Here is a 57671-nt window from a genome sequence, read left to right as displayed (position 1 = left end):
ATCATGCACTGAATCCCCTCACACTCGGTGTACATACAAATGAACATTATAATCGTGATAGTTTTCCGTTTAAGCCGTTTGATCCTGACTATGAACAAAACTGGGTATGGGGCTATTCTTTATCACAAAACAAGCCACTTTTAGTTCCAGAATCAATCGCTTATTATAGCCTCGGTCATCGGGATGCTTTCGTGTATGAAACATCCAATGGTTGTGCAATTGGTGGTAGTTTAGAAGAAGCAATTTTTCACGGCATTTTAGAAATTGTAGAGCGTGATGCCTTCTTGCTCACTTGGTATGCTGAATTACCTCTTCCCCGCCTTGATCTTAGCTCAGCAAACGATACGGAATTACAATTAATGATTCAGCGGTTACGCACGATTACCGGGTATGAATTACACGTTTTTAACGCGACGATGGAACATGGCATCCCGAGTTTATGGGTAATTGCGAAAAATACGCGTGCAAATGGAATGAACGTTGTTTGTGCAGGGGGCTCTCATTTAGATCCTATTCGAGCTATAAAAAGTGCAATTCACGAAATAGCAGGCATGTTACTAATAGCAGATGATGAGCTCGAGCAAAAAAGAGAGTACTACGAAAAATGCTTACAAGATCCTTATCTCGTTAATAAAATGGAAGACCATAGTATGCTGTACGGATTAAAAGAAACGGAAGAACGTCTTCATTTCCTTTTACGTGACGATGCTCCGGTGCAATCGTTCCAAGAAATGAATGCATTACAATCGTTTGATATGGATTTGACATCTGATCTTCATCAACTTTTAAATCGTTTGCATCAATCTGGGCTCGAAGTAATCGTTGTAGATCAAACCGTCCCCCTTATAGAGCAGAACGGATTACATTGTGTAAAAGTCATGATCCCAGGCATGCTACCGATGACGTTCGGTCACCATCTCACTCGTGTTACCGGACTGGATAGAGTGTACACCGTACCGATGACACTTGGATATAGGGCTGAGCCTTTAACAAACGAACAATTAAATCCACATCCTCATCCATTTCCATAGTAAAGGGGGGATTTCATGCAGCTAGATACTTTTTTACATCATCTCCATTTCACTATTGATGAAATTATGCCGAATCATGAGGTGGACTGGGAAGACGCACCGCTTCCTTATAAGTTATATCGAAATGTACCTGTCATCCCTCTCTCTTCAGAAATCCCAATATCTTTGCCGAACTCTTCTACTACACCTACTTTGGATGAGATTGGTGCTTACCTTTTGTATTCATTTGGTATAACCCAATTATGTCAGCTCAATAGCGAAAGAAATTTATTCCGGAGGTCTATCCCTTCAGGTGGTGCTTTATATCCGAATGAATTGTATATATATTTAAAATTGAATCATTATCCAGACGGCATTTACCATTATGACGCTGCGCATCACCGACTTATCTTACTTCGCGAAGGAAATTTTGATTCTTATCTTATAGACACACTCGGCAATCGCTGTAACATACATTCTTGCTTTGGTGCTGCATTTGTATCCACTATGTTTTGGAAAAACTTTTTTAAATACAATAACTTTTCGTATCGTCTGCAAGGATTAGATAGCGGCGTTCTCATCGGTCAATTACTCGAATGTGCGAAACAGTTCGGTTACAAAAATGGCATATACTTTCAATTTCTAGACCGTGCAATCAATCATTTACTCGGACTGACCGAAGGAGAAGAAAGTGTGTATGCTGTTATTCCTTTAAGTACAGAACCGAATATAGATTGGTTCCACGATGATTATCGTAAAAATAAAACCGTTACTTCTCATGACTTATTGCAGCAAATTCCACCTTTAGCACATGAGCATTTCATTCGTTCCAAACATGTGGAAGGATATCCAATGATAACAAAAATAAATGAAGCATCTATGATTGAATCGACAGAACACTTCCAAACACTAGCTCATGAAGAGTACTATCAACATCATGCGCACACTGTACAGCTACCGAAAGTAGAGCGTTTATCGTATAATTTCTTACAACTTTGTAAAGAACGGTACTCCCCTAACGATGACTTTACTTTAACGAAATGGGATGCAGCTGAGCTCGCTACTTTACTACAAGAAGCGAGTCTCTCCTTCCCCTATTACAACGACCTTGATGGCAAGTATATAAATGAAAATGCACGCGTCTCCTTATATGGATGTTTTTATAACGTAAAAACTATTGAAAACGGGGCTTATGCTTATAACAGTAAAACACATTCCATACACCCAATTCGGTATGGAGACCTTCGTTACCCCCTTCAGTCTAGTATGACGATGGATAACGTAAACCTTTTTCAAGTACCACTTTGCTTACATGTAGTTGGAAAGAAGGATTACTACACACGTGCATTAGGCTATAGAGGATATCGCATTCACCAAATGGAAGCTGGTATACTCGTTCATAAACTCGTTTTCGCTGCGACCGCTATGGGGATGGGTGGTCATCCGTTACTAAGTTTTGATACAAATTCTTGTGATCAATTGTACGGGATTGATGGTGGAAATGAAACATCACTTATTCAAATTCCTGTTGGGGCGTATCGAGTGCGGAATTGGTTAAAAGGTTCTTTGCATAATTAAAAGCACGCCGTCCACCGGCGTGCTTTTTTAAAGGACTTAATTTATAAAAAGCGAAATAAGTATATATTCTTACATAAAAGGAGAGTCTGATTTGAGCATTTTACAACAATTAATTCAGCAAGCAAAAAATCCTCGTGGAACAATTGGTTCTTCCATGCTTTGTATTATGAACGCTGCACATACGAAATTAACAAAGTGGGCGTTGCAAAAAGTGCATATAAAGACAGAGGCAGTTATATTAGATATCGGCTGTGGCGGAGGCAAAACAATACACACTCTTTCAAAAAGAACTACATTTGGGAAAATATACGGGATTGATTACTCCGATCAAGCTGTTGAAAACTCAAAAAAAGCAAATATGAAAGATGTAAAAACAGGGAAAGTAATCATTCATCAAGCTAACGTCTCCTCTATTCCTTACAATACGAACTTCTTCGATCTCATTACCGCCTTTCAAACTCATTATTTTTGGCCCGATGTTGAACACGATATAAAAGAAGTGCTTCGCGTCTTACAACCGAACGGATCCTTTTTATTAGTGGCTGAAACTTTCAAAATTCAATATCATATGAAGAAATTTAAAACGACGGAAGAATTAATAAACCTTTTTTATAAGACGGGATTTAAAAGTGTGAAATGTTATGAAGAAAGAGGTTGTATCTGTGTAATCGGAAATAAGTAAAAAAGCAGACCCTTAAGAGTCTGCTTTTTTACTAGATTACTTTAAAGATACTCTTAATTTGTCTTGCAAATAACCAATTTTTCGTACCATAGTTATCATTTAAACTATCTAAATTGATAGTTTGTCCGTTAGCAAACTTTAATTCTAACGTTGTATTTTTGTCATTTGTTTTTAAATTACTATTTGTAATGGCATCATACTTTAATTTTTCAATCTCAACATATTCGTCTTTTTCTTGTCCGATAACGACATGGTCTTGGAAGAAAAACAATACTTCTACTTTCTTACCGAAGCAAAATACATTTTTCGTATAAATTAATGTCGCATTATCAAGTCCGACACATACTTCTTTCATCTCTTCAACAACGTGTCCAAAATCTTCTTCCTGTCTTGCGTTTGATTCCGCAATCCATTCCTCGATTGTTTTCATGTTAATTGCCATACTGCGCCCCCTGGTTCGTTCATTGCTTTGTTAAAAAACAAATACTATATGACAATATAAGCGATACATACTTTGTTTTCAAGGGTGAACCTTATATTCAAAATAAAGTGAAACTTTAATCAGTAGGAGGGCTGTTCATCCCCCACTGATTATCAGCCCTCACCAATCGGGCGTTTACGAGCAACCCGACTCCCACAAATAGCGGGATAAAGCTAAATTTCAAAGTAATATACGAGGAACACTTATTTCATTATATTTTAAACGTTTGAACGAGGCATTCTTCATCATCAATCATTTGTTTTCGTTCATCAAATTCAATGTTTAACTCTCTATATACTTTCTTCCAAAACGAAACTGCCGGTACATTTTTTAGAAGTTCGATAACGAAATACTGTCCTCGTTTCTCTTCTAGTAAATTTTCAATAACTTGTTTACCGATTCCTTTTCCCCTATATTGATTCAATATGAAAATGTCATTCATACAAAAATCGTTTTCTTTCTTCAAAAATGGACGTTCTAATAATAATAAAAATCCTACAATACTATTATCAATTTTTATAAAATATGGAGTGATTCCGTCATTTTTCCAAAACAAGTGTAAATCTTTATATTCCAAAAAAACCATTTACTCCAATCGTTATATTAGTGGTGAATTTGGAAAGGTCATGAAGATATAATGCGTACAAATTACGTAATATTTCTTTTTCTGATTCTTGAACTCTTTGAAGTGCTACAACCATTTTTATAAATCGCCCTCTTTATTATTCAATAAAAAAGATTACTTCCCTTTACAAAAAAAGTAGCACTTTAAAAGTGCTACTCCGCTCTCCTTGCTGCTTGCTGAATTGGATCCCAAACGCTGTTATATGGTGGTGCGTAACTTAAGTCGACGTCTTCTAAATCGTGAATGCTCATTTTATTGAAAAGCGCCATTGCAATCACATCAATACGCTTATCTACACCTTCTTCCCCAATTACTTGTCCACCCAACAATTGCTTCGTATCGGAGCGATATAGCAATTTTAAGTAAAGTGGTTTCGCATTTGGATAATAGCCCGCCATATTTGTTGAATCTACTTTAACTGTTTTATACGGGATATTGAGCCCTTTCGCTTCTTTTTCATTTAAGCCTGTTCTCGCGAGTGTCAAATCCATAAATTTAATAATGCCTGTACCTAACGTACCTTTAAATGATCTTCGTTTATCAACCATATTGAGTCCAGCAAGTCGTCCTTGTTTATTGGCAGTCGTTCCAATTGGAATATGATCATGAATTTCTTTTATAACGTGATAATGTGTCGCGCAATCACCAGCAGCATATACGTCTTGCACATTCGTTTGCATATATGCATTTACTTCAATTGCCCCTTTATAATTTGTACGTATATTGGTTCCTTCAAGAAAATCAGTATTTGGCTTTACTCCGACAGATACTAAAACAAGATCTGCTTTATACGTACCTTTATCCGTTTCAATCTCCTCTACTCGCTCTTTTCCTCTAAACGCTTTTACATTTTCATTCGTTACAATTTCAATATGATGTTTATCCGCTTCTTTATGTATATATTCCGCCATATCTGCATCATAAATCGTACCGATATGATCATTTCGCTCAATCATCCTCACTTTTTTACCGAGTTCAACGAATGTTTCTGCCATCTCCAGTCCAATCGCACCGCCGCCAATAATTGTTACGTCTTCAACTTTGTTCGTTTCTAGCGTTTTTAATATACGCTCAGTATCTGGAATTGTTTTTAAAAGATGAATGCCTTGTAACTCTCGTCCTTCCCATTCTGGCATAACAGGACGCACTCCCGTCGCAATTAATAAACGGTCATACGTAAATTCAAAAACATCTTTCGTCTCCGTATGCTTTGCGTACACAATTTTCTTTTCCGTATCTACTTTCGTTACTTCATGTCGCACTTTCGCATCAATTCCGTACTTATCACGAAACGTCTTCACGTTACGCGCAATTAATTTTTCCGTCGAAGCAATAGCACCACTAATGACATACGGTAATCCGCACTGAGCGTATGAATAGATTTCACCTTTTTCTAACGTCACAACGTTTGCAGTTTCATCGTTTCTTACAATTTGCATAGCTGCACTCATCCCAGCAGCATCTCCGCCAATAATGACATAGTTCACTTTACCACTCCTTCTTTTTTACCTACTCTTTACAATTTCCATATTTTACAGAAATAACACCTATTCCCATTGTAAAGAAATAATATTTCATCTACAAATTTAGTGCACAAACCTATGCCTGAATAGGTAACTGTCGTGTCTTATAACCAACATGGTTAATATGCTATAACAGTAACTATTGAAAGTAGGTGAAACATACATGTGCCCTGGCCTTCTCGCTCAAACTCCAGATGAACCGCAAGAACCGAAAGCCGCCACGCCACTTGACCAAGAATTTTCCATTAACGCAACCATATACAGCGCTCGTGCTTGGTTATCTGACAACGATACCTACGCACAAGATATTTGGAAAGGCACTCGCTTCGCTTCAGCATCACATGCTGGTAAATCTATATTTCCAAGTGGTACTATTAAAGTTATTAACTTATCTGCAGATACAATAACGGTTACTACATCAGGAGATTCAGATCATAATCTCAAAACAGTCGTAGCACCCTATTCTGAAGTAGCTTTATCACCTAGTTCTTTATCCGCCGTACAGGCTAGTACATCAGGAAAAGCAAGTAAAGTCACATTTCTCTTTCACATCTTTTTCTCAAGAGATCCTGGTCCAGCTAAATAATCATAGAAAAGGTACAGTAATACACACTGTACCTTTTTCACGAACGCTATTCTCTTGATTTAATCAATTCAACATTATAAGCTTCAATATCCGTTAGCTTTCCTGTAAAATACGGATTTTCTCTGTACCAAGACTGTTTTGAAAAATACGCTTGCATATCTTTCGTTTGAAATATATTTCCATGTCTTGCGTATATTTCGTTTCTAGCAATTTTCAACTGTTCTTTCGTTACATACGTTAAATCTGCATTCGTTAATTTTCGAATATCACTATCAGGGAAGATAAAACCATTGTATACATACCCAGTCGTAGGTGGCGGAGTAACATTGTAAACGACTGTTTTTTCTACGCTTTTCTTTTCGAATGGAAGGTTATAAGCCGAAAGTGCTGTTACCGTTTCTACTTTTGTTGTTTCCCTTCCGCTTTCTCCATTGCGTTCTAAATAAATCGTCGCACTTCCATCAGTTGCTACGGGACCCCACGTAATTTCTTCTCCGGTCAATGCGGTAACTGGCTTTTGATTCACATATAATGTCGCACCAGGCGCGTTCGTTTGAACTGTAATATATTGCCCTTGCAACGTTAAATCTATCGTTACATTATTTTGACTTTGTTTCATAAGTACAACTTTTTCCTCGCGTGATAGTTTTACATAGTCATTTTTATATTCCACTTGAAACACTTGAGCTCCTGGAAGAAATGGTCCATATTGCTTCTGAAAATTTTTGTCTTCTGTCTTATCGATTTCTTTTCCGTTCATTTTTAAAGATGCACCTTTTTCATTTGAAAGCAAAGTCGTATAATACGTCCTTGCCTTCAATTTATATCGATCAAATATAAAGTAATGTTTCCCGTCTTTCGTTAAAGAAAAATCCGCTCTTTCAATTCCGTCCCCTTGCTTTTCACCTTGCTTTAAATATTGTTTCAATTCATTCACGTAAGACGGATTTTCTTTTATATATGAAAATAGAGGCTTGAAACTCTCTCTCGTTACAATAACCGATGGGTCATCTGTTGTAATAATCTCAGCTAATTTTTCTCCATCTCTCTCTTGTAAAATCGTAATCATCCGGTCTACTTGTGCCACCTGCGTATAATACGATGATCCATACAAATACAATCCAACAATCGCTATAACAAGTAGTGCTAAAAATGTAATGCCAATTTTTGTACCGCTCCCCATTTTCTTCTTCACTACTGGAATTTCTCTCTTGGTACCGCAGTTTTGACAAAATTGCACACCATCTACAAACTGCGTTCCACACTTTGTACATACATTCATCCATTCAACCACCTTTGCATTAGAAGCCAGTTAATCCCTGTGTAAAGGCTTGAATTACAGTGCTAATGTAAGACCAAAGTACAATAAATGTTACGATTCCAATGAAAACATTTGCGATAAGAAGTGTGTAAACAAGATCTAATCCGCCATTATCTAATTTTAATATGGCTACAATTATACTAATCCCTATATAAGTTGTAGCTAACGATAATAATATCGGTAAGAAAAAGATTAATAAGAAACTAAAAAGAAAAGTAAGAACTAATATAGCAATAACCGGCGTTGCTATCGTTCCCCATATGCCGAATACTTCAAGAAACGAAAAAGAGGATTTCATCATCTTACCACTTATAAAAATAATGAATCCAACAAACAAAGTTAAAATTAATAAAAAGAAAAATACCGTTACAGATTCTCCAAAAAATGTAGGAGTATATACTTCTGGCACTAGCGTTCTCGTAACAGCTGCACCAGCACTCATCATTCTATAAAAAATACATGCTCCTAAAAAACAAATAAGAACAAGACTGACAATTCCATTTCGCACTTCGACATTGCCACTTTGCATAATCGCTGTCGGTGCTTGAAATGCCTGTTTAAAAAACCGAAAATAGCCACTCGTAAACCGCTTTGCTTGCTCTACCGTTTCATTTGGACGAGTTTCCTTCGCTTGCTCTGCATGCGATGATTGCTGATTTTCTTCTTGGACACCACTTGCTACTACTTCTTCGGTTAACGAATGTCCACAATTCCCGCAAAACTTTGCTTCTACTGCATTTTCTGTATGACATGCTGGACATTTCACGCTCTCATCCCTCCTTAAGCATATATCTTATAGGATGTTACAAGTTCAATATATGACTTTGGACATAAAACATGACTACAAGAAACAGATTATGAAATCCTGCTTTTGAAAGAAAATATATAGACTAGTAATCTAGAAAAATAATGCTATTATGAAACAGAGCAACTAAAGTGAAACTTTAAACAGATTGGATGAAAGGCAATGGAATTTGTAAACTCAATTTTTCAAATACTCCTTACAAGCGTGATCCAGTTATTTTCTTTAATTGGAGTCATCATTGTAATCGGATTTCTATTAGGTTATTTAGAATCTCTCACACGAATGTATTGGTCGAGGGCTTTCGGAAGAAAAGGATTTCTTTTGACTGCGTGGATTGGTGTTCCTATTCATGAACTTGGACATGCCATTATGTGCGTACTATTTCGTCATAAAATTGTAGCAACGCAGTTCTTCCCAACAGATACGAGCCAAGGTGCGTTAGGTTACGTACAACATCAATACAATCAAAAAAGTGTATATCAACGAATTGGGAATTTCTTCATTGGAATTGGCCCTATTATTTCTGGTATTACTGCATTAATCCTTTTCATGCGCTATTTCGTACCAGAGTCATATTTTTTATTTAATACAACTCTCGAAAAGACGATTGCATCTACTTCTATTACTTTAGAAATGGTTCAAAACATGCTCTTGTCGACGTTCGTATTATTGAAAAGCTTATTTACAATAAACAATTTATTGAACCCTTCCTTTTGGTTATTTTTATTTATCGCTATTTGTATTTCTGCACATATCGCTTTAAGTAAACCAGACATTAAAGGATCCATTGACGGTGTCATCGTCATGTTTATCGTATTGTTTTTATTTAATATAATAGCAGAACTTTTTCAGTACGACAGTAACCAACTCATTGGGAAAGTAATGAAATATAATATGTATCTCATTGCATTTTCTAGTGTGGCACTGCTGTTCTCTTGTATTTCTACACTTGTTAGTTTTGGGTTTTATAAAATAAGAGGAGGGCGTTCATTGTGAAATGCCCCCGTATTAAAAAAGCGCAACTAAGCAACCTGAGTTCTATATTTATATGGACTCAGGTTATTTAATTTCTTTTGAAATCTTTGATAGTTATACAGGTGCATATATTTGCGCACAGCAACTTTAACCTCATCAAACCTATTAATAATTTAAAACATATAAAATACCCCTTTTAGCTTTTTCTAAAAGGGGTATTTTATTTACATATTTAATCCAGCTTTTAATACCCAATATTTATTTCCATTCATTGTGAGTGAGAATTCAATCCATCCGTTTGGATCTTCACGATAAATAAATACAGGTGTACCCGTTGCTAATGTACCTTGATCATTTTTCGTAACTGACTGACTTTTAATTGTACCATCAAATGGATATGGTACAACGTAATAGGAAGTAGCTAGTTTAACAGTTTTTGTCGTTCCTTGTGAATATGTTTTATATGGAATATCACTTGATAGGGCGTCGACATTTAAAGAGTTTGGATTTTTAGGTAATTTTTTCGCATATACATAATCTTTTTTCTGGAAAGGTTTAATACGTTCCATTATTTTTACGATTTTAGCAGACCACTCTTGATCTGTTGAATACATGACATTCATGCCTTTTAATGTTGGTCCGTTAAAGTATGATCCGTTTGCTTCTAAGTACTTTTCTCTTACGTAGTTTGCGTTATAAGAAATACTATCACCGAAAGTTGGTAAATATTTCGCATACTTAAATGGATCAGCATCGTAAGCACGTAACCCAAATAGGTTATGTTTACGATATGCAATTTCAGATTTACCATATCCCGATTCTAAAATAGCGTGTGCAGCTAAATAAAGAGCATTGACACCATGTTTAGCTTGAGCTTCAACAAAGTCATTCCCATGTCCAATTAATGGGCTGTCTGGATGATATTTTTTAATATTAGCATCAATTTCTGCACCAGTCACATTTGAAGCGTACGTTAAATCAAGATCTAAATATGTGGTAGCAGTGATGTTATTTTCAGGAGTCCAAGCACCGCTCTTGTCGAAATGGTACGTCGTTCCATTGATTGAAGCAGTTCCAGTTTGCATCATACCGTTGGATTGCAAATAATACCATGTATCGCCATCTTGTAGCCAGTCCGTCTTCATTGCACCATTATTTTGTAAATAGTACCAACTTCCATCTATAAATGACCAACTCGTTTGCATTGCTCCACTAGCGTTTAAATAATACCACGTATTATTCACTTGCAGCCATCCGATTTTCATTGATCCATCATTTTGGAGGTAATAACGGTTGTTTCCATCTTGTAGCCAACCAATTTTCATTCCGCCACTTGAATTTAAGTAATACCACTTATTATTATCAAGAAGCCAGCCAGTTTTCATAGAACCATTAGAATTTAAATAATACCAAACTCCTTGATTTAATAGCCAACCCGTTTGCATTGCTCCGCTAGCGTTTAAATAATACCAAACTCCTTGATCTAATAACCAACCCGTTTTCATAGAACCATTAGAATTTAAATAATACCAAACTCCTTGATCTAATAGCCAGCCAGTTTGCATTGCTCCACTAGCGTTTAAATAATACCAAACCCCTTGATCAAACAGCCAGCCAGTTTGCATAATGCCGCTTGAATTTAAGTAATACCATTTATTATTATCAAGAAGCCATCCTTTTTTTATAGTGCCATCTGGATTGAAGTAATACCATTTCCCATTTTGTTGAACCCATCCAGATTGTTTTACAGCATTTACATTTACAGTTGCTGTATTAGAAGTTGTTACAGTTTCAGCTAAACCTGTTATAGGAATAGAAATTATACTAGATGTTAAGACAATTGCTGCAGCTTTTTTAAACATTTCTTCCTAGTACTCCTTTTATTAATTTTTTAGTTTAATAGTTATCTAACTACTATTGTAACAAGGAAGACGAAAAAAACAACTATAACATTGTAGATATTTAATAGTATAATATTCGAATTATTAATATTGAGTTTTTAGGGGGAATTTATAAAGGAACATGTTCATAGAAGGATTGGAAAAAGTTGACTTGTAAAGTCAGCTCGTTAGTTTTTATTGTACATCTTCTTCTTTTTTAATAAGAGGGTGCTGCAAAACCCTCTTATTATTAATAAATTTGATGCTTACTCTCCATTATAAATTTATATACTACACTCTAATTACTCAAAGAAAATGTTAAATCACATTGTTTTTAATTCTAGTTTTGTTCCAGCTTTTTGCATTCCCTGTTTTAAGTGCTTTTTATTGGACGGAGGTGTGTTGGCAAGCTTGTAATTTTTTGCCCCTAAACGATACCCAGCTCCGAACGAAATAACTATACTAAAAAACAACTACATTTTAAGATTAATCACTTTACCATTAAGAGAAAATTGTTTTGCTTCAACTAACAAAATAGAATCCCAAATCTCTATTATAATATTTACTCCTGTGGAATATTTGCTACTCCATTCTTTCTCATTTTGTAAACTCAATTTAACTTCACTCAGATTTGGATCTTCATAATAAATCGTTGTTAATTCTAAATAATCTACTTTTTCTCTATCATAAAATGCAAATCTACGCTTTTCATCATCTTTAACATAATAAAACGATGACACTTCTATCAATACTAATTTATAATCTTTTATCACTCCGTTATCAATTACCTGCAATGTAAATTTAATATTATCATTTAACAAATCTATATGTGTCTCTAAAATGGTAGCGCCCCATAAATCATCTAATATAGACTGTATATTAATACTATTCATGTAGCTTTTCATCCTTTTCTAACGTTTTTTATTTAATGTATGACGTATTTGCTTATAAGACTTTCTTAATCAATTAACACGTGATTTGCCTTTGTATCCTTTATAAGCACTATAGCCACTTATCGCTACAGGAATAAGCCAAGGTGCCTGTCCATCTGGATTTGTCAGCATCACTGGATTATTATCACCATACGTATACCCATTCTGCGTTACAGAGGCATCCTCTTCACCCAGATCATGCCCCATACAAAATCCCTTCTTTACTTTATTATATATTTTTCCCATTCCTGTTAGTTCTCATAAAAAATACAAACCTTTTTAATGAGGTTTGTATTTTTTATCTACTATTCAGTTATCTTGTCTTTGTCCATACACCGTTTGCATCTACCCAGTATTTGCTATCAACCCACGTATTTTTGCTCATTTTTCCAGTAGGTGGGAAGAAAGAATACCACTTACCATCTATCTCTTTCCAACCTGCTGCCCTTACTCCATTTTCATCAAAATAATACTTTTCACCCTCAAGAGAAATCCACCCTATTGCCATCGAAGCATCATTTTGCAAATAATAGCCCTTACCATTATTGAACACCGAACCTATTACCGCTTCACCTTTTGTATTAAAGTAGTACCATTTTCCACTATCTTGTAGCCACCCAGTTACTTTTACACCTTTCTGGTTTAAATAATACAGTTTACCGTTTTCTATTCTCCATCCTGTTTTTCCATTCTTCCAGTCAGACATCATTTCACCGTTTTCTTTAAAACCATACCATTTACCATCAATGAAATGTTTTCCTACTGCCATTGCACCATTAGAGTGTAAGTAATACCAATTTCGATCTTTTTGTAACCAACCGGTCACCATAGAACCACTAGCGTTTAGATAGTACCATGTATTATTTACTAATATCCAATCTGTCGCCATGGAGCCTTCTGCATTTAAGTAATACCAATGACCGTTTACTAACGCCCATCCTTTCATCATGGAGCCACTTTCTTTCAGGTAATACCACTTGCCATCTACTAGCGTCCAACCTGTTTTCATTGCTCCATCTGCACTTAAGTAATACCACTCACCATTTACTAACGTCCAACCTGTCACCATAGATCCGTTTTCTTTCAAGTAATACCACTTGCCATCTACTAGTACCCAACCTGTTACCATCATTCCGTTGTCATTCAAGTAGTATTGTTTTCCATTTCCCTTAAACCAACCTGTCACAAATTCCAATTTTTTCTCATCAAAATAATACCAGTGTCCTTGTGTTTCTCCATATTCCTTGAAATAATTCCAACCAACTACTGGCTCCAATAACGTAATGTTACCACTGCTCAGTTCTTCCATGCTTTCTCTCTCTGAGCTATCTCGTGGCTCATGAACGTTAGAGTTATATGCTATTAAGCCCAAAACTCCTGAATGGATCATATCAATTTCCCAAGTTCCAACCTGCTCAAAATCAAAATAAGTATTTAATACACCTTCATACAAATCTGTTTCCGAATTATATTTTAAATTGACATACTCATAAACTTCTTCTTCCTCTTCATCTAAATAAGGAAGGATATACTTGATGCTTATATCAGAACCTATGCCATTTGGATTATTAACCTTGACGGTAACTTTCACTTTCATTTCATTACCAAAAGAAACCTCACTTGGCGTTACATGAACACTATCGATCCAATCACTCTTGTTTTCTGATTCTGCACCAACTTCTTTACTAAACACCACACTCATCATAACCATGACTACAAGCATCATCGCTTGCATCAAAATTTTCTGCCTCGTACCCATATATATGTAGCCTCCTGCATCCATAAAATTGTGACTTTCAGGGTGGAAAACAGACAAGTCTAGAATAATATAGTAAACTCCCAAACTATCTTACCATTCTTTTTTATTATCCATTAAAAACAGAACATCCGTTCAATCCCCTTACATAAATTAAAGGATAAGAATAAAAAAAACAAGATAGATTTTACATGTAGAAACACTTTCATTTGTAATTACGAAAATATTCCTACAATTCCTCGTAAATCATTTACAGACTACCCCTATATCCCTTATATTAAAAGTAACCATATGCAAATACTACACAATGTGTAAAAATCACTTAATAAATCATACATGTGACAAAGGATTAGAAAGGACTTATAAAGAGTAAAAAGTAGTGACCATGAATTCTGATCCTATCAAAAACCTTTTATAAGTTATCATTTTCAATCATTATGAAAAATACCACTATTAATAATTCATGAACAGTTTCTATGCCTTCAATAGCGATCACCATACATAACAATTTCTTTATCATACATGTATCCCGCGTATCCAAATGGATCCTCTGCTGCGATACCTTTTGCGTCACTCTTTAATACGTTCCCCCATGCATCATATTCATAGTTTACGACAACTTGTCCATTTGGGTCTGTCATCGCTACTACGTCACCACTTGGGTTGTAGTGATAGAATAACGTTTGTCCTTGTGCTTTCATTGCTAGACGAACGCCGGCCATTGAGTATACATATTGACGAAGTACGTTTCCACTACCATCTGTCTCGTATAACGGATTAATACTGTCACCATCGTAGAAGTAACGTGTGATTTTTCCATTTACTTCTTTTTCGAAACGAAAAGAGCTCGTTCATGTCGAACGAGCTCTTTTCATCAATTATTTTTCTTATAATTACAATTCTCAACCGGAACACGAGCATGCCCTTCTTCATCCGTACACCATGACTGCGACTGGAATGCAAGAAAGATACCGATCCATTCTTCTTCCTTTTCAAAATGAATGAGTATTCCTCCGTCTTGCCATATACCATCATCACCTTGCCATTTTTCTACATTTCCTTGATTCATATGAATATCATGTATACCGTTTCCTGGTTCAAAATGAAAGTAAGAATCGGGTGTATTTTCTTCTGGCCCCCATCTTTCACCGAACGCGTAAATAATCGTACTTTCTTCTATCGCTCGCTTTATATACCGCTCAATTTTTTCATTTAAATCATTATCAGCTCCTGCTTTTTCAGGTGGTAAAGGGATCATTTGATTTGAGTCAAATAGATTTCCTCTTACATAATCTAAAGCTACTTTCGGTTCATTGTTTTTTATTTCTGTAAAACCGAATGGTAATGTCGGTAAAATATGAATCGCCTCTGACCTAATATTGTTACTCGCAAAATATAAAACTTCCGACGGATAACTTTGCGATTTCACGTTAATTGCAATACGATAATCTACTCCTGCTTCGCCTTGTAAATGAACTTGATAATGAGGTGTTTTCCCTTTTCCAATCTTTGATTGTATAACTGTACCTTTTAACACACCGTAGTTTTTTAGGGGCATACATTTCATCTCCTATTCATTTAGTAGAAGCTTTTCATACTTAAGGCATTATCCATATAAAAAGAAAATCCTCCTTTTTCAGGAGGATTTCTTATTTTCTCAACATATACCAAAAAATAACCTCCACCACTACAAGTAACACCGCACCAAAGATCATTAACGTCGTCTTCTTTAATAGTTCATTTTCACGATACGGGATATTACATAAATAAGCACCTAGTGTAATGCGTGATGGACAAGCGATTGTCGCCACTGACGATGCGGTGTTTTGAAGTGTTGTGACGTATTGCCACGGGAGTGCTACGTTTTGTGCTGTTTGCATTTGTAGTTTTATAAACATCGCATTTGATCCTGCGTTACTACCTGTTAAAAAACCACCGATACCACCGATGAACGGAGCAACGAAAACGAAAAAGGTACCAAATGTTTCACCAGCTGTTTTTGCGAGTAATGAATGCATACCAGATGCACCCATTAGTTCTGAAATGGCGATAAACATCGTCGTCGTAATCGCAAAAGGAATCCATTGTTTTATCGTTTGCAAGAGTGATTGTTTCATAATATGCGATGGAATGCGGAAGAAAATAATTGTAAATAAACAAGTCATGCCGAGCCAAAAACCTGGTGAATATAGCATTTCTAATTTGTAAGAATATGATTTTAAATCAAGGACTGCATATGATCTGAACAAATCATGTAATGGTGGAACGAGGCGAGAAAGTAAAATACAAACTGTTAAGAAGATATAAGGGCTAATAATTTTTATAATGGATACTTCTCTCTCCGTTGCCGCAGCATGTTCTGTTATAAAGGTTTGCTCATTTTTCCCTTTTAGTTTAATGATAAGAAAGCCAAATGCAATGGTAACGATAGAACTTAATATACCTGCTAGTTCAACACTTACGTATGCGTTAGAAAGATAGATTCCGAGAGAAAATAATAGAAAGAATCCTATCCCTTCCTTCCACTTTTCTATAACTGCCTGAAAGCCACCGACAACGTATAAAGAAAGGATGATAAAATATGCGAAAATCGGTATGCTTAATAATGCTGTATTTGTACCAAGAGTTGTGAGCGGCATATTTATAAGCTGCGAACCGATAATCGTACCAGTTGCCATTGCGCCCCATGAACTTGCAAGTAGACCGATAAACGAAAGTAGCACAGCTTGAAACGGTTTATAACCGAGAGAAAGAAAAATAGGAGCTGCAACCATAAAACCAATACCGAATCCACTTACTGATTCAATTAGTGGACAAATACCAAAGCACATAAGAAGCATTTGTAATAAGCGATCATGAGTAACTTCTTCCAGAAAACGCGCTACTTGATCGATGTACCCCATTTTGTTCATGAGGTGAAATAAAAAAATACCGAAAAATAAAACGTACCCGACAATAAAACAAATTAACCAACCTTTAATCGTTGCATGCACAGTTTCACTTATCCTTAATTGAAACGTTGGAGAGAATAAAACGATTCCAACAGACACCGCATAAGAAATTAATGAGGACCTTAATGACGTTTGTTTAAATAAAAATAAACAAATGAAAATCATCATAATGGGGATAAGTGCCAACAATATGGCCATGTTATCATCTCATTTCGTTAAAAATACAATTTTTAACTATTATATAACAGATGTAATATTTTTCAATTGTTTTTACAACAGAATCAAAAAGAAGCCGTTTGGCTCCTTTTTGATTCACTCCCATTTTCTATTATCCTCAAAAACCGTCTGCTGTCCGATTATTTTTCCTAACACAACAAACACAATGTAGGCACATATCGCTTGCAGTACAATATTCCCAAGTTTCATTAATGAAAATGAATAAATCCATTGAAATAATTCATTTAATAATACAATCGAAACGATACTAAATAGTTCTATACTAATTGAAAATATACATACTTCTAAAATAGATTGCTCTTGAATCCGATTTAAGTTGGAAAAGATGAATACATACCCTACAAATAGAGCCATCAACTCTATTTTCGTCATGCTAATAAGCCAAGCGTACAGTGGTACAGTTAAAAGAAGATATAGTAGTTTACGTCTTAGCATGCTTTCTCACCCTCTGAATTATATGTATTTTCTGTATATTTTAACATTTATTACGCAAAACAAAAAGAAGAGACTTACGCCTCTTCTTTTTGTTTTGTCGCCTGTATTAATTCACATATTTCTTCTCGTTTTTCATTTTCTAACAGCTCAATAACTTTACTTCCAACGACAACTCCGTCACATATTGTAATCATTTCTTCTACATGTTCCTTTGTTGAAATACCGAACCCTGCCACTACCGGTAAATGTGTATGTGATTTTACTTTTTCTAAGTAACTATGAATCTCACCTTTAAAGTTTTGACGTACTCCTGTTACGCCCGCTACTGTAACGGCGTAGACGAATCCTTCTGATTCACTCGTAATTTTTTCGATTCGCTCAATTGGGCTCGTTACTGTAACGAGTGGAATTAGCGCAATGTTTGCCTCTCGAAGTAACGGGGCAATAATATTTTGTTCTTCATACGGTAAGTCTGGAACGATAATACCGTCCACACCTGCCTCTAAGCATCTCTCAATGAATTGTTCTTTTCCGAATGCGAGTACTGGATTTACATATGTCATGAGTACAAATGGAATTTGCACTTCTTCCCTTACTTCTGCTAACGCTTGAAAAATGCCTTTTACTGTTACGCCGCTATCTAGCGCTCGTTTCCCTGCTCTTTGAATCGTTGGACCATCTGCGACTGGATCTGAAAATGGAATACCAATTTCAACGATGCTTGCTCCTGCTTCGTCTAGAAAACGAATTCTTTCTTTTAACTTTTCAAGTCCACCATCTCCGCCCATTACGTACGGAATAAATGCTTTTTTACCATTTTCAAATACTGCTTTAATTTTTTCTACTCCCATTTTTTACACCTCTTCCATATAACGTTTTATACTCTCTACATCCTTATCACCGCGGCCAGATAAACAAATGACAAGCCCTTCGTCCTTCTTCATTTGCGGCGCTAATTTTAATGCATATGCGACAGCATGCGAGCTTTCTAAAGCCGGAATAATCCCTTCTTTTTTCGTTAATAATTGAAATGCTTCTAACGCTTCATCATCAGTAATGGAATGATAAGAAACGCGGCCAATATCTTTTAGCAAGCTATGTTCTGGCCCAACACCTGGGTAATCAAGTCCTGCTGAAATAGAGTGTGCTTCTTGAATTTGTCCTTCTTCATTTTGCAGAAGGTACATCATCGATCCGTGTAAAACACCAACGCTTCCTTTCGTTAAAGTCGCTGCGTGCTGTTCTGTATGAACGCCTTTCCCTGCTGCTTCTACGCCGTAAAGAGCGACTTCTTCATCGTGTACGAACGGATAAAACATGCCCATCGCATTACTACCACCGCCAATACAAGCAACGACTGCTTCTGGTAACTTTCCTTCTAACGCCTCATATTGTTTTTTCGTTTCTTTCCCAATTACACTTTGGAAATCACGGACAATTTGTGGGAATGGATGTGGCCCGAGAACAGATCCCATAATGTAGTGCGTATCATGCACATGTGAAACCCAGTAACGAAGCGCCTCGTTTACCGCATCTTTTAATGTTCCGCTACCTGCCGCTACACTTTCTACTTTCGCTCCGAGTAATTCCATTCGAAACACATTTAATTTTTGACGTCTCACATCTTCTTCCCCCATAAAGATGACGCATTCTAATCCAAGTAGGGCACATACAGTAGCGGTTGCCACTCCGTGTTGTCCAGCCCCTGTTTCAGCGACAACTTTTTTCTTGCCCATTCGTACTGCAAGAAGTGCCTGACCAATTGTATTGTTAATTTTATGAGCTCCTGTATGGTTCAAATCTTCACGTTTTAAATAAATCTTTGCACCGCCGCAATACTTCGTCATATTTTCAGCGAAATAAAGCGGTGTTTCTCTTCCGACGTACGTTGTTAAATAATGATTTAATTCCTTTTGAAACGCTTCATCTTGCATCGATTCTTTATATGCTTCTTCTAGTTCTAATACAGATTGCATTAACGTTTCTGGAACGTATCGTCCTCCGTATATACCGTAGTGGCCTTTTTCATCTGGATATGCGTAGTTCATTTGGAACACTCCTTCGCTTTTTTAATAAATTGTTTTATTTTCTTTAAATCTTTCTTTCCTTCTGTCTCCACTCCGCTACTTACATCGACCATATACGGCTGAATAGTTCGAATCGCTTCTTCTATATTAAGAGCGTTTAATCCACCAGCTAATATCGTTTTCTCTCGCAACTCTTTTGGCATATGCTCAAGTAGTGCCCATGAAAATTTCTTTCCATTTCCTCCGCGAAACTTTTCTTTCGGGCTATCAAACAATATATAATCCGTTTCATATGTTTGAGCGTTTTTCATATCAGCCTCTGAAGTTACTCCTAGCGCTTTTATAGACGGAATATTCAATCTTTTAATTTGATGATTATCTTCATCCCCATGTAGTTGCACATGCGTTAACCCGCATTCATCTGCAATTTTCTGGATCTCTTCTACTGATTCATTTACGAAAACACCGATTTTTAATACGTTTGCTGGAATCTCCAGAATGATTTCTTTCGCTAGCCTTGGAGTGATTTTCCGCTTACTTTCTGCAAAAACAAATCCGAGTGCATCAACTCCGTATTCACAAGCACGGTTTGCCGTTTCAACATCAGTGATGCCGCAAATTTTCACTTTCATATGTTCACCTTACAATCTTCAAAAAAGGTACGAATAGAAGATGATGTCATGAGTGCTTCTCCAACTAATACACCTTTCGCTCCAGCTCGTTTGACACGAATAATATCTTCTTTTGAATGAATCCCGCTTTCACTAATCCAAAGTAATTTCTCCTCGTTTAATCGTTTTCCAAGTTTTTCTGTTTGGCTTAAATCGACTTCGAATGTTTTTAAATTACGGTTGTTAATACCGATAACGTGCGGATTTAATTGGATTGCAATTTCTAATTCCTGTTCATCATGAACTTCAACGATCGCTTCTAATCCTTTTTCTAGTACGTAGCTATAAAGCTCTTTTAACTTTTCTTTCGTTAACGCCGCTACGATTAATAAAATAAGATCTGCACCAGCTTCATACGCCCTATCAATTTGGATTTTATCGATTATAAAATCTTTGCATAAAAGCGGAATGTTACTTTCTGCTCTTGCAGTTTGTAAATCGTGAAACGATCCTTTAAAAAATTGACCGTCTGTTAAAACCGAAACTGCTCCTGCACCGCATTCTTCATAAGTTTTCACTTGTTTTCGTACATCAACGTGTACATTAATATCTCCTTTTGATGGTGATGCTCGCTTTACTTCTGCAATGACAGTAAATTGCTCTAAAGCTTTTACGAGTGAGTATGTTTTTCTTTTTTCATTCCCTGGTGTATATGTTTCATATAACTCCGCAACTTCTTTTTTCTTCTGCTCTACAATTTTGTCTAAAATCGTCCCCACCTTAATTCACCCTTTCTAATTTTTCGTTGCTTGCTGTAATTAATAAGTTTAGTTTGGCTAATGCTTTTCCAGAGTCAATGCTATGTGTCGCTAGTTTAATTCCCTCTTCAATCGTTTCCGCTTTTCCGTTTGCGAAAAGAGCGAGCCCTGCATTTAATAAAACGGTATCGCGGTAAACACTCTTTTCTCCATTTAATACGCCGAGCGTAATCTTTGCATTTTCTATTGAATTCCCGCCTCTAATTTCTTCATTTTTCACTTTTGAGAAACCATACTTTTCCGGATCGATACTCATTTCTACTATTTCATTATCTTTTAAAAGGGCTACGTGATTTTCTCCCTGTAATGATGCTTCATCTAAAAAACCACTTCCATTTACGACAAGCGCTTGTGTCCGCCCTAACTTCTGTAATACTTGCGCAACTGGTAATAACATATCTCGTTTATAAATACCGACAAATTGTGTTTCTAAGTTAACAGGATTCGTTAAAGGCCCAATTAAGTTAAAGATTGTCGGCACATTTAATTCTTTTCTTATTTTCATAATGCGCCTTAATGCTGGGTGCATCGCTGGTGCGAATAAGAAAGCGATACCGACATGCTCTAGTAAATAATCAATTTCGCTTGGCGTACTGCTAATATTTACACCGAGTTCTTCTAATAAATCCGCACTTCCTGTTTTACTAGAAACAGCACGATTACCATGCTTTGCCACCTTTACACCTGCTCCTGCTAGTACGAATGCCGATGTTGTACTTACATTGAACGTTTGGGCACCGTCACCACCTGTTCCGCAATTGTCCATCGCGCCTTCTATATGGTTTGAAAACGGCAATGCTTTTTCACGAAGAGCACGAACGAGGCCATATATTTCTTCTGCTGTTTCACCTTTCGCTTTCAGTAATACTAAGAAAGCTGCTACTTCACTTTCCAATATGTTGTCACTTAATAAAAGAAGTCCCGCTTCATACATTTCTTCTTCTGTTAAATGTTGTCCCTCCACTAATTTACGAAGATAGGTATTCATACTCTCTCCTCCTCTTTTACTTCTCCTAAAAAAGCACGTATTAACTTTCCGCCTTCTTCTGTTGCGATTGATTCTGGATGAAACTGTAACCCGAAAAGCGGATAATAATTATGACGAACCGCCATTATTTCTCCATCATCCATAGCATTTGCTAACACATCAAAACATTGTGGTAAACTCGCTTGCTCTGCAACAAGTGAATGGTAGCGCATCGCTGTTAGTGGCTGCGTCACGTACGAAAAGATTGACGTTCCGTTATGTTTCACACACGATGTTTTTCCGTGTTTAATGTGCTCCGCTCTTACAATTTCTCCTCCAAATGCCGATATAATTGCCTGATGGCCGAGACAAATCCCTAATATGGGAACGTTCTTATAGAAATGACGAATAACTTCGATACAAATACCAGCATCTTCTGGTTTTCCTGGTCCTGGTGAAAGCACAATTCCTTTTGGATTCATCTCTTCTAACTGTTCTATCGTTATTTGATCATTTCTTACGACTACAATTTCTTCTTCGTATTCGCCTAACAGTTGGTACAAGTTATATGTGAACGAATCGTAATTATCGATGAGTACAATCATTTCATTACCTCCAAAAGCGCCCTCGCTTTATTTAACGTTTCTTCATATTCAGCTACCGGATCTGAATCGTAGACGATACCTGCTCCTGCCTGAACATATGCTTTTTCATCTTTTACAGCCATCGTTCGAATGGCGAGCGCCATATCAAGATTTCCTGAGAATGAAATATATCCAACAGCTCCGGCATATACATTTCTTTTTTCATGCTCTAACGTATTGATAATTTCCATCGCTCTAATTTTCGGAGCTCCCGAAACCGTCCCCGCTGGTAAACAATACGCTAATGCGTCAAATCCGCTCATTCGTTTTCGCAATGTTCCGTAAACTTCAGATACAATGTGCATGACGTGAGAATATTTTTCTACTTTCATATATTTATCTATCGTCACAGATCCAATTTCACTCACTCTGCCAATATCGTTTCGTCCAAGATCCACAAGCATCATATGCTCTGCTCGTTCTTTCTCGTTTTCTAACAGTTCTTTTTCAATTTCCGCATCTTCCTGCTTTGTTTTCCCTCTCGGTCTCGTACCCGCAATTGGATTTGTCATCACTTTATCGTCTCTAACTGATAACAAGCTTTCTGGTGAAGAACCGAGTACAACATAATCTTGAAAATCGATATAAAACATATATGGTGATGGATTCGCAATGCGAAGCTTGCGGTATAAAGCGAAAGGATCACCTTTACACTCGCTTTGCAAACGCTGAGATAGTACGACTTGGAATATGTCCCCTGCTCGTATATGCTCTTTCGCCGTTTCTACCATCATGCAAAACTCTTTTTCCGTTATAGAAGAAGTGAATGATAATGTTGATTGTATTTCCTTTACTTCCGCTTCTTCTCCTTTTAGCACTTCTTCTTTGTATACTTGCAACCTTTCGTATACTTCTTCATAATCTGCTGAATTATCTTGCCCGCATACATATACAAACGACAACTTTTGGCGTAAATGATCGTAAACGATAAACTCACGATATAGTAAAAGGTGTACTTCTGGAATATTTAATGGATCGTGTAAATCTGCTCCAATGTTTTCATACTGCCGAATGACGTCATACCCTATATAACCAACTGCTCCTCCGCAAAATGGGAATGGGCTCTCTACTTGCGATGATGCAATTACCCCTTCTAACACTTGCAGTACGTTACCTTGCAACTTTTCTGTTTGCCCATGTGTCGTTCGTTCGACTTCCATACCAATGCTTTTCACTTCTCCATACGGATTACAACCTAAGTAAGAATAGCGCCCTTTATCTTGATGAAGCTGTGAGCTCTCTAATAAAAACTTCTTCTTCCCTGTCATACGTCTATATAAAGAAATTGGCGTAATGCTATCTCCTTCTTCTTCAGCGATTACTAAAAATGTTTTTCCTTGTTCTTTTTGCTTCATAAATTCCTCTTTTGTCATCATGCCTTTCACCTCACTCTGAAAAATAAAAAAGTCCCCTACATATCGAAATATGTAGAGGACGATAAATTTACCGTGGTACCACCTCATGTTGGACGCAAAAGCATCCCGCTTTATTCAGGTACAAAATATATACCTTATCCTTGTAACGGCGGAACCCGGGTTGCCTACTGAATAAAATTGTTCAGCATACCTCTCGTAAGCCCATTCCGTATATGGCACCGTACCGGGCTCCCACCAGTCCCCGACTCTCTAAAACGTCTCCAATATACGTACTCTTCTTACTTAAACGATTTAACATATTTAATTTTTTGTACACAAAAAGGGAGTACTCATCCTATAGAAAGGACGGGTACTCCCGTGGTGCCACCTTAATTCGTTACGAATGTAACGCACTTTACCGTATCAAAAACAATACGTGTCTCTTGTATCGATGAGATCATGTCGCCAAAGCCTACTTCTTTCGTTTCGGTTTGGAAGCTCCGAAGCCCATTCCACATCAATCCCATACTGATTCGCACCAACCATCAGCTCTCTGACATGTTCATCATGTGTACTCTTCTTCATCAACGCTTGCATTTTTTTAAGTTGCACTCATTATAGACTTAACTTTTTTCACAAGTCAATACTTTTTTCGAAAAAAATATTTTTCCCTTCTTTCAATATTATATTGACAAAACAACGTGTTTTTATGTAAATATAATAAATACTCTATTAAAATTAAGGTTTTTTGCTAGAAAGTCATATATCCCAAAAGTAAAGAACTGTCAAAAAACGCTTAAATTTCAGAAAATTCGTATTTGCGCATGGATTTTTCTGAATAATCATGATAGATTATAAAGTGAAACTTTAATCAGTGGGGGTTTTGTTCATCCCCGATTGATTATTAGCCTTCACCAATCGGGCATTTACGGGCAGTTGATCTCCCACCTAACTTCCTTGCCCAGTCAATTTTAACTTGTGGGAGTTTTACTGCCCGTTAATGCGGGATAAATATGCAAAATGCATCAAAAGACATGACAAAAGGAAGGGGAACTACATGAGTACGCAGATGTTAACTTTAACTTCTATCTCTATTTACATGCTCGGGATGTTAGTAATCGGCTATTTCGCCTACAAACGAACATCCAACTTAACAGATTATATGCTTGGCGGTCGTACACTAGGCCCCGCAGTAACAGCATTAAGTGCTGGAGCATCCGATATGAGTGGTTGGCTTTTAATGGGCTTACCCGGTGCAATGTTTAGCGTTGGATTAAGTAGTAGTTGGATTGCAATTGGCCTAACACTAGGCGCATACGCAAACTGGCTATATGTCGCTCCTCGCTTACGTACCTACTCTGAAATTGCAAACAACTCTATTACTATCCCAGAATTTTTGGAACACCGTTTCCACGACAAATCTCACATGCTACGCTTAGTATCTGGACTTGTTATTATGATTTTCTTTACTTTCTATGTAGCTTCAGGGTTAGTTTCAGGCGCTGTATTATTTGAAAATTCATTTGGTATGAACTATCATATTGGATTATTCATTGTAGCAAGCGTCGTTGTAGCTTACACATTATTTGGTGGTTTCTTAGCAGTAAGTTGGACAGACTTCGTGCAAGGAATCATTATGGTAGTTGCTCTTATTCTTGTTCCTATCGTAACAATTATGAATGCAAACGGACTTGGACCTGCATTTGATACAATTCGCTCTGTAGATCCAACACGTTTAGATATTTTTAAAGGTGCCTCCACTTTAGGAATGATTTCTTTATTCGCATGGGGCCTTGGTTATGTTGGACAACCTCATATTATCGTACGCTTTATGGCAATTTCTTCTGTAAAAGAACTGAAAAGCGCACGAAGAATTGGTATGAGCTGGATGATTTTCTCTGTTGTCGGAGCTATGTTTACTGGTCTTATCGGTATTGCCTACTATTCACAACAAGAGTTGACATTATCTAACCCAGAGACAATTTTCCTTGAGCTTGGAAAAATTTTATTCCATCCACTTATTACTGGATTTTTATTAGCTGCGATTTTAGCTGCAATTATGAGTACAATTTCATCTCAACTTCTCGTTACTTCAAGTGCTGTAACAGAAGACTTATATCGTACCTTCTTTAAACGCTCTGCTTCTGATAAAGAGCTTGTATTTGTCGGTCGTATGGCTGTTCTTGGTATCGCATTAGTTGGGTGCGCATTAGCGTTTAAACAAAATGATACGATTTTAGCTCTTGTTGGATACGCTTGGGCTGGATTTGGTTCTTCATTTGGACCAGCTATTTTATTAAGTCTATATTGGAAACGCATGACGAAATGGGGCGCACTTGCTGGTATGATTTCTGGTGCCGCTACTGTTATAATATGGACTCAATTTAAATTCTTAACAAACTTCTTATATGAAATGATTCCTGGTTTCACAATTAGTTTACTAGCAATCGTAATCGTTAGTTTACTAACACAACCTTCAAAAGAAGTTGAAGAGCAATTTGAGAATTTCGAAAAACAACATAGTGATAGTCTATAAAAAGAAATCTCTGCTGTTATCGTAACAGCAGAGATTTTTTTACAGTTCGACAATCTTCTTCTCAAATTTAACAAATTCTTTATGTTTCGTTAAATTTAACATAACACTACTCCTTTATAGTATTAGTATTAGCACTTATACAGAAAGGGGACTCCAACATGTTAGCAGCTTTCCAGCAACAACATATAAGAAAATTTTCACCTATTACAAATACTTCTGCTTCTCGTTTAAACATTCAACCTAATCCACCCAAAATTTCAATTGCTCCTTCTGTTATTTCCGTTATCGGTATTCATATGCAAAAAAATAAGTTGAAAATAAAAACTGGACAAAGTGCGGATTTATCAGCTTCCGTTTTGCCAATGCAAGCAGCAAATAAAGAACTTATTTGGACAAATATGAATTCTGACATCATTACCATATATCCAAAAGGAGATACGGTAACGATTACTGGAAAAAGTGCAGGAAGAGCAGTCGTAATTGTTACAACTGCTGAAGGAAAATTTCGTGACCTATGCGTCATTCATGTACAACCTTATATGACAAACCCAAAGTAAAAGAGTGGCTACGAAGCCACTCTTTTACTTTATTTCAATGTGGGGATTTTTACTTTTTACGAGATTGATGAATTGTTCTTTATCTTTAGGAGAAATAATCTCTGTTTTATGTACGCCGTAAACAATTTCAAGTCGATCGCATGATAATGCGTGAGCTGCTATTGGGTTTTTCGTATTTGAAATTTGTTTTATATCTCGTATAAATATACATTTTTTACGGGACCTGATCTAATAGTAATTGTTTCTTCCCCGACAATATATTTTGTTGAAAACCAACTCCAAATAAATACTATTGCCAATGGAATTGTAAAAAACAAAAGAAAATATTCTCTCCCTGCAAATATTGGAGTAAAACAGGCGCCTAAAATAATGAAAAAGATTGAATATAACCATGCGTCTTTTTTTGATGGAAATTCCACTACACTCCCCCCTTCTTCACCTAAATTTCTACAAAACAAAAAGAGAAGTATCTTAACTTCTCTTTTCTCCGCTAACATTATAAATCCTGTGTATACACTGGCTCGTTCACCACATTTTTTGCTGTTCTTTTTTGTTGCTGCAGTAAGAAAACAGATACACCAAACAATACGAGCGTGCTGCCGATAATTTGCATTGCGTTTAATTTTTCTCCCAGTAAGAAAAATGCTAGTATAGACGCCCCAACTGGTTCTCCTAAAATACTCATCGAAATTGTTGTTGCATTTACGTAGTTTAATAACCAATTATTAATGACATGTGACACTGTCGGTACAATCGCAAGTAAAAGAAAAACGGTCCAGTCCCACTTCGTATAACCTGTAAAAGGCACTTGCAGCACGATATTATAAATCCCCATAAAAATACCTGCGAATGCAAAAACTGTAAAGCTATAAATCCAGTGTGAGACTTTCTTTACTGTCGTTTGCCCGATAAATAAATAACCGACAACCGCTATTACACTTAAAAAGGATAATATATCTCCATAAATTGCTTGTTTACTTAAACCTAAATCTCCCCAACCAATACACATTACACCTAATATAGCGATACCCATCGTTGCAATGGCTGAGTAGGTTGTTCTTTCTTTAAATAGAAAAAAACCTCCAACTAAAGACACGATCGGTTGAAGTGCTAAAATAATTGTCGAGCTAGCAACTGTTGTATGCTTTAAAGACTCAAACCATAAAAGAAAATGTAGCGCTAAAAAGAATCCAGATCCAATTAAAAATCCCCAATCTTTTATTTGAATCTTCTGGAACTCTTCCCGCTTCTTCCAAACGATAGGCAGCATAATAAGTACAATAATCCATAAACGATACATACTTAAGATGGAAGATGGTGCTGAGGACATCTTTACAAAAACTGCTGCGAATGAAATAGCTATAATGGAAATGGCTAACGGTAGTGCAATTGATCTTTCCTGTTTCAAATTCTGTCTCCCCTCTCACCTGTCAAAAATCCCACTTCATTATATCCGTTTTCTTTCCTAACTTAAATACTAATTTTTTAGATTCTTCGTACCATTATGGTAAAATAGAAATTAAGGCACCTATTAGTGAATCGTTCTTTCATTTTCACTATAAGCGTCGCCCTTACAATCATTACAGTAAATTTTTATTTAGGGGGATCTACATGAATCAAACAATAGGGAGAATTGAGGAAATTTCATTTTATAGCGCATCACTTCAAGAAGATGTTACGCTTTTAGTTTACTTACCAGTAAATTACACGCCACTGCACAAACATACAGTTGTAATTGCACAAGATGGTAGAGATTATTTTCAGCTCGGTAAAGCACACCGTGTAATTGAAAGCCTTCGTGAAACTGAAGAAATTGACCGCACAATTATTGTCGGTATTCCATATAAAAACGTACACGATCGTAAGGAAAAATATTTCCCAAGCGATGTAAAGAATGCTGCTTACATTCGTTTCCTTGCTCACGAGCTTGCTCCATATATCGATGAAAATTATCCAACGTATCAAATGGGTAAAGGTCGCGTTTTAATTGGAGATTCTCTTGGCGGTACAGTTTCCTTTATGACTGCACTTATGTATCCGCATACATTCGGTAAAGTTGTTATGCAATCACCATTTGTTGACGAAACAGTAATGAACTTAGCAAAAGAATTCAAAGATCCACAGGCTTTAGAACTTTATCACGTCATTGGTACAGAAGAAACAGCTGTAAAGCGCACTGATGGGCAAGTATCTGATTTCGTAGAACCGAACCGTGAGCTTAATACTCTTCTTACAGATAGAAATTTCATCACGCATTACGAAGAGTTTGAAGGTAATCATACTTGGAAGTATTGGCAGGCTGACTTACCGAAAGCCTTCTCTCATATTCTATCAATGAAATAATAGAGAGCAGTGTTCAGAATAATTTGATATAATAGATAAAGAGATTTATTTTTCTCAAAATCTAACTAGACTTACAAAGGGAGGAATTGGAACATGAAATTAGGCATTGTAATTTTTCCATCTAAAATGATTCAAGATAAAGCGAACGGATTGCGTAAGCGTTATGATCCGCACTACGCATTAGTTCCGCCACATATTACATTGAAAACACCCTTTGAGACGCAAGATGAACAATTAGAATCGATTGTAAACGAGCTACATACAATCGCAAATAAAACGAACCCTTTCACCCTTCATGTCGGAAAAGTTGGTTCATTCGCACCTGTTAATAATGTTCTTTATTTTAAAGTAGAAAAAACACCTGAACTTACTTTCTTAAATGAAGAAATGCATAGCGGATTATTCACGCAAGAACGCGAATACGCTTTCGTACCTCATTTAACAATCGGACAAGGTTTATCAGATGCAGAGCATGCTGATGTATTAGGTCGATTACGTATGAAAGATTTCTATTATGAACAACCAATTGATCGCTTCCATCTTCTATATCAATTAGAAAACGGAACATGGACTGTACACGAAACATTCCACCTTGGAAAGGGGAACAACTAATTTGCACGCACAGATCGTACAAACAGACGAACAACTAAGAGATGCATTCTCTGTACGTAAGCAAGTATTCGTGAATGAACAACGCGTTTCTGCTGAAGAAGAGTATGATGAGTTTGAAGAAACATCAACACACGTTGTTATATATGATAATGATGTTCCAGTTGGTGCTGGTCGTTTTCGCACCATTGATGGAATAGGAAAAATGGAACGCATTTGCGTACTAGCTTCCCATCGTAAAAAAGGCATTGGAAAAATTGTAATGGATGCACTTGAAGCATATGCAAAAAAAAACTCGCTACCAAAATTGAAACTTCATGCCCAAACACATGCTGAAGATTTCTATAAAAAACTTGGATACGTAACGAGTTCTGATGTATTTATGGAAGCAAATATTCCTCACATCGTTATGATAAAAGAATTGTAATTTGAAAACAGGAGGTAGCCCCTCCTGTTTTTTACATTGCTATTTTCTTTTTCTTCCGCTAAAGTTAAATGTTGATGCTATAGTTTTGAAGGTGAATATATGACACAAGAAAAATTTTCACAAAAATCGTTAACACACGCTGATATTCCGCGTGCGACATATCATATTCCGAAAACATCTACCCATTTAATTATGGAAGAAGATGCAGATGCGGCGTATTTCCGCGCTCTCGAACAGCAAAATGTTTTTCTAAACGAAAAACAATTAGAAGCTGTGCGAACGACAGAAGGTCCTGTTCTTACATTGGCTGGTGCCGGAAGCGGAAAAACATCTGTTTTAACAACCCGCGTTGGTTATTTAGTAAATGTAAAACAAGTTCATCCACGGAATATTTTATTGCTTACATTTACACAAAAAGCGGCTGAAGAAATCCGAAGTCGTGTAGCAAATTTACCAGGTATGAATCGTGCCACAAGTAGCTATGTTGTTGCTGGTACATTCCACTCTGTCTTTTTAAAATTGCTTCGTAGCCAAGGATATAATCAGCAAATTTTAGCAAATGAAAAACATAAACAAATTATGATAAAGAAAATTTTAAAAGAATTACGTTTAAAAGACGGTTATGATGCGGAAACGATGCTCGCTATGATTTCCCTTGAAAAAAACAACTTAAATCGTCCGAAAGATGTAAAAGCGAAAACACCAGTTGAACAAGAATTTAAAGAAGTATACGAACGTTTTGAAGAGGTAAAACAACGATATAATTATATCGATTTCGACGACATCTTATTAGAAACATATTATATGTTAGAAAATAACGCTCCCTTACTTACTCAATTACAACAACGTTTCCACTATATTGAAGTAGATGAGTTCCAAGATACATCGTATGCACAATATGAAATTGTAAAATTGTTAGCCACGCCAAGAAATAATTTATTTATCGCAGGTGATGATGATCAAGCGATCTATGGCTGGCGAGGAGCAAGTCATCAAATTATTTTATCTTTCCCAAAGGAATTTGATAATACAACGATTATCGCGCTTAATACGAATTATCGATCCAATCCATTTATCGTTGGACTTGGAAATGAAGTTATCAAACTAAATCAAGAGCGTTTTGATAAAGAGCTATATTCTGTTCGTGAAGAAGGTGTACAACCATTTTACGCACGACCAGCTACAACTCTTGATGAAGCAAATCAAATTTTACAGCTCATTCAAGAGAAAGTAGATAGTGGCGAACGAAACTATAAAGATTTTTGTTTACTGTATCGCACACATTCTGTAAGCCGTTCGTTACTTGATCAGCTTACAATTCATAAAATCCCGTTTATTAAACACGGTGCGAGTCAATCCTTTTACGAGCACTCTTTAATTAGACCTGTATTAGATCATTTACGACTCGTGATTGAACCGTTTCGCCTAGAATCTCTTTCTAACATATTACCAACTATGTATATCGGCCGAGATGAGTGCATTTCCTTTATTGAACGTGAGCAATGGAAATATGGTGAAGGTCGTTTCCCTTCTCTTCTTCATTTCTTATTATTAAATCCGAGCTTGAAACCTTTTCAAGTAAAAAAGGTAAATGAGCGCATTGATTTTATTAAATTTATAAAAGAATTAGAACCGAAAAAAGCATTAAAAGAAATTATTCATGGTAAAGGAAAATATTTAGAGTACTTACAAAGTAACGATCGTTCTTCCTTTACGATGCATAAAGACATCCAAGAAGAAATGTTAGAAGAATTAATGGAGTCTGCAACTCGTTTCACCGATATTCCAGCTTACTTACAATTTATCGACGAGGCGATTCAAGGTCAAAAAGAAATGGAAGCATTAAAAACTATGCCGCAAAAAGATGCCGTTTCGCTTATGTCCATTCATAACGCAAAAGGCCTTGAGTTTCCATGCGTCTTTTTACTTGGAGCGAGCGATGGTATTTTGCCGCATACTTCTTCTTTAAAAGACGCAAATGACCGTGTAACGGAAACTTCTGAAGCACTAGAGGAAGAACGACGATTACTCTATGTCGCAATTACACGTGCGAAAGAAGAACTTTACATTTCTTCTCCGCAATTTTTCAGAGGAAAGAAATTAGACATATCTCGTTTTTTATATACTACAAGAAAAGACTTACCTGAAAAGACATCCACTAAATAAGGATGTCTTTTCTCGTACTCCCCCCTCCTATTCAAATTACCTGCTTTTATCATAAGAATTAACGTAATATCAACCATATCCCGTTCATATTGTAATAGTGTATGTCAGAACTCACGATAAGGAGTGAACATAATGAGCTGCAATTGCAACGAAGATAATCATCACCATGATTTTGATTTCAACTGTGTATCTAATGTCGTTCGTTTTATACATGAATTACAAGAATGCGCAACCACTACATGTGGATCTGGTTGCGAAGTTCCATTTTTAGGAGCACATAACACTGCATCAGTAGCGAATACACGTCCTTTTATTTTATACACAAAGGCTGGAGAACCTTTTGAAGCATTTGCACCATCAGGAAGCCTTGTTAGCTGTAGAACTCCAATTTTCCGCGTTGAAAGCATCGATGATGATGATTGTGCTGTGTTACGTGCATTAGCTGTAGTATTAGGTGATGGCTCCTCTGTACCACCTGGTGACGATCCAATTTGTACGTTTTTAAATGTACCAAATGCAAGGTTAGTATCAACCCCTGCTTGTCTTACGGTTGATTTAAGTTGCTTCTGTGCTATTCAATGCTTACGTGATGTTACGATTTAAAACTAAATAACGATTTAAGCATGGATTGGGTGGCAGAGAATTCTGCCACCCAATCCATGCTTAAAAGGTATTATTATGTATTTTTTATAAAATTGGGAACTTGTCTAGAACATAGAACCTGTCCTTTTCATTAACTGAAAGTAGAAACAGATAAAGGAGTGAAAAACATGTTCTCTTCTGATTGCGAATTTACTAAGATTGATTGCGAAGCGAAACCAGCTAGTACACTACCTGCCTTCGGTTTTGCTTTCAACGCTTCTGCACCTCAGTTCGCTTCACTATTTACACCATTACTATTACCTAGCGTAAGTCCAAACCCAAATATTACTGTTCCTGTAATAAATGATACAGTAAGTGTCGGAGATGGTATTCGAATTCTACGAGCTGGTATTTATCAAATTAGTTATACATTAACAATTAGTCTTGATAACGTTCCTACGGCACCAGAAGCTGGTCGTTTCTTCTTATCATTAGGTACGCCGGCTAACATTATTCCTGGATCAGGTACAGCGGTTCGTTCTAACGTTATTGGTACTGGTGAAGTAGACGTATCCAGTGGTGTTATTCTTATTAACTTAAACCCTGGTGACTTAATTCAAATTGTACCAGTTGAATTGATTGGAACTGTAGACGTCCGTGCGGCAGCATTAACGGTTGCACAAATTAGCTAGTAAAAAGCGGTATTTCTAAAACAGGAATACCGCTTTTTTATATGTATAATAAAAAACACTCACAGTAACATGAGTGTTTCATTCTTCATATTGTTTTATTTTGTTCTTCTTTTTCCCGCAATTACATCCCTTTTTCTTCACAAATCCTTGTTGTTGCAATTGTTCTTGATATGCCTGTTGTTGTGCTTGGTGTTGTTGCTGTATGTGATACCACTGCTGCAGGTCATATGAATTTTGCCTTTGATTACTGCTCACAGCAAACATCTCCTCTACTGTCAATTCTGTCTATTCACTATATGAACAACTTCTTATATCCGTTCCCTCATTCTTTTAAACTCCGCTTTTTCTCACATTTTGAAACTATATTATTCTCCTATAAAATATCCTGTAATTGTTTCAATAATTGCAGCTGCACCTGCGATAGCTAATAATGCAAGTAATGGCTCCGCAACGATCGGGATCCAATTATATAAAACTAATAAAAAAGCACTGACCCATACACCTGTACACCAATAACAACTTAATAATTCGCCAATCCATTTTCTTAATCCTTTACCTTTTACTTTTGTAAAAGTTGATAAGCTTCCATCCGGCTCCGTAATCTCTAATTCATCAATAAACGGTCTTCGCAAAAAGGCTGTAATTTTATCATAAACAATTAAACGAGTGAGCCTAAAAGCAGCTAACGCGAATATAAAAAATAAAAGCCAGCTTGTAAATAGCATGAATCCACCTTCCCTTATCTTCTTTCGCCTATTTAAAAAAAAAGGTCTTGAGATTGTGACCAAATCTCTCCGACTCCAATATCTTATTAATGTAAATACAAACAAGAAGATAAGGAGTGACATTAATGAGTTGTAACGAAAATAAACACCATAGCTCTTCTCATTGTGTAGTTGACGTTGTAAAATTCATCAATGAATTACAAGATTGCTCTACTACTACGTGTGGATCTGGTTGTGAAATCCCATTTTTAGGAGCACACAATACTGCATCAGTAGCAAATACACGCCCTTTTATTTTATACACAAAAACTGGTGAACCTTTTGAAGCATTTGCACCATCTTCAAGCCTTACTAGCTGCCGTTCTCCAATTTTCCGTGTGGAAAGCGTAGATGATGATAGCTGTGCTGTACTGCGTGTGTTAACTGTAGTATTAGGTGACGGTTCTCCTGTACCGCCTGGTGACGATCCAATTTGTACGTTTTTAGCTGTACCAAATGCAAGATTAATCTCGACATCTACTTGCATTACTGTTGATTTAAGCTGCTTCTGTGCGATTCAATGCCTACGCGACGTTACTATCTAATAAGTTAAGTAAACTAAAAAACTATTGGGGTGGTAGAAGCTTTCTACCACCTTTACATATTTAAAAGCCGGCCATATCAATCGATTTGATGTCTTCTATAGATAACCGAACATCTCTCATACTATTTGGTGGCATAATGGATACAATGCCATTACGATACGATATAATCGATCCTATATATGAGACGGTAGTCGTTCTTATCCTACATCTTACTTTCGGAATGTAATGAGGACGATTTAATAAAAAATGAATTTTTTCTTCATTATTCATATCTTTAAATGATTTATTGTACGGGACGGCTCTCACTTGCTGTTGTTCTTCTTGCTCTTCTTGTTCCTCTTCTTCTATTTTTTCTTCTATTTGCTGCTCTTCTTGTTCTATCACCTCTTCCACAGCACTACTTACAACATTTTCGTTTCTATTACTTTTCTCTTCTCGGTCCTCATCTTCAAAATTCGTTAATATAATTCGTTTTATTTTCGGTGCAGCAAGTTCTAAATTTACTTGCGCAATATATAACAACGGTTTTCCAACTGTTGAACTTTTATTTTTATTCTTCACACTCGTCCCTCCCACTTCCATACGTCGCTGAATAAATCGTGTACTATTATAGTTATATTCATAACGTGGCAAGAACTTTCGTTAAAAATCGTTCTTTCTGAGAACAATAAAAAAGGACAGCCTCAACTTTTAGAGACTGTCCTTTAAAAACTATAATCAATATTTATCCTAAAATATGATATCCTGAATCAACGTGAATATTTTCTCCTGTTACACCACGTGCTAAATCACTGAATAGGAATACTGCTGTATCTCCAACCTCTTCTGGCGTTGTAGTACGACGAAGTGGTGCACGCTCCTCGATTTCTCTTAAGATTGAGTTAAAATCGCCTACACCTTTCGCAGATAACGTACGAATTGGTCCTGCAGAAATAGCGTTCACACGAATGCCATGTTGGCCTAAATCGTTTGCTAAATATTTTACGCTCGCTTCTAATGAAGCTTTCGCAACACCCATAACGTTATAATTCTTCACAACGCGCTCACCACCAAGGTATGTTAACGTTAAAATATTTCCGCCTTCTGTCATTACTTTCTTCGCTTCTCTTGCTACAGCTGTTAAAGAGAATGCACTAATATTTTGTGCAAGTAAAAATCCATCGCGAGAAGTATCTACAAATTCACCTTTTAAATCATCACGATTTGCAAAAGCAATACAATGTGCTACACCGTGAATTGTACCAACTTCTTGCTTAATCGTTTCAAAGCAAGCTGTAAGTTCTTCATCATTCGTTACATCACAAGGTAATACAAGTGATTCTTGTCCTTCTAATGTGTCCGCTAATTCACGAACATTTCTTTCTAAACGTTCTCCTGCATATGTGAATATTAATTTTGCACCTGCATTATGCAAAGAGCGAGCAATTCCCCATGCAATACTTCTTTGGTTCGCAACGCCCATAACAACAAATGTTTTCCCTTGTAATAGTTCCATGATATATCCTCCCAGAAATACTTATACTTGTTATTAGTACCTGATACTATAATTATAGTACCATAAAACCGCTTAAAGGCAAACAAAAAAGTCATTAACATAAATTTGTTAATGACTTTTTGTTTCTATAAAAAAACGTTCTAATCCTTCTTCCCAAGAAGGCATTTGTAAAAAACCATTTAATCGTAGCATATTATGTTGAAAAATAGAATATTTCGGCCTCGCAGCCTCCGATCCGAATTCTTCCGTTGAAACAGGTAATACATTCACATTCATATTTGCATAAGAAAATATTTTTTGTGCAAATTCAAACCAAGAACATGATCCTCTATTGGATACGTGATATGTACCGTATAAAGAAGTGTGAATGAGCTTATTAACCATCATATTTAAATCTGCCACGTACGTAGGAGAGCCAATTTGATCCGCTACAACGGTTATTTCATCTTTTTCTTTACCTAATCGCATCATCGTTTTCACAAAATTACTTCCATATTTACCATACAGCCACGATGTACGAACGATAAAATATTTATTATGTAACTCTTTGACGAACTGCTCCCCCGCATACTTAGAGGCCCCGTATATATTTATCGGCGCTGGATTATGAAATTCCCCATACCCATCCGGTCTTGCGCCCTGAAATACATAATCGGTACTAATGTAAACTAACTTAGCCCCTACTAATTGTGAAGCAACCGCTACATTTCGAGCTCCTATTGCATTTATTAAATAAGCAAGATCTTGTTCTTTCTCAGCACGGTCCACCTTCGTATAAGCTGCACAATGAATGATTATATGTGGTCTTATCTCTTGTACCACTTGTTGAACTCGGGATATGTTTGTTACATCTAGTAACTTTTTATCAAAAGGATATATGTCATATTCTTCAGGACTTAACTCTTCTTGCAGTTGCTTTCCTAACTGACCATTTGCTCCTGTTATAATAACCCGCTCTTTCATTTTCATGCCCCTTACTTTTCTTTTAGTGGTTTCCACCATTCTATATGATTTTCATACCATTCCACTGTTTCTTTTAGCCCTTGTTCAAACGTATACTGCGGTTCCCAATCAAACTCATTCTTCATTTTGTGTGCATCAATTGCATAACGACGATCATGACCTAAACGATCTGTAACAAATTCAATATCTTTTTCTGTTTTACCTAAGAGAGTAATAATTTGCTCCACAACATCTACATTTGTTTTTTCATTATTTCCGCCTATATTATATACTTCTCCTAAACGCCCCTTATGCAAAACGATGTCAATTGCACTGCAATGATCCTTTACATGTAACCAATCTCTTACATTTAATCCATCACCATATAACGGTAGTTTTTTTCCTTCCAGCGCATTCGTAACCATTAATGGAATTAATTTTTCGGGATATTGATACGGCCCATAGTTATTGGAACAACGCGTCACTATAACTGGTAATTTATATGTTTTATAATAAGATAAAGCTATCATGTCCGCGCTCGCCTTACTTGAAGAATACGGACTATTTGGAGCTAATGGGGTTTCCTCAGTAAACTTTCCTGTTTTCCCTAAAGAACCATATACTTCATCTGTTGATACTTGTACGAGCTTAATATGCGGATACTTTTTCACTAATTCTAATAAAGTGACTGTCCCGATTACGTTTGTATCATAAAAAGGGATCGGATCTTCAATGCTACGATCTACATGTGATTCAGCTGCGAAATTTACAACTACTTGCACGTCACGTTCCTTAATAACATGTTCCAGCAGCTCTCCATTTTGAATTTCCCCTTTTACAAAAAAGTAATTCGGATGATCTTGAAGAGACTTTACGTTATTTAAATTCCCGCTATATGTTAATGCATCGAAATTTATTATTTTATATGTTTCATAGCTTTGTAACATGTAATGGACAAAGTTACTTCCAATAAATCCGGCCCCACCTGTTACTAATATATTCATAAACAACTCTCCTACTCAAAAGCTATCTTCACATTCCTGAAGTAACGGTAATATTCGATCTTTATCAGACAAAATAGGACTTGTTACTGGCCATGGAATCGCTAATTCTTTATCGTTCCAAAGCACACCAGAGTCATGATCAGCACTATAATATTCATCTACTTTATACATAACAATAGTATGCGGGACAAGTGTACAAAAACCATGTGCAAATCCTTTTGGCACTAATAATTGCCTGTGGTTATCTGCGCTTAAAATATATCCTCTCCACTGTTTAAAGGTTGGTGAATCTCTTCGCAAATCAACGATAACATCATAGATTGCTCCTTGCATAACTTGAATAAGTTTCGTTTGTGCTTTCGGATTTTTTTGAAAGTGTAATCCGCGAATTGTTCCCGCTTCTGCTGAATAAGAAACATTATCCTGTACAAATGAATACGTAACCCCTAATGTTTCTAGCACCTTCTTATTATAACTTTCAGTAAAAAAGCCACGCTCATCTCCAAATAACCTCGGTTCTAACAATTTTGCATCGGTAAAGTTTGTTTCTACAACTTTCATATTCTCACCTATTCTCCGTTAAACTGTTTCCCAAAGTTCATATCCCGTGCTAACGTATTCGCCCTTTGAAGAGAAGCATGAGTTCCCGCATCCGTCCACCAACCGCTCATTTCACTATAAGTAAGTACTCCTCGTTTTAAATACCAATTATTTATATCTGTAATTTCAAGTTCTCCCCTTGCGGAAGGTTTTAATTCTTTTATATAAGAAAAGACTTTCGAATCATACAAATAAATTCCCGTAACAGCATAAGAGCTTTTCGGCTCTTTCGGCTTTTCTTCAATTTCAATTATTTTTCGGTTTTGAATATGCGCTACACCAAACCTTTCAGGATCTTCTACAGATTGCAATAGCACTTTCGCACCTTCTTTTTGCTTTGTAAACTCTTCAACATACGGATGAATATCATCTGAAAAAATATTATCTCCTAATATAACTACCATACGATCATTTCCGACGAAATCTTCACAAAGACCTAAAGCTTGTGCAATCCCGCCCGCTTTATCTTGCACCCGATACGTAAAAGACACGCCAAATTCGTGGCCACTTCCTAAAAAGCTAACAACATCTCCCATATGCTCTTTACCTGTAATTATCATAACATCTGTAATCCCGCATTGTTTTAGCTTATATACTGCATGATAAATCATTGGATACCGTCCAACAGGAAGCAAATGTTTATTCGTGACTTTCGTAATTGGATATAGTCTCGATCCAGTTCCGCCCGCTAAAATAATCCCTTTCATCCTACATCTCTCCCTTATGATGGAGATAGTATATCTTTATACTGTTCTACAAACACTTTCCGATACTTCTCGTATGTATCGGCATCAAACTCATCTCCGTTATAATGAATACACCATAAATTTGCTTGATTAGGGATGCCAATTAGATAGCCAGCCTTTTGAAACTCTAAAGACTGTGAAACGTCATAAAAGTGGAATCCTTGAAATAAATCTTCTCGCCACGGAATATCATACTGTGTTGCCATGAGTAAACCATCGATTGCCTGCACTGACATAAAAGATTGATTTCCATAAAACCCTTGATCTAAATTTAATAATTGATAATTCCGTCTTCTATACTCAATCACTTTCCCCACTAAATTTTTCCCTTCCCACCATATCCCGTTACTCGGTAAAAACTGAGCACCAGCGACTCCAATTAAACCAAGTTTTTCATTTTCTTTAAAAAGAGAAATAAGATTATAAAACATATCACGATTAATAAGATACGTGTCTTGATGTATATATACTTTATACTTTGCTGGAAATGAAAGAGCACGGTTATATGCACTTGCCATACTTTTTGCATCTCGTATCGGGAAAATTTGCACAGCATAGCCAGGGGGAACAAAAATGTTTCTTATTTGCCTCTCGCATTGCTCGAAAAGCTTTTCATTATTTACACAAACAACGACTAATATTGTGTGATCTTTCATTTTGTAGCCCCTCTATTCTTCCTTATTCACATCTGACATATAGTTTTCTACAAATACTTTTCTATATTTTTCATAGTTTGTCATATTCACATCGAAATGATAATGAATACACCAAGCATCGCGCTGTACAGGTACACCGACTGTATATCCTGCTTTTTTAAATTCAAATGATTGAGATACATCATAAAAGTCAAATCCGTCAAATAAGTCTTCTCGCCACGGGATATCATATTGTGTTGCCATTAACAAACCGTCAATACATTCAACAGGAATAAACGTCTTTGATTCATGAAATGGTTGCTCTAAACTTGCCATATAAAACAAATCGTTCATATAACCAATGACTTTCCCGACAATCCCACGCCCTTCGTTCCATACACCAGTTGGAGGAACATATTGCGATCCAACCATCCCAATCATTCCAAGATGTTCATGTTCCTCAAATAATTGAATTAATCCGTATAAAAAGGCTGCGTTTATAATAAATACATCTTGGTGTAAATACACTTTATACTTTGCTGGATGTGAAATGGCTTGATTGTATCCGCTCGTCATGCTTTTTGCATTTCGAATCGGCATGAATTGTATAGTATATCCAGGAGGTACTGCCAATTTCAATATATGTCGCGCACATTGTGCATACAATTTCCGATCATTTATACATGTAACAAATAATATTGTTTTGTCTGCCGCACTCATAATTGTGATTTTTCTGCTTCAATAATATATTGAAATACAACCGTCTCAGCCATGAAGCCACTTCCAAGACGATACTTTTTACAAATTCCATATAACTCTTCAATAAGTGGCTCATATATTTTATGATCAACATATACACGATCTACTTTACTAATTGAATATCCAGCTTTTAAAAACAGTCTTAACATTTCATTAAAAGTAAAGAAACGAATATGCGTTTTATCTAACAGACCATACTCTGTATACGTCCAGTTTCCAGCGAGTAAGGGGGCTAACACCGAGATGTGAGCAACGTTCGGTATACTAGCTAAAATCACACCATTTTGTTTGATATATGGTTTCACTTTTTCTACCACAGCCCATGGATCAAACAAATGCTCTAATACGTCACCAAATATGACGCAATCAAATTGGCCCTCCTCATACGGCATATCCATTGTCTCTATATCACCTAAAACAACATGATCTAGCTTTTCTTTTGCTTTTTCCGCTGCTTCTGAAAATGCCTCAATTCCTGATACACGTGTACCATTTTCTTTTATAGCCGCTCCTAATGCACCGCTCGAGCAACCAATATCAAGAACTTCTTTCCATTCCTTTTTTATATGCTTCAATAAATTTGGATTCGCTGCATTATAATAAAAATCAGATTTTTCTTCATATAAAGAACTTTTTTCCCGATTCATTTCACACACTCCTTATGTAAATTGAATTTGAAATATACATCTCATATGAACAAAATACACTTTATAACCAATACCATCCCTGCCGATACTCTAATATATAGCCAATCTATCATTATTAGAATCGTGACAAGTTATTTCCTAAAAATAGCATGCATTACACCTTATATTGTTTATCAAAAACACCTCGAAAATATTTACGGTTATACTCGATTGCAGCATTATTCGGAACATAAGAAGCTGCTAATTCATTGTAATAATAAGCTTTGTCTTGCTCCCCTAACTTGCTGTAGCAAATACACATTTGTAAATAAGGAAGCCATGTGTAGCTAGCTGGACTGTGAAACGGACTATCCTTTGCCAGCGGCACTTCCGTTGCTAATTTAAACCAAAATATCGCTTCATTATACTTTTGTTGATTCATATATATATATCCTATTCTTGTACAATTCTCTCCTCTAGGAACATCGTACCGAAACGATTTTGCACAAGCCTCAACTGCTTTCTCCCACAGTCCGAGCTTCGCATAACAATCCCCTAACTTACCACATGCATAGATTTTCTCTTCATACCATCCTTCATCTTGATTCAGAAATGTTTCATATAAAAGAACCGCATCATTGTATTTTTGATTATCCATAGATTCATTTGCATAATAAAACAAATCTCTCGGACTCAATTCTTCTCCAGCTGCTACAGCATTTTGAAAAATTTTCAAATTACGATCCGTTACTTCTTTTTCCTTTTTATGTGTAATAGCAATGTTGCTATTGAAAATTTCACCGGAAACCGCTAAATACTCATGTACTTTACCAAACCATTGAAACTGTTTTTCGCGCTTTACAAGCCGATACCTTCTTGTGCAATATAAAGGCTTCCCGTTAGAGTCCATTACGAGGTGATAAGGCATCGAAACAGCATCCACATTAGAATCTAATTGGCCCTTTAATTGTTTCAATGCTTCTTGAGCATCTTCTAATAATACGTCATCTGCATCTAGCCATAATATATACTGTTGCGTCGCTTTTGAAAAAGCAAAATTTCTAGCCGCCGAAAAATCATCAATCCACTGGAAATCATATATATTAGGAGTGTATTTCTCTACAATTTCTTTCGTTCGATCAACAGAACCTGTATCAACTACTACAATTTCATCAACAATTTCTTCAATCCCATCCAAACATCGAGCTATTGTCTTTTCCTCATCTCGGACTATCATACATAAACTAATTGTAATGCCTTGCTTGTTCAATATAATCACCTTCTTCCAACTCAATCATATGTTATACAAACGCGAAACTTTCCACATTTTTATATTGTTCAAGTTATTTTAGATTTCTTTTCAATAATTCAAATGTCCGTGTCATTTTCTTGCGATTTTGCATCTACTATATAATGAAAGCTTTATGGAGGTGAATTTATGTCAAATAATAATTATTCAGATGGCTTAAATCCTGATGAATCATTATCAGCTAGTGCATTTGATCCTAATCTTGTAGGTCCAACTTTACCACCAATACCACCGTTTACACTTCCAACCGGGCCAACTGGGCCGACTGGGCCGACTGGACCTACTGGACCGACCGTACCGACTGGGCCATCTGGACCGACTGGACCTACTGGGCCTACTGGACCTACTGGGCCTACTGGGCCAACTGGACCTACTGGGCCGACTGGAGGCACTGGTACAACTGGCGCGACTGGACCTACTGGGCCGACTGGAGGTACTGGTGCAACTGGACCTACTGGGCCGACTGGAGGTACTGGCGTAACTGGACCTACTGGGCCATCTGGATCCACTGGTGCGACTGGACCTACTGGGCCTACTGGACCGACTGGGCCAACTGGACCTACTGGGCCTACTGGGCCATCTGGATTAGGACTTCCAGCAGGATTGTATGCATTTAACTCTGCTACAGTTTCTTTAGCTCTTGGAATTAATGATCCTGTACCGTTTAACACGGTTGGATCTCAGTTTGGTACTGCAATTTCTCAATTGGACGCTGATACTTTCATCATAAGTGAAACTGGATTCTACAAGATTACTGTTATCGCATATACTGCATTAGTAAGTGTATTAGGTAGCCTTGCAATTCAAGTTAATGGCGTTAATGTACCAGGTGCAGGCACAAGCTTAATCTCAGTTGGAGCGCCTCTCGTTATCCAGGCAATTACACAAATTACAATAACTCCATCAATGGTTGAAGCTGTTGTTACAGGACTTGGGTTATCTCTAGCTCTTGGTACAAGTGCATCTATTATTATTGAGAAAATCGCTTAATCTTTTACTTAGCAGTAAAACTGATATTGGTTTTACTGCTTTTTCTATTTCGAATTCAATCATGAAATCTTTACTATCTACATAATCATATTGTTGTATGACATTTTGCAGGAGGCATAAATATGGAAAATAAATCTGCTGTTCAGCTTTATCTCGAATTGCTAAAGAAAACAATTTTATTTGAAATATGGTTAGAATATGAGGAGTACTTACCTGCATCTCTACATATATCAAAAGAACTTCAATTCGAGCCAGTTACCGTACCACTCCCTTTATTCATTAAGCAATATGCCGAAAATCATAACTTAAAAATTGTAAAGCCAGATGTTTCAAAAAGTGAACGTCATGATGGACTGGATTGGCCAAGAGCAGCACATAGTATGATTGGCCGAGAACGTATGAATCAGTTACATGAGGCAATGGAAACCGTTGTTCGTGAAAATATAGAAGGAGATTTTATCGAAACAGGTGTATGGCGCGGAGGTTCTTGCATTTTTATGAATGGCTTTTTACAAGCCAATAACATTACGGATCGCAATATTTGGGTTGCAGATTCATTTGAAGGTTTGCCAGCACCGAATTTAGAACAATATCCGAAAGACTACGGTGATTATTTACACACATTCGATTATTTACGTGTTTCTTTAGAACAAGTACAAGGAAACTTTAGAAAATATGATTTATTAAATGATCAAGTAAAATTTTTAAAAGGCTGGTTTAAAGATACTTTACCAACAGCACCAATAGAAAAGATTGCAATTGCACGACTTGATGGGGATATGTATGAATCTACGATGGATGGTCTCGTGAACTTATACGATAAAGTTTCAACAGGTGGCTATATTATTATTGATGACTATGGACTACCAGCTTGTGCAGAAGCTGTGACGGACTTTAGAAATCAAAGAAACTTAAAAGCTCCTATTACTAAAATTGATATCTTTGGTGTATATTGGCGAAAAGAATAAGAGAAATTTTGATTATAAGGAGGTTCCATTCCTATTAATCTAATACTTGAATACATGAACCGTTTTAGGAATCTCCTTGTATGTAATAAGCGGTCACATCTTATCCTCTTTCGCTATCAAATAAAACTTTAATTTCCCCATACTCTTCGTTTTGAGGTGAGATTCGTCTGTAAATATCGAGATAATATGGATACCGTATTGGTTTGCCTTTTTACTACAAGGAAGGAGTGTATTTATGAGCGAACTTGAAAAAGAAATAAAATTACTCCCCCCTCCTGAACTCGTCCAATATGTAGGTGGCGATTTTGAAAAGGTCGGTAAAGAATTCCTAAAGCATTTCATTCAAATTGGGGCTTTAAAGTCAAACGAAAAAGTATTAGATGTAGGCTGCGGCGTCGGCCGAATGGCTGTTCCATTAATGAATTACTTAACTGATGATGGAGCGTATTATGGATTTGATTTGTTTAAAGAAGGTATCACTTGGTGTAAAAATAATATTACAACTACCCGTAATAATTTTCATTTTGAACACGTTGACATATACAATCAATTTTACAATCCAGAAGGAAAAGAAGATGCCTCTCACTATAAGTTTCCATATGAAGACGCGACATTCGATTTCATCTTTTTAACTTCTGTATTTACGCACCTTCTCCCAACAGAATTAGAACATTACGTATCTGAGATTGCACGTGTATTAAAAAAAGACGGGAGATGTTTTATTACGTTCTTTTTAATAAACCCTGAGTCATCCTATTATTTAAATGCAGGACTAAGTACGTTAGGATTTTATCATCAAATTGAAAATTGTTATGTCGTAAATAAAGATATTCCTAATTTCGCAGTTGCTTATCCTGAAACAGATATTTGCGCTTTATTGAATAAATATGGCTTAGAGGTAATGAATAAACCACACTATGGTTTATGGTGCGGCCGACATGAATATACGAGTTATCAAGATATTGTTCTTACAAAAAAAAGCTTCTGAAAGGAAGTTACGTATGACAAATGAAAAAAATCTACCTCTTGTTTCCATCCTTATTCCCACCTATAATAGACCACATTATTTCAAAATCGCTTTAGAAAGTGCTTTGGCACAAACTTATCCAAACATTGAAGTTATTGTAGGAGACGATAGTACGAATGATGAAACTGAAAAATTAATGAATGAAAAATACTTACCAAACCATTCCCATATAACATATATCCGGAATAGTACTACTTTAGGACAATTCCATAATGACCTCATGCTCTTAGAACAGTCTAGTGGCGAATACATAAACTTCTTAATGGACGATGACTTATTCCATAGTAATAAAATTGAGAAAATGATGTTCTATTTCCAACAAGACTTAAATCAAAAACTCGCACTTATTACATCATATCGCACTTGGATTGATGAAAATGGAGATATAATTGAAAACCATCCCGCTGTAAATAGATTGTATAGCGAAGATACCCTGCTAAGTGGGATAGATTTTGGAAACCATATGCTTTTATCTGGACAGAATATTATTGGTGAACCTACGACTGTACTCTTTCGAAGGCGACTATTAACAGAACCTTTTGGTACTCTAAATGAAAGGAACTATTGTTGTAGTGTTGATATGGCCTCTTGGATGGGTTTACTTTCAAAAGGTGATGCATTTTATATCACTGAACCTTTAAGTTCCTTTCGCTTTCATGATGGACAGCAAGTACACCATAAATTACTTGAAGGATCTGAAGATTTTTCACATCTCGTTTTAACCTCAAAAAAGTATGGTTTCTTACAAGATTTCAATGATTATAGAACTAGTCTGCTCAAAGCCTATGAGTGGTGTATGGGTGCATTCGAGTTTTATAAACAATACCCCAATCTCATTCCAGATGCACATATACGTCTTTCTCGTTGTTTAAATATAATTATAAAAGAGCTAAATCCACGATAGCTTTGCATAAGGGAGGAGCTATTCCTCCCTATTATGTATGACTTTACATAAATAGTGGAATAAATGTATGGACAGTCTGCTTATATTACTTTTAGAATGACGTCATCAACATATTTACTAGGCGATAGAAAGGATTACATACAGTGAAAGATACGAATTCTCAATATCAAATAGACTACGTATTACTATTCATTTTATTTGCCATTGGGACTGTTAGTTGCTTTGCTATTGCAAGTGCGCAAACCTCTTTACCACCATTTTTACAAAATGTAAATTTTGCACTCAAGCAAATACAATGGTACTTCATTGGATTTGTCGCTATTAGTGTTATTATGATTATCGATTTCGATCGGTATCAAAAAATTGCTTGGTATTTATATAGCTTTGCAATGATATTACTTATCGGGCTAGAACTTCAGGTTCCAGGTGCCGTTACAATTAAAGGGGCTACCGCTTGGTACAGGCTCCCAGGCATCGGAAATTTTCAACCTTCAGAAATTATGAAATTATTTTTAATTATCGTCATTGGACGAATTATAGCTAATCATAACGAAAAATATTTTTTTCGAACACCTCGTGAAGATTTTATCTTACTCGGAAAAATATTCGCAACGAGTTTGCCACCGCTACTACTTATTGCAAAAGAACCTGATTTAGGAAACACAATGGTAATTTCAGCGATGCTGGCAGCAATGATACTAGTTTCCGGTATACGTTGGCGCTTTATTTTCGGATTAGTCTCCATTATTTTCACAGCAGGTGTTACCTTAACGTATATTTATATTGCTCATACAGAATTCTTTAAGGAGTATATCTTAAAAGAATACCAATTAAACCGCTTCTATGGTTGGCTGGCCCCTTACGAATATGACGCGCAAGGCTATCAATTAAGACAAGCTTTTTTAGCTACTGGATCAGGAGAAATGCAAGGAAAAGGTTGGGAAAATGGACAAGTATACTTTCCAGAACCACATACAGATTTTATTTTCACTAATGTCGCTGAGCAATTCGGATTTTTAGGCGCAAGTGTCATTATTGCACTTTTTTTCCTACTTATTTTCCGCATGATTCATATCGCTTTAGAAAGTAATGACCCTTTCGGTAGTTACATCTGCGCTGGTACAATCGGAATGTTTACTTTTCAAGTATTTCAAAATATCGGGATGACAATCGGATTACTACCTATTACAGGAATCACATTACCCCTTATGAGCTACGGAGGAAGTTCGTTGCTTACATACATGATTGCAATTGGATTTATTTTAAACGTTCGCTCACGAACGAAAGTTTTTATGTTTAAATAAATCGTGCAAAAAACGATATTTTTATCTCTATCCTTTTTTAGTTATACTAATGAAAAATAGGATGGAGGTTTACATATGAAATATGACATTATAGGTGACATTCATGGCTGCTTCCAAGAGTTTCAAAACTTAACGACGAAACTAGGATATAAATGGAATAGTGGAATGCCAGTTCATCCCGACGAGCGAAAGCTGGCATTCGTTGGTGATATTACAGACCGTGGCCCTCATTCATTACATATGATTGAACTTGTATGGGAACTTGTCATACATAAAAAAGAGGCTTATTACGCTCCTGGAAATCACTGTAATAAGCTGTACCGATTTTTCCTCGGACGTAATGTGACAATCGCTCACGGACTTGAAACAACTGCTGCTGAATACGAAGCACTATCTTTTCAAAAACAGCAAATCATAAAAGAAAAGTTCATCACCCTTTATGAAAATTCCCCTTTATATCACGTGCTCGATGAGAAAAGGTTAATTGTATGTCACGCTGGCATTCGGAAAGATTACATCGGAAGGCAAGATAAAAAAGTACAAACGTTTGTATTATATGGCGATATTACAGGTGAAAAACATGATGATGGCTCTCCTGTCCGTCGCGACTGGGCGAAAGAATATAAGGGCGACGCTTGGATTATATATGGACATACACCAGTAAAAGAACCTCGTTTTGTAAATCATACAGTCAATATCGATACTGGCGCTGTATTTGGAGGTAAACTAACTGGATTACGTTACCCTGAAATGGAGACCGTTTCTGTCCCTTCTTCCCTTCCTTTTGTCCCTGAGAAATTCCGCCCAATTTCATAATCCTCTCTACTTCGTACAATTCACGAATAACGAGAGATTATCATATTTTCTAGATGTATCCTATATAAATCTAGGTAAAGCAATTAAAAAAAGATGCAATAAAGTGCATCTTTTTTTAATTGCACGACATATAATGTCGCAGGAGGTGACAGAATGAAGAAAAAATCTTCTAAACAAAAAAGAAAATTCCACCCTTTATATCAGCCCATGTATGGAATTAACAACTGGTGCGGCATTCGAGCTGCAGCTATAGAAGAACTAGAAGAACAAGAGTCATCAAAAAAGAGCAAAGCTAAAACAAAATATGTCTCTTTAGAAAATGCTGTAATGAGTCGCATAATCAATCGTAGAAAAGTAAAGATGCAACAAAAAAATAAACATCTCTCTCATCACGATGAACAAATACTGCATTCTGAAGAAAAACAGGAAAATACGGAAGAGAACATTCCTGTAGCAATAAATAAAAAAATACAACCAGAAATTCCAACCGATATTATAAACCAAGTAAAAAAAATAAAAGAAGCATTAACTCCATCAAATAATATACAAACAGAAAAAACGATCATAATTCAGACTCCTGCACCTGAAAATACGAAAGTAAAAAAAGAAGGCCGATATTCACATGCAGAGGGGCTTCACTCTCATGCAGAGGGTACAGTTTCACATGCAGAAGGACTTCTTACACACGCAAAAGCAACTTGTTCCCATGCAGAAGGATCGAAAACAAAAGCAACTGGACATAGTTCGCATAGTGAAGGAAGTGAAACGACAGCAGGCGGCTCTTATTCTCACGCGGAAGGTAAACATACGATTGCTTTAGGCGAAGCAGCACACGCAGAAGGAACCGCAACTATCGCTAATGGATTCTCTTCTCATGCGGAAGGTAATCATACATCAACAGCTCATTTTGCAGGAAGCCATATTATGGGACGATTCGGCACGGCCGAAGAAGCCTATTCTTGGTTTATTGCAAATGGAACAAACGATACCGATCATAATATCGGTGCTAAATGGCTTGCTCATAATGGAGAAATGTACATTGAGGGTGCTTCTTACAATGCAGGCGGAACGGATTTTGCACAAATGTTTGAAACCGCGGACCATAAAGCTATTGATGTCGGTTATTTCGTTACATTTAGTAGCGAAGAAAAAATTCGGATAGCTACTTCAAACGATTCTTTCATTTTAGGAATATCTAGTGCAACCCCCGCTATTATAGGAAATAGTGGTGCTTTAAGTTGGCAAAAGCGCTATAAAACAGATAACTTTGGAAAGCGTCAATATGTACGTACAGAAACACAAGAAATACAACCACTTTTAAATACAGAATGGGATCCAGCTTGCAAATATATAGCAAGAAAAGACCGTTCTGGTTGGCTTCCTGTCGGATTAATTGGACAAATGTTAGTACGTGATGATGGCACTTGCGAACCGCATGGATATTGTCGTCCAAATGATGACGGCATTGCTACAAAAGCTGAAAGTGGATTTTTCGTTATTAAGCGTACGGATGATAATCAAATTTTAATATTATTCCGCTAAGAAAAAAGGGACCAAAATTCTTCATTACATAAGAATTTTGGTCCCTTTTTAAGCGTGCATTAATAACTGCTGCATATCGCTTGGAATCGTCGTAGCAAAAGACATTTCCTTTTCTAAAATAGGATGATAAAACGCCAAAGATGTACTGTGAAGTGCTTGTCGTTTCATTTCATCCCTTCTTCCTCCATATAAGTCATCACCAAGTAACGGATGTCCCATATGAGCCATATGCACGCGGATTTGATGCGTTCTTCCTGTCTCAAGTTCAAGAGATACATGCGTCTTTTGCGAGGAGCTATGAATCACTCTAAAATGAGTAACTGCCCTCTGTCCATCCTCACAAACTGTTCGTTCAATGATGCTATCTGATTTTCTACCAATCGGTGCATCAATCGTTCCTTCACGTTTTATCATCTCTCCATGAACAATTGCTTCATACGTTCGTTTCACAGCTTTTTGTTGATGTTGTTTCGATAAAAGATGATGTACGAAACGATTTTTTGCAATAAGCATGAGTCCTGACGTATCACGATCCAACCTTGTTACAATGTGCACCGTACTGGCAAGATGCTGCTTATCATAATAAGACAAAAGCGCGTTAGCAACACTTCCCTCTGGATGTTCTCTAGACGGAATCGTTGACATGTTCGCTTCTTTATTGATGACAAGAACTGCATCATCTTCATATACAATGCATAGTGGGATATCTTCCGCAATCATCCCTTCACTTCTTTCTTCCACTGGAAAAAAAACACGTAACTGTTCGCCCGCTTGTAGTTGATGACGAACGCTTGCATATTGACCATTTACTTCAATGGCTCCGCCATGAAATTTTATATCCGTTAAAGCAGCTTTAGAAATCCCTTTTGTTTTCAAAAATTCTCTAACTAAAGTTCCCTCTTCAGCTGACTCTATATCCCATTTCAATGTAAATCTGTTCAATATATAAACCCCTTCTATTTATCTGCAACAAACGAGTCACGGACACGTTTCCAGAATGGGAACGGGCGGAAACGAACAAATCGCACTTTCTCGTTTGCAACGCGATACTGGATTGATTTCACATCTTGATGAACCATCGTTAAATGGTCCACCGTAATTTGTAAGTTCATCCCTGGAGCCGGCTTCAACACACATGTATGATGCTTCGGCAATACAAGCGGCGAGCCTACAGTACGAAACACACGGTTGTTAATGGATGCCATTTCTGCAATTTGAATTGCTTCAATAGAAGGGTGAATAATTGCACCGCCAAGTGCTTTATTATAGGCAGTACTTCCTGAAGGAGTTGAGATACATAGACCATCCCCGCGGAATGTTTCAAAGTACTCTCCCCGTATTTCCACTTCTGTTACTAATGTGCCCTCTGCACTTTTTACAGTCGCTTCATTCATCGCTAAATACTGTGACTCTTTACTTCCATTCACATAGCGAATAATCACTTCTAAAAGCGGATATTCCACCACTTGGAATGGCGTTTTAGCAATCGCAATTACTAATTTCTCTACTTCTGTCGGTAACCAATCTGCATAGAAACCTAAATGCCCTGTATGTACACCAACAAATGCTGTTTCATCCAATCGATTATAATAACGATGAAACGCATATAAAAGCGTTCCATCTCCCCCAACAGAAATTACAATATCGGGTTCCTTTTCATCCATAATGAATCCAAAATCTAGCAAGTACTCTTTCATCGTGCTTGCTAGTGTATCTGATGATTGATCTCCCTTTGACATAATTGTAAATTTCATCGCCAACACCCTTTAGTTTATGATTCGGAATCTTTCGTTTCTTGCTTTCTTGAAAAAGCCTTTTGTGCTTCTTGAATTTCAAGACGAATAGAAGACATTTCTTCATCCAATAAAAACGCCGCTTCCGCTGCACGTTGCAAGCGTATTTTAATATCTTCAGGAAAACGCCCACTATATTTATAATTCAAAGAATGCTCAATCGTTGCCCAAAAGTTCATTGCTAGCGTGCGTATTTGGATTTCTACCAATACTTTTTGTTCCCCTTGAATCGTTTGAACAGGATAACTAATAACAACGTGATAAGAGCGATAGCCGCTATCTTTCTTTTGCGTAACATAATCACGCTCTTCCACGATTTCAAAGTCATTTCGTTTTCGAAGATATTCTACAACAGGCTTAATCTCATCAACAAATTGACACATCATTCGAAGGCCCGCGATATCCTGCATATCTTCTCTGAGCCGGTCTAGCGGTACATTTCTCTTCTCCGCTTTATCAATGATACTTGCAACCGACTTTACCCTTCCTGTTACAAACTCAATTGGAGAATGCTCTGTTAACATTGCAAATTGAGTACGCATTCCTTTTAGTTTCACTTTCAGCTCTGCCACCGCTTGATGGTAAGGTGCTAAAAATTCTTCCCAATTTCGATTCATTTCAACCACCACCAAAATCAATCCATTTGCTTATAGAAATACTTTTTCTACAGCAGTTACTAGTTCTTCTCCGTAATTTGCATTACCTTCAATATTTTCAACTAAATATTCTACTTCTTCTTTTAAACCTTCTAATTCCATTTCAACATCATTCACTTGAATAAACATCGCTGTATCTTTATTCATTGCTTCACGCATCGCTTCCCAGCATGTATGCGGAATACTTACATATATGAAAGATGATTCGTTTTCTAAGATATATAAAAATGATAAATTGTCTGAGTCTACAAGTACGTGATTACGCGCACTTAACTCCTTTACCTCTATTTCAGTATTTTCCGCACAAAAAATAAGCGCATTCTCTCTCATTTCTACGCTCTTTACTTGAATTTTATTTTGCATGCTCGAACTCCTCCATCTCAACTTCCTGTCTTACTTAACAGTATTATTGTATCATAACATGGACGCAAACAAATAAAACATTGAACCAAATTTGTGAAAAAGCGATAATGTGTAAAGAATTATTTTTCAAAAGGAGCGCATACAATGACACAAGAAATTGAAATTGAATTTAAAAATATCGTTACAGAAGAAGAATTCCAATCATTATGCAAATCTTTTTCTATTGAAGCTTTCACGAAACAAGTGAATCACTACTTTGAAACGCCCGACTTTTCATTAAAAGAAGCTGGTTCTGCACTTCGTATTCGTCATAAAGGGGAAACTTATACATTAACGTTAAAACAACCTGCAGAAATCGGCTTGTTAGAAACGCATCAAGTTGTAACCGAGGCCGAAGCAAAAATGATGATGGAAACAAACACAATCATTCAAGGTGCTGTAGTAGACCAACTACACAAATTACAAATTCCTGTTTCCGCTTTAACTTATATGGGCAGTTTAACAACTGAAAGAGCTGAAACATTATTTGAAGGCGGAACGCTTGTCTTTGATCATAGTTTCTATTACAATCACGATGATTATGAAATTGAATATGAAGTGCAAGACGAAGAAACAGGAAAAGCTGCATTTATTCATTTGTTAACACAGCATAACGTACCAGTTCGCCATACAAATAACAAAGTAAAACGCTTTTTCCTTGCCAAACAAAACAAAGCACGCTAAAGTGAAAATTCCACTAGTGAATCCGTTCTACTAGTGGATACATCTCACTTCTTAAAAAGTAAAAGGTTCATTTACACCTGTAGAAGAAGCAAAGAATGTTAGGAAGGCTGTTTATTTGCCCTCTCGAACATTCCATTGCTACAATAGATATACATTTCATGGAAAAAGGAGTTTATAAAGGATGAGCAAGCAACCGATGACACCATTTGAAGCAATTGGCGGTGAACAATGCATTGCAATATTAGTAGACACATTTTATTCCTATGTCAGTAAACACCCTGACTTATCTCCCATCTTCCCGGATGATTTAACAGAAACAGCTAGGAAGCAAAAACAATTTTTAACACAATATTTAGGTGGTCCTAATTTGTACACTGAAGAACATGGTCATCCTATGTTAAGAGCACGCCATCTTCCGTTTGAGATTACGCCAAAACGAGCAGAGGCTTGGCTATCATGTATGGAGCAAGCAATGGATGACACAGGAGTACACGGTCATATAAGAGAGTTCGTTTTTGAACGTTTAGCATTAACTGCTCAGCATATGGTTAATACTCCAAACGAAACAGGTGAAATATAATGGATAAACAGGAAGCAAAGCATATCAATATGCCATCTCCTTCCGCATGTGAGCATAAGTCTGTAGAAGCATATTTATTTATTGATCCACTTTGTAAAGATTGCTGGGAAATTGAACCCTTTATTATTAAACTATGGCTTGAATACGGGAAATACTTCTCTATTCGTCATATTGTAACTGGAAAAGTGGACGGAACGAACGCTTCCTCACACAAATGGAATAAACCTGCTAATATTCGATTTGTGTGGGAAAAGACGACAAGTTTACAAGGTTTTTCATGTGATGGAAAAGTACATATGCAAGAGGCATCATCAACACCATATTTAGTTTCGATGGCAATTAAAGCAGCGGAGTTACAAGGCCGAAAAGCAGGTTCGAAGTTTTTGCGAAAACTCCAAGAATACATTTTCCTTGAAAATGTATCAAACCCTGACTGCGAATTATTGCTTGCATGTGCAAAAGATAGCAATATTGATGTAGAAGAATTTAAAAAAGATCTACATTCCGCCAGCGCAAAAAAAGCTTTCCAATGTGACTTAAAATTCACAAATGAAATGCATATTACAGAAATACCTTCCCTCGTCTTTTTTCATGCGAACTCAGATGAAGAAGGCATTAAAATCGCTGGAACTTATTCCTATGATGTATACGTACAATTATTAAAAGAGCTCGTAAAATGTGAAATCGAGCCAGAACCATTACCGCCTTTAGAAATGTTACTAGAAGCAACGCAATTTATATCTTCAAAAGAAGTAGCATTTATATATGACTGCTCGCAACAAGAGATCGAGCGCGAACTAAAAAAATTACAACTGAAACGCAAAGTACAAATGATTGACGTAAAATGTGAGCGTTATTGGAAATGGATAGCAATAGAAAAAGACCTGGTGTAAACACCAGGTCTTTTTCTTTACGGCTTATAAAAATATTAAAGGGGATGGGAGAAATTTTCACGTTCAAACAAAGGGGTATATGTTTGTATGTGAATTCGTTCACGCTTATTATATTACAAGATTCGACGTCAGATGACAACCCCTTTTGTCGAATTTCACACTTTTGTCACATTCTAAACGTTTTCATTTTTGAATAAGCTATATAAAAGCCCTTTAGGAGGTGTTTTTCATAAAGAAATCCTATATTTTACTAATTTTTTCATGTGTCCTTGTTTCTTTTTTCTTGTACATTCTCTCTCTATTACAAGCTTTTCCTAAAATTATCGCCTTTCCTCTTTTATTCGGAGTCATCGTCATCGCTCTCTCTTATTTCAACCATAGAAAACGATTTAAAGGATTTTGAATTCAAAAATTAACTATAAAACTGTCTTCAAATTTAGAAATAGTAAGGAAAATCGATTTTCATTTCGACAAATATCGACAAATTGTATTTTTAAACAAAAAAGACGAGGATAAAATCCCTCGTCTTTTCTCATTACTTTTCTTCAAATAATAACGCTTCTAATTCATTTAATTTCTCTTCAAATACTTGTAGTGCCTCTTTCACTGGTTCAGGAGATGCCATATCAACTCCTGCTTTTTTCAGCACTTCAATTGGATAATCAGAGCTTCCTGCTTTTAAGAATTCATTAATGTAACGTTCTACCGCTGGTTGCCCTTCTTCTAAAATCTGTTTAGATAGAGCCGTTGCTGCACTAAATCCTGTTGCATATTGATATACGTAATAGTTGTAGTAGAAGTGCGGAATGCGAGACCATTCTAACCCAATTTCTTCGTCGATTACTAAAGCGTCACCGAAATATTTCTTATTTAAATCGTAGTAGATCTCCGTTAACATATCTGGCGTAACAGCATGTCCTTCTTGTACTTTCTTATGAATAATATGCTCAAACTCTGCGAACATCGTTTGACGGAATACAGTACCACGGAATCCTTCTAAATAATGATTTAATAAATATAGGCGCTCTTTTTTATCTTCTGTCGTTTTTAATAAATAATCATTTAGAAGCGCTTCATTACAAGTTGACGCTACCTCTGCAACGAAGATTGAATAATCACCGTATACGTGCGGCTGTGTCTTTCTTGTGTAATAACTATGCACAGAATGACCAAACTCATGAGCAAGTGTAAATAAATTATTTACATTATCATGCCAGTTCATTAAAATATAAGGATTTGTTCCGTATGCACCAGATGAATATGCTCCGCTTCGTTTTCCTTTATTCTCATACACATCTACCCAGCGATTTTCATATGCTTCTTTCAAAATTTCAACATACTCATCACCAAGTACGTTTAAAGATTTTAATAACATGTCTTGTGCTTCTTCATATTTCACATTCATTTTCACTTCTTGTACAAGTGGTGTATATAAATCGTACATATGAAGTTCATCAAGTCCTAGCGCACGCTTTCGAATATCGATGTAACGGTGCAATAAATGTAAGTGATCATTTACCGTTTCAACGAGTTGATCGTAAACTGCTTCAGGAATATTATTATTGCTCAATGCAGC

General features: G+C 36.5%; 61 protein-coding genes, 3 pseudogenes and 2 other annotated features (2 of these 66 cut by a window edge). Of the genes and pseudogenes, 24 read left to right on the top strand and 40 right to left on the bottom strand.

The features are described 5' to 3' along the window. The 3 genes from F0362_RS06395 to F0362_RS06385 form a co-directional block, all read left to right on the top strand. Positions 1-1031, top strand: the 3' portion of a protein-coding gene (locus tag F0362_RS06395; RefSeq protein ID WP_000191878.1) for a TOMM precursor leader peptide-binding protein. Its footprint begins 919 nt before the window's first position; only the last 1031 of its 1950 coding nucleotides appear in the window; its start codon lies beyond the left edge, outside the window; the stop codon is at positions 1029-1031. Between the two features lie 15 nt (positions 1032-1046). Continuing rightward, positions 1047-2588, top strand: a complete 1542-nt coding sequence (locus tag F0362_RS06390; protein WP_001175562.1) for a SagB family peptide dehydrogenase — start codon at positions 1047-1049, stop codon at positions 2586-2588. 91 nt (positions 2589-2679) lie between these two features. Then, positions 2680-3270, top strand: coding sequence for a class I SAM-dependent methyltransferase (locus tag F0362_RS06385; RefSeq protein ID WP_000025730.1), 591 nt, complete (start codon positions 2680-2682; stop codon positions 3268-3270). Between the two features lie 31 nt (positions 3271-3301). On the opposite strand, the gene F0362_RS06380 is transcribed toward F0362_RS06385, so the two are convergent. The 3 genes and pseudogenes from F0362_RS06380 to F0362_RS06370 all read right to left on the bottom strand — a co-directional run bounded on the left by F0362_RS06380 (position 3302) and on the right by F0362_RS06370 (position 5863). Further along, on the bottom strand, positions 3302-3712 hold the full coding sequence (locus F0362_RS06380) for a DUF3908 family protein (protein WP_000996796.1): 411 nt from the start codon (positions 3710-3712) through the stop codon (positions 3302-3304). Positions 3713-3962: 250 nt separating this feature from the next. Further along, positions 3963-4452: pseudogene (locus tag F0362_RS06375) on the bottom strand (GNAT family N-acetyltransferase). 76 nt (positions 4453-4528) lie between these two features. Continuing rightward, entirely contained in the window at positions 4529-5863 is a 1335-nt protein-coding gene (locus F0362_RS06370) for an FAD-dependent oxidoreductase (RefSeq protein WP_001110250.1), read from the bottom strand. 199 nt (positions 5864-6062) lie between these two features. Here F0362_RS06370 and F0362_RS06365 point away from each other — a divergent pair, with 199 nt between their 5' ends. After that, positions 6063-6485 (top strand): hypothetical protein, encoded by a 423-nt coding sequence (locus F0362_RS06365; protein WP_000336278.1) that lies wholly within the window; start codon positions 6063-6065, stop codon positions 6483-6485. A gap of 46 nt (positions 6486-6531) precedes the next feature. Here F0362_RS06365 and F0362_RS06360 read toward each other — a convergent pair whose 3' ends face one another. Together F0362_RS06360 and F0362_RS06355 are read right to left on the bottom strand one after the other, a co-directional pair. After that, positions 6532-7767, bottom strand: a complete 1236-nt coding sequence (locus F0362_RS06360; protein WP_001099924.1) for a TcaA 3rd/4th domain-containing protein — start codon at positions 7765-7767, stop codon at positions 6532-6534. A gap of 19 nt (positions 7768-7786) precedes the next feature. Continuing rightward, the gene (locus tag F0362_RS06355; protein WP_000650065.1) at positions 7787-8572 is read right to left on the bottom strand and encodes a zinc ribbon domain-containing protein; all 786 of its coding nucleotides are present in this window, start codon (positions 8570-8572) and stop codon (positions 7787-7789) included. A gap of 201 nt (positions 8573-8773) precedes the next feature. On the opposite strand from F0362_RS06355, the gene F0362_RS06350 reads away from it, so the two are divergent. Then, complete coding sequence (locus tag F0362_RS06350; protein WP_000397501.1) at positions 8774-9607, top strand: hypothetical protein; 834 nt, start codon at positions 8774-8776, stop codon at positions 9605-9607. Positions 9608-9633: 26 nt separating this feature from the next. Here F0362_RS06350 and F0362_RS31365 read toward each other — a convergent pair whose 3' ends face one another. From F0362_RS31365 to trpE, 16 genes and pseudogenes are all read right to left on the bottom strand, one after another. Beyond that, positions 9634-9756 carry an IS3 family transposase gene (locus F0362_RS31365; protein WP_225989269.1) on the bottom strand — a complete coding sequence of 41 codons (123 nt, stop codon included), beginning with the start codon at positions 9754-9756 and terminating at the stop codon, positions 9634-9636. Between the two features lie 54 nt (positions 9757-9810). Then, the gene (locus tag F0362_RS06340; protein ID WP_000472905.1) at positions 9811-11448 is read right to left on the bottom strand and encodes a glucosaminidase domain-containing protein; all 1638 of its coding nucleotides are present in this window, start codon (positions 11446-11448) and stop codon (positions 9811-9813) included. Between the two features lie 491 nt (positions 11449-11939). Continuing rightward, the gene (locus F0362_RS06335; protein WP_001084723.1) at positions 11940-12359 is read right to left on the bottom strand and encodes a YxiG family protein; all 420 of its coding nucleotides are present in this window, start codon (positions 12357-12359) and stop codon (positions 11940-11942) included. Between the two features lie 69 nt (positions 12360-12428). Then, complete coding sequence (locus tag F0362_RS06330) at positions 12429-12605, bottom strand: hypothetical protein (protein WP_000509719.1); 177 nt, start codon at positions 12603-12605, stop codon at positions 12429-12431. 106 nt (positions 12606-12711) lie between these two features. Further along, complete coding sequence (locus tag F0362_RS06325) at positions 12712-14157, bottom strand: cell wall-binding repeat-containing protein (protein ID WP_149889695.1); 1446 nt, start codon at positions 14155-14157, stop codon at positions 12712-12714. 494 nt (positions 14158-14651) lie between these two features. After that, positions 14652-14987: pseudogene (locus F0362_RS06320) on the bottom strand (RHS repeat-associated core domain-containing protein); the annotation flags it as partial. A gap of 41 nt (positions 14988-15028) precedes the next feature. Then, positions 15029-15712, bottom strand: coding sequence for a DUF2278 family protein (locus F0362_RS06315; RefSeq protein WP_001128599.1), 684 nt, complete (start codon positions 15710-15712; stop codon positions 15029-15031). 91 nt (positions 15713-15803) lie between these two features. Next, the gene (locus F0362_RS06310; RefSeq protein ID WP_000996237.1) at positions 15804-17303 is read right to left on the bottom strand and encodes an L-lactate permease; all 1500 of its coding nucleotides are present in this window, start codon (positions 17301-17303) and stop codon (positions 15804-15806) included. Positions 17304-17417: 114 nt separating this feature from the next. Next, positions 17418-17777, bottom strand: a complete 360-nt coding sequence (locus tag F0362_RS06305; protein WP_000946157.1) for a DUF4029 domain-containing protein — start codon at positions 17775-17777, stop codon at positions 17418-17420. Positions 17778-17851: 74 nt separating this feature from the next. Continuing rightward, positions 17852-18628 carry a tryptophan synthase subunit alpha gene (trpA, locus tag F0362_RS06300; protein WP_000537846.1) on the bottom strand — a complete coding sequence of 259 codons (777 nt, stop codon included), beginning with the start codon at positions 18626-18628 and terminating at the stop codon, positions 17852-17854. Positions 18629-18631: 3 nt separating this feature from the next. Continuing rightward, the gene (gene trpB, locus F0362_RS06295) at positions 18632-19825 is read right to left on the bottom strand and encodes a tryptophan synthase subunit beta (RefSeq protein ID WP_001105049.1); all 1194 of its coding nucleotides are present in this window, start codon (positions 19823-19825) and stop codon (positions 18632-18634) included. Next, positions 19822-20436, bottom strand: a complete 615-nt coding sequence (locus F0362_RS06290) for a phosphoribosylanthranilate isomerase (RefSeq protein ID WP_149889694.1) — start codon at positions 20434-20436, stop codon at positions 19822-19824. The genes trpB and F0362_RS06290 overlap by 4 nt, the downstream gene beginning before the upstream one ends. Continuing rightward, positions 20433-21194: an indole-3-glycerol phosphate synthase TrpC gene (trpC, locus tag F0362_RS06285; RefSeq protein ID WP_000536706.1), complete on the bottom strand. Its 762-nt coding sequence runs from the start codon at positions 21192-21194 to the stop codon at positions 20433-20435. Before trpC ends, F0362_RS06290 begins: the two co-directional genes overlap by 4 nt. Before the next feature lies 1 nt (position 21195). Further along, entirely contained in the window at positions 21196-22221 is a 1026-nt protein-coding gene (gene trpD, locus F0362_RS06280; protein WP_001099644.1) for an anthranilate phosphoribosyltransferase, read from the bottom strand. Continuing rightward, on the bottom strand, positions 22218-22805 hold the full coding sequence (locus F0362_RS06275) for an aminodeoxychorismate/anthranilate synthase component II (protein ID WP_000636350.1): 588 nt from the start codon (positions 22803-22805) through the stop codon (positions 22218-22220). Before F0362_RS06275 ends, trpD begins: the two co-directional genes overlap by 4 nt. Then, entirely contained in the window at positions 22802-24220 is a 1419-nt protein-coding gene (trpE, locus tag F0362_RS06270; protein ID WP_002105514.1) for an anthranilate synthase component I, read from the bottom strand. Before trpE ends, F0362_RS06275 begins: the two co-directional genes overlap by 4 nt. A 51-nt stretch (positions 24221-24271) precedes the next feature. Further along, positions 24272-24516 (bottom strand) — a binding site (T-box leader). 42 nt (positions 24517-24558) lie between these two features. After that, positions 24559-24796, bottom strand: a binding site (T-box leader). A 460-nt stretch (positions 24797-25256) separates the two neighbouring features. Between trpE and putP the strand changes: the two genes are divergently transcribed. Beyond that, positions 25257-26735: a sodium/proline symporter PutP gene (gene putP, locus F0362_RS06265; protein ID WP_000107200.1), complete on the top strand. Its 1479-nt coding sequence runs from the start codon at positions 25257-25259 to the stop codon at positions 26733-26735. A 158-nt stretch (positions 26736-26893) separates the two neighbouring features. Then, positions 26894-27292 (top strand): Ig-like domain-containing protein, encoded by a 399-nt coding sequence (locus tag F0362_RS06260; protein WP_000878713.1) that lies wholly within the window; start codon positions 26894-26896, stop codon positions 27290-27292. 24 nt (positions 27293-27316) lie between these two features. On the opposite strand, the pseudogene F0362_RS06255 reads toward F0362_RS06260, so the two are convergent. Next, positions 27317-27711: pseudogene (locus F0362_RS06255) on the bottom strand (PH domain-containing protein). Between the two features lie 77 nt (positions 27712-27788). After that, a complete protein-coding gene (locus F0362_RS06250) occupies positions 27789-28700 on the bottom strand; it encodes a DMT family transporter (RefSeq protein ID WP_000808239.1) in 912 nt (303 codons plus the stop codon). A 203-nt stretch (positions 28701-28903) separates the two neighbouring features. On the opposite strand from F0362_RS06250, the gene F0362_RS06245 reads away from it, so the two are divergent. The 6 genes from F0362_RS06245 to exsF all read left to right on the top strand — a co-directional run bounded on the left by F0362_RS06245 (position 28904) and on the right by exsF (position 34111). Then, positions 28904-29635 (top strand): alpha/beta hydrolase, encoded by a 732-nt coding sequence (locus F0362_RS06245; protein WP_001076855.1) that lies wholly within the window; start codon positions 28904-28906, stop codon positions 29633-29635. A gap of 93 nt (positions 29636-29728) precedes the next feature. Next, a complete protein-coding gene (locus tag F0362_RS06240; protein WP_000765873.1) occupies positions 29729-30247 on the top strand; it encodes a YjcG family protein in 519 nt (172 codons plus the stop codon). A gap of 1 nt (position 30248) precedes the next feature. Continuing rightward, positions 30249-30671 carry a GNAT family N-acetyltransferase gene (locus F0362_RS06235; RefSeq protein ID WP_000543300.1) on the top strand — a complete coding sequence of 141 codons (423 nt, stop codon included), beginning with the start codon at positions 30249-30251 and terminating at the stop codon, positions 30669-30671. A gap of 99 nt (positions 30672-30770) precedes the next feature. Beyond that, positions 30771-32837 carry an ATP-dependent helicase gene (locus tag F0362_RS06230; protein WP_000191189.1) on the top strand — a complete coding sequence of 689 codons (2067 nt, stop codon included), beginning with the start codon at positions 30771-30773 and terminating at the stop codon, positions 32835-32837. Between the two features lie 132 nt (positions 32838-32969). Further along, positions 32970-33440 carry a spore coat protein CotY gene (gene cotY, locus F0362_RS06225; protein ID WP_001277720.1) on the top strand — a complete coding sequence of 157 codons (471 nt, stop codon included), beginning with the start codon at positions 32970-32972 and terminating at the stop codon, positions 33438-33440. Between the two features lie 167 nt (positions 33441-33607). Then, positions 33608-34111, top strand: a complete 504-nt coding sequence (gene exsF, locus F0362_RS06220) for an exosporium protein ExsF (RefSeq protein ID WP_000492940.1) — start codon at positions 33608-33610, stop codon at positions 34109-34111. A gap of 78 nt (positions 34112-34189) precedes the next feature. On the opposite strand, the gene F0362_RS06215 is transcribed toward exsF, so the two are convergent. Both F0362_RS06215 and F0362_RS06210 read right to left on the bottom strand, forming a co-directional pair. Beyond that, positions 34190-34375 (bottom strand): hypothetical protein, encoded by a 186-nt coding sequence (locus tag F0362_RS06215; protein WP_033657318.1) that lies wholly within the window; start codon positions 34373-34375, stop codon positions 34190-34192. Between the two features lie 101 nt (positions 34376-34476). Continuing rightward, positions 34477-34836, bottom strand: a complete 360-nt coding sequence (locus tag F0362_RS06210; RefSeq protein WP_000899656.1) for a DUF1360 domain-containing protein — start codon at positions 34834-34836, stop codon at positions 34477-34479. 125 nt (positions 34837-34961) lie between these two features. On the opposite strand from F0362_RS06210, the gene exsY reads away from it, so the two are divergent. Next, positions 34962-35420 carry an exosporium assembly protein ExsY gene (gene exsY / locus F0362_RS06205; protein WP_001277750.1) on the top strand — a complete coding sequence of 153 codons (459 nt, stop codon included), beginning with the start codon at positions 34962-34964 and terminating at the stop codon, positions 35418-35420. A 60-nt stretch (positions 35421-35480) separates the two neighbouring features. On the opposite strand, the gene F0362_RS06200 is transcribed toward exsY, so the two are convergent. The 10 genes from F0362_RS06200 to F0362_RS06155 form a co-directional block, all read right to left on the bottom strand. Continuing rightward, the gene (locus F0362_RS06200; RefSeq protein WP_002038172.1) at positions 35481-36002 is read right to left on the bottom strand and encodes a spore coat CotO family protein; all 522 of its coding nucleotides are present in this window, start codon (positions 36000-36002) and stop codon (positions 35481-35483) included. Positions 36003-36144: 142 nt separating this feature from the next. Next, the gene (gene fabI, locus F0362_RS06195) at positions 36145-36915 is read right to left on the bottom strand and encodes an enoyl-ACP reductase FabI (RefSeq protein ID WP_000421885.1); all 771 of its coding nucleotides are present in this window, start codon (positions 36913-36915) and stop codon (positions 36145-36147) included. 108 nt (positions 36916-37023) lie between these two features. Next, the gene (gene rfbD, locus F0362_RS06190; RefSeq protein ID WP_000664678.1) at positions 37024-37878 is read right to left on the bottom strand and encodes a dTDP-4-dehydrorhamnose reductase; all 855 of its coding nucleotides are present in this window, start codon (positions 37876-37878) and stop codon (positions 37024-37026) included. 11 nt (positions 37879-37889) lie between these two features. Continuing rightward, on the bottom strand, positions 37890-38861 hold the full coding sequence (gene rfbB, locus F0362_RS06185; protein WP_001024154.1) for a dTDP-glucose 4,6-dehydratase: 972 nt from the start codon (positions 38859-38861) through the stop codon (positions 37890-37892). A gap of 15 nt (positions 38862-38876) precedes the next feature. Continuing rightward, positions 38877-39422 carry a dTDP-4-dehydrorhamnose 3,5-epimerase gene (rfbC, locus tag F0362_RS06180; RefSeq protein ID WP_000869430.1) on the bottom strand — a complete coding sequence of 182 codons (546 nt, stop codon included), beginning with the start codon at positions 39420-39422 and terminating at the stop codon, positions 38877-38879. Positions 39423-39430: 8 nt separating this feature from the next. After that, on the bottom strand, positions 39431-40168 hold the full coding sequence (locus F0362_RS06175) for a sugar phosphate nucleotidyltransferase (protein ID WP_149889693.1): 738 nt from the start codon (positions 40166-40168) through the stop codon (positions 39431-39433). A 14-nt stretch (positions 40169-40182) separates the two neighbouring features. Next, entirely contained in the window at positions 40183-40863 is a 681-nt protein-coding gene (locus F0362_RS06170; protein ID WP_000651532.1) for a glycosyltransferase family protein, read from the bottom strand. Positions 40864-40875: 12 nt separating this feature from the next. After that, complete coding sequence (locus tag F0362_RS06165; RefSeq protein ID WP_001271194.1) at positions 40876-41562, bottom strand: glycosyltransferase family protein; 687 nt, start codon at positions 41560-41562, stop codon at positions 40876-40878. Then, complete coding sequence (locus F0362_RS06160; protein ID WP_001078421.1) at positions 41559-42248, bottom strand: class I SAM-dependent methyltransferase; 690 nt, start codon at positions 42246-42248, stop codon at positions 41559-41561. Before F0362_RS06160 ends, F0362_RS06165 begins: the two co-directional genes overlap by 4 nt. Before the next feature lie 154 nt (positions 42249-42402). Next, on the bottom strand, positions 42403-43500 hold the full coding sequence (locus F0362_RS06155) for a glycosyltransferase (RefSeq protein ID WP_149890054.1): 1098 nt from the start codon (positions 43498-43500) through the stop codon (positions 42403-42405). A gap of 165 nt (positions 43501-43665) precedes the next feature. Here F0362_RS06155 and F0362_RS06150 point away from each other — a divergent pair, with 165 nt between their 5' ends. The 7 genes from F0362_RS06150 (at position 43666) to F0362_RS06120 (ending at position 51087) form a co-directional block, all read left to right on the top strand. Further along, complete coding sequence (locus F0362_RS06150; RefSeq protein WP_149889692.1) at positions 43666-44526, top strand: BclA C-terminal domain-containing protein; 861 nt, start codon at positions 43666-43668, stop codon at positions 44524-44526. A 122-nt stretch (positions 44527-44648) separates the two neighbouring features. Beyond that, complete coding sequence (locus F0362_RS06145; protein ID WP_000428841.1) at positions 44649-45494, top strand: TylF/MycF family methyltransferase; 846 nt, start codon at positions 44649-44651, stop codon at positions 45492-45494. Between the two features lie 235 nt (positions 45495-45729). Then, positions 45730-46482, top strand: a complete 753-nt coding sequence (locus F0362_RS06140) for a class I SAM-dependent methyltransferase (RefSeq protein ID WP_001292084.1) — start codon at positions 45730-45732, stop codon at positions 46480-46482. A 13-nt stretch (positions 46483-46495) separates the two neighbouring features. Beyond that, positions 46496-47425 (top strand): glycosyltransferase family 2 protein, encoded by a 930-nt coding sequence (locus tag F0362_RS06135; protein ID WP_002038165.1) that lies wholly within the window; start codon positions 46496-46498, stop codon positions 47423-47425. Positions 47426-47568: 143 nt separating this feature from the next. Next, on the top strand, positions 47569-48729 hold the full coding sequence (locus F0362_RS06130) for an FtsW/RodA/SpoVE family cell cycle protein (protein ID WP_016090931.1): 1161 nt from the start codon (positions 47569-47571) through the stop codon (positions 48727-48729). A 75-nt stretch (positions 48730-48804) separates the two neighbouring features. Continuing rightward, positions 48805-49545 carry a bis(5'-nucleosyl)-tetraphosphatase PrpE gene (gene prpE / locus F0362_RS06125; RefSeq protein ID WP_000872707.1) on the top strand — a complete coding sequence of 247 codons (741 nt, stop codon included), beginning with the start codon at positions 48805-48807 and terminating at the stop codon, positions 49543-49545. A gap of 153 nt (positions 49546-49698) precedes the next feature. After that, positions 49699-51087 carry a peptidase G2 autoproteolytic cleavage domain-containing protein gene (locus tag F0362_RS06120; protein WP_000730504.1) on the top strand — a complete coding sequence of 463 codons (1389 nt, stop codon included), beginning with the start codon at positions 49699-49701 and terminating at the stop codon, positions 51085-51087. Positions 51088-51135: 48 nt separating this feature from the next. Here F0362_RS06120 and F0362_RS06115 read toward each other — a convergent pair whose 3' ends face one another. The 4 genes from F0362_RS06115 to F0362_RS06100 are packed head-to-tail and all read right to left on the bottom strand — an operon-like array spanning position 51136 to position 53899. Further along, positions 51136-52029 carry an RluA family pseudouridine synthase gene (locus F0362_RS06115; RefSeq protein WP_001079115.1) on the bottom strand — a complete coding sequence of 298 codons (894 nt, stop codon included), beginning with the start codon at positions 52027-52029 and terminating at the stop codon, positions 51136-51138. Positions 52030-52043: 14 nt separating this feature from the next. Beyond that, complete coding sequence (locus F0362_RS06110; RefSeq protein WP_000673191.1) at positions 52044-52841, bottom strand: NAD kinase; 798 nt, start codon at positions 52839-52841, stop codon at positions 52044-52046. A 17-nt stretch (positions 52842-52858) separates the two neighbouring features. After that, positions 52859-53497 carry a GTP diphosphokinase gene (locus F0362_RS06105; protein WP_001081482.1) on the bottom strand — a complete coding sequence of 213 codons (639 nt, stop codon included), beginning with the start codon at positions 53495-53497 and terminating at the stop codon, positions 52859-52861. A gap of 30 nt (positions 53498-53527) precedes the next feature. Then, positions 53528-53899, bottom strand: a complete 372-nt coding sequence (locus F0362_RS06100) for a UPF0738 family protein (RefSeq protein WP_001180013.1) — start codon at positions 53897-53899, stop codon at positions 53528-53530. A gap of 144 nt (positions 53900-54043) precedes the next feature. On the opposite strand from F0362_RS06100, the gene F0362_RS06095 reads away from it, so the two are divergent. From F0362_RS06095 to F0362_RS06085, 3 genes are all read left to right on the top strand, one after another. Then, positions 54044-54622: a CYTH domain-containing protein gene (locus F0362_RS06095; RefSeq protein WP_000191111.1), complete on the top strand. Its 579-nt coding sequence runs from the start codon at positions 54044-54046 to the stop codon at positions 54620-54622. A gap of 181 nt (positions 54623-54803) precedes the next feature. After that, on the top strand, positions 54804-55202 hold the full coding sequence (locus F0362_RS06090; protein WP_000043381.1) for a globin domain-containing protein: 399 nt from the start codon (positions 54804-54806) through the stop codon (positions 55200-55202). Further along, a complete protein-coding gene (locus F0362_RS06085; protein ID WP_000360648.1) occupies positions 55202-56095 on the top strand; it encodes a ClpXP adapter SpxH family protein in 894 nt (297 codons plus the stop codon). Before F0362_RS06090 ends, F0362_RS06085 begins: the two co-directional genes overlap by 1 nt. Before the next feature lie 535 nt (positions 56096-56630). Here the strand turns inward: F0362_RS06085 and pepF are convergent. Beyond that, a protein-coding gene (pepF, locus tag F0362_RS06075) for an oligoendopeptidase F (protein WP_000003362.1) crosses the window boundary here: on the bottom strand, positions 56631-57671 show its 3' portion. 786 nt of this gene lie beyond the right edge of the window; only the last 1041 of its 1827 coding nucleotides appear in the window; the start codon falls outside the window, past its right edge — the gene reads right to left on this strand; the stop codon is at positions 56631-56633.

The sequence above is a fragment of the Bacillus sp. BS98 genome (genome assembly GCF_008432245.1).
Taxonomy (GTDB): domain Bacteria; phylum Bacillota; class Bacilli; order Bacillales; family Bacillaceae_G; genus Bacillus_A; species Bacillus_A toyonensis.
This window is presented reverse-complemented; position numbering and strand designations above follow the sequence as displayed.

Bases quoted from the DNA above. Each gene is read 5' to 3' on its own strand.
- F0362_RS06390 (WP_001175562.1), top strand. From the start codon at position 1,047: ATGCAGCTAGATACTTTTTTACATCATCTCCATTTCACTATTGATGAA.
- F0362_RS06380 (WP_000996796.1), bottom strand. From the start codon at position 3,712: ATGGCAATTAACATGAAAACAATCGAGGAATGGATTGCGGAATCAAAC.
- F0362_RS06365 (WP_000336278.1), top strand. From the start codon at position 6,063: ATGTGCCCTGGCCTTCTCGCTCAAACTCCAGATGAACCGCAAGAACCG.
- F0362_RS06360 (WP_001099924.1), bottom strand. From the start codon at position 7,767: ATGAATGTATGTACAAAGTGTGGAACGCAGTTTGTAGATGGTGTGCAA.
- F0362_RS06350 (WP_000397501.1), top strand. From the start codon at position 8,774: ATGGAATTTGTAAACTCAATTTTTCAAATACTCCTTACAAGCGTGATC.
- F0362_RS06340 (WP_000472905.1), bottom strand. From the start codon at position 11,448: ATGTTTAAAAAAGCTGCAGCAATTGTCTTAACATCTAGTATAATTTCT.
- F0362_RS06335 (WP_001084723.1), bottom strand. From the start codon at position 12,359: ATGAATAGTATTAATATACAGTCTATATTAGATGATTTATGGGGCGCT.
- F0362_RS06330 (WP_000509719.1), bottom strand. From the start codon at position 12,605: ATGGGGCATGATCTGGGTGAAGAGGATGCCTCTGTAACGCAGAATGGG.
- F0362_RS06325 (WP_149889695.1), bottom strand. From the start codon at position 14,157: ATGGGTACGAGGCAGAAAATTTTGATGCAAGCGATGATGCTTGTAGTC.
- F0362_RS06315 (WP_001128599.1), bottom strand. From the start codon at position 15,712: ATGCCCCTAAAAAACTACGGTGTGTTAAAAGGTACAGTTATACAATCA.
- F0362_RS06310 (WP_000996237.1), bottom strand. From the start codon at position 17,303: ATGGCCATATTGTTGGCACTTATCCCCATTATGATGATTTTCATTTGT.
- F0362_RS06305 (WP_000946157.1), bottom strand. From the start codon at position 17,777: ATGCTAAGACGTAAACTACTATATCTTCTTTTAACTGTACCACTGTAC.
- trpA (WP_000537846.1), bottom strand. From the start codon at position 18,628: ATGGGAGTAGAAAAAATTAAAGCAGTATTTGAAAATGGTAAAAAAGCA.
- trpB (WP_001105049.1), bottom strand. From the start codon at position 19,825: ATGAACTACGCATATCCAGATGAAAAAGGCCACTACGGTATATACGGA.
- F0362_RS06290 (WP_149889694.1), bottom strand. From the start codon at position 20,436: ATGAAAGTGAAAATTTGCGGCATCACTGATGTTGAAACGGCAAACCGT.
- trpD (WP_001099644.1), bottom strand. From the start codon at position 22,221: ATGAATACCTATCTTCGTAAATTAGTGGAGGGACAACATTTAACAGAA.
- F0362_RS06275 (WP_000636350.1), bottom strand. From the start codon at position 22,805: ATGATTGTACTCATCGATAATTACGATTCGTTCACATATAACTTGTAC.
- trpE (WP_002105514.1), bottom strand. From the start codon at position 24,220: ATGATGACAAAAGAGGAATTTATGAAGCAAAAAGAACAAGGAAAAACA.
- putP (WP_000107200.1), top strand. From the start codon at position 25,257: ATGAGTACGCAGATGTTAACTTTAACTTCTATCTCTATTTACATGCTC.
- F0362_RS06260 (WP_000878713.1), top strand. From the start codon at position 26,894: ATGTTAGCAGCTTTCCAGCAACAACATATAAGAAAATTTTCACCTATT.
- F0362_RS06245 (WP_001076855.1), top strand. From the start codon at position 28,904: ATGAATCAAACAATAGGGAGAATTGAGGAAATTTCATTTTATAGCGCA.
- F0362_RS06240 (WP_000765873.1), top strand. From the start codon at position 29,729: ATGAAATTAGGCATTGTAATTTTTCCATCTAAAATGATTCAAGATAAA.
- F0362_RS06230 (WP_000191189.1), top strand. From the start codon at position 30,771: ATGACACAAGAAAAATTTTCACAAAAATCGTTAACACACGCTGATATT.
- cotY (WP_001277720.1), top strand. From the start codon at position 32,970: ATGAGCTGCAATTGCAACGAAGATAATCATCACCATGATTTTGATTTC.
- exsF (WP_000492940.1), top strand. From the start codon at position 33,608: ATGTTCTCTTCTGATTGCGAATTTACTAAGATTGATTGCGAAGCGAAA.
- F0362_RS06215 (WP_033657318.1), bottom strand. From the start codon at position 34,375: ATGTTTGCTGTGAGCAGTAATCAAAGGCAAAATTCATATGACCTGCAG.
- F0362_RS06210 (WP_000899656.1), bottom strand. From the start codon at position 34,836: ATGCTATTTACAAGCTGGCTTTTATTTTTTATATTCGCGTTAGCTGCT.
- exsY (WP_001277750.1), top strand. From the start codon at position 34,962: ATGAGTTGTAACGAAAATAAACACCATAGCTCTTCTCATTGTGTAGTT.
- F0362_RS06200 (WP_002038172.1), bottom strand. From the start codon at position 36,002: ATGGAAGTGGGAGGGACGAGTGTGAAGAATAAAAATAAAAGTTCAACA.
- fabI (WP_000421885.1), bottom strand. From the start codon at position 36,915: ATGGAACTATTACAAGGGAAAACATTTGTTGTTATGGGCGTTGCGAAC.
- rfbD (WP_000664678.1), bottom strand. From the start codon at position 37,878: ATGAAAGAGCGGGTTATTATAACAGGAGCAAATGGTCAGTTAGGAAAG.
- rfbB (WP_001024154.1), bottom strand. From the start codon at position 38,861: ATGAATATATTAGTAACAGGTGGGGCCGGATTTATTGGAAGTAACTTT.
- rfbC (WP_000869430.1), bottom strand. From the start codon at position 39,422: ATGAAAGTTGTAGAAACAAACTTTACCGATGCAAAATTGTTAGAACCG.
- F0362_RS06175 (WP_149889693.1), bottom strand. From the start codon at position 40,168: ATGAAAGGGATTATTTTAGCGGGCGGAACTGGATCGAGACTATATCCA.
- F0362_RS06170 (WP_000651532.1), bottom strand. From the start codon at position 40,863: ATGAAAGATCACACAATATTAGTCGTTGTTTGTGTAAATAATGAAAAG.
- F0362_RS06165 (WP_001271194.1), bottom strand. From the start codon at position 41,562: ATGAGTGCGGCAGACAAAACAATATTATTTGTTACATGTATAAATGAT.
- F0362_RS06160 (WP_001078421.1), bottom strand. From the start codon at position 42,248: ATGAATCGGGAAAAAAGTTCTTTATATGAAGAAAAATCTGATTTTTAT.
- F0362_RS06150 (WP_149889692.1), top strand. From the start codon at position 43,666: ATGTCAAATAATAATTATTCAGATGGCTTAAATCCTGATGAATCATTA.
- F0362_RS06145 (WP_000428841.1), top strand. From the start codon at position 44,649: ATGGAAAATAAATCTGCTGTTCAGCTTTATCTCGAATTGCTAAAGAAA.
- F0362_RS06140 (WP_001292084.1), top strand. From the start codon at position 45,730: ATGAGCGAACTTGAAAAAGAAATAAAATTACTCCCCCCTCCTGAACTC.
- F0362_RS06135 (WP_002038165.1), top strand. From the start codon at position 46,496: ATGACAAATGAAAAAAATCTACCTCTTGTTTCCATCCTTATTCCCACC.
- prpE (WP_000872707.1), top strand. From the start codon at position 48,805: ATGAAATATGACATTATAGGTGACATTCATGGCTGCTTCCAAGAGTTT.
- F0362_RS06120 (WP_000730504.1), top strand. From the start codon at position 49,699: ATGAAGAAAAAATCTTCTAAACAAAAAAGAAAATTCCACCCTTTATAT.
- F0362_RS06110 (WP_000673191.1), bottom strand. From the start codon at position 52,841: ATGAAATTTACAATTATGTCAAAGGGAGATCAATCATCAGATACACTA.
- F0362_RS06105 (WP_001081482.1), bottom strand. From the start codon at position 53,497: ATGAATCGAAATTGGGAAGAATTTTTAGCACCTTACCATCAAGCGGTG.
- F0362_RS06100 (WP_001180013.1), bottom strand. From the start codon at position 53,899: ATGCAAAATAAAATTCAAGTAAAGAGCGTAGAAATGAGAGAGAATGCG.
- F0362_RS06095 (WP_000191111.1), top strand. From the start codon at position 54,044: ATGACACAAGAAATTGAAATTGAATTTAAAAATATCGTTACAGAAGAA.
- F0362_RS06090 (WP_000043381.1), top strand. From the start codon at position 54,804: ATGAGCAAGCAACCGATGACACCATTTGAAGCAATTGGCGGTGAACAA.
- F0362_RS06085 (WP_000360648.1), top strand. From the start codon at position 55,202: ATGGATAAACAGGAAGCAAAGCATATCAATATGCCATCTCCTTCCGCA.